This is a genomic window from Streptomyces sp. NPDC033178, from assembly GCF_055577685.1.
The window spans coordinates 516,811-571,996 of record NZ_JBVIPT010000002.1 but is presented as its reverse complement, the minus strand read 5'-3'; the positions used below and the strand labels follow the sequence as shown (position 1 = coordinate 571,996).

Here is a 55,186-nt window from a genome sequence, read left to right as displayed (position 1 = left end):
ATCGCGAAGTGGGGCGTCGAGGCCGGCGCCGTCAAGGAAGCCACCCTCAACGGCGGCAAGTGACCGCGTTCCCAGCGGCACTGAAAGGCAACATCCGTGACTGTTGACATCGACAAGACGGCCGGCCCCCAGGACACTCCCCCGGGCGGACCGGAGGCCATCAAGGCCATTCCGGTCCGTCACTACGGGCGGTACGTCTCGGCCGTCATCGCGATCGCGATCTTCGTCTCGATCATCTACGCGTTCGCCCAGGGCAAGATCAACTGGGGCGCCGTACCGGACTACTTCCTCGACGACCGGATCCTCAAGGGCGTCGGCCAGACGATGCTCCTCACCGTCCTCTCGATGGTGATCGGCATCGCGGGCGGCATCCTCCTCGCGGTGATGCGCCTGTCGAGGAACCCGGTGACCTCGTCGATCGCGTGGTTCTACATCTGGTTCTTCCGCGGCACCCCGGTCCTGGTGCAGCTCGTCGTCTGGTTCAACCTGGGCCTGGTCTTCGAGTACATCAACCTCGGTCCGATCTACAAGGACTACTGGTCGAGCTTCATGACGCCGCTGCTGACGGCGCTCCTGGGACTCGGCCTGAACGAGGCCGCGTACATGGCGGAGATCTGCCGCGCGGGTCTCCTGTCGGTCGACGAGGGCCAGACCGAGGCCTCGCACGCCCTGGGCATGAGCCACAGCAAGACCCTGCGGCGGATCGTGATCCCGCAGGCCATGCGCGTGATCGTGCCCCCCACGGGCAACGAGGTCATCAACATGCTGAAGACGACCTCGCTGGTGTCGGTGGTCCAGTTCGCCGAACTGTTCCGGTACGCCCAGGACATCGGTCAGTCCTCGGGCGCACCGGTGGAGATGTACTTCCTGGCCGCCGCCTGGTACCTGGTCCTGACCTCGGTGCTCAGCGTCGGGCAGTACTACATCGAGCGGTACTACGCCCGCGGTTCGAGCCGTTCGCTCCCGGCCACACCGTTCCAGAAGATCAAGGCGAACATGCTGTCACTGTCCAACCGCTCGGGGGGAGGGGCCAACGCATGAGCACCGACATGACGAAGAGCGCGACCGCGGCGGGCTCCGGTGCGCCCATGGTGAAGGCCGAAGGCGTCCACAAGTCGTTCGGCCCCGTCGAGGTCCTCAAGGGCATCGACCTTGAGGTGAAGCCCAGCGAGGTCTTCTGCCTCATCGGTCCCTCCGGCTCCGGCAAGTCGACGTTCCTGCGGTGCATCAACCACCTGGAGAAGGTCAACGCCGGGCGCCTGTACGTGGACGGGGAGCTGGTCGGCTACCGCCAGAAGGGCGACAAGCTGTACGAGCTCAAGGACAGCGAGGTCGCGCTGAAGCGGCGGGACATCGGCATGGTGTTCCAGCGCTTCAACCTGTTCCCGCACATGACGGCGACGGAGAACGTCATGGAGGCGCCGATCCAGGTCAAGGGCGTGAGCAAGGCGCAGGCGCGGGAGCGTGCGGCGCAGCTCCTGGAGCGGGTCGGTCTCGCCGACAAGGCGGGCAACTACCCCTCGCAGCTCTCCGGTGGCCAGCAGCAGCGGGTCGCCATCGCCCGGGCCCTCGCCATGGACCCGAAGCTGATGCTGTTCGACGAGCCGACCTCGGCCCTCGACCCGGAGCTCGTCGGCGACGTCCTCGACGTCATGCGCGACCTCGCCGAGTCCGGAATGACGATGATCGTCGTCACCCACGAGATGGGCTTCGCCCGTGAGGTCGGCGACTCGCTGGTCTTCATGGACGAGGGCGTGGTGGTCGAGTCCGGCAACCCACGCGACGTGCTGACGAACCCCCAGCAGGAACGGACGCAGTCGTTCCTGTCGAAGGTGCTTTAGCCTCCGGCGGTTCGGCAGGCGTTCGAAGGGGCGGTACGGATCATCCGTACCGCCCCTTCGCGTGCCGCGGTCGTGTGGCCGACGCCAGGCCGGTTTGACGCCTGCGGGCCGGTGGAGGCCAGTCGCGCAGTTCCCCGCGCCCCTGAACTGCGGGGCTGCGCCCCGACTTTTCAGCCCGTCCGGCGCTCGCCTTCAGCCCGTCCGGCGTTTGAGGACGAGGCCGTTCAGGCCGATGCGGGGGTCTGGGGGCGGAGCCCCCAGGGATGGGACGGGTAGGGGCGGCGGGGGCGAGGAAATGGCGCTACTTGAGGGCCAGGACCAATGCGTCCGACGGGGCGCGCCAGACCGCACGCGCCTCCGCGAAGCCCTTTTCGCGCAGCACGCGCGCGTGCCACTCGACGGACGGCGTATCACCCTCCGCATGCTCGCCGTAGATCTCGAAGCGACGAACCGTGGGCTCGGCGAGGACGGGATCCTGGCCGGCGAGCTGCCACCAGTCGGCCCAGTCGAGGACACCGGCGGCCTTGGCCTCGTCCATACGGGCATGCCGCTGGGCGCGATCCGCCGCATTGATCCGCGGAGTCGTCTCGTCGATCATGTGGTCCGCGTTCATGAACACCCCACCGTCACGGACGAGTTCCGCGACGCGACCGTAGAGGACCGCGAGGGGTTCCCTGTGCAGCCAGTGGAGAGCGGTGGCCGTGAGGACGGCGTCGTACGAGTCGTACGGCAGCTTCGACGGCCAGTCGGGGTCCTTGAGGTCGGCCGTGACGAAGGTGACCCGGTCGTCGCCCTCGAAGGTGCCCCGGGCGATGGTCAAGAGCGCGGGGTCGAGGTCGACGCCGGTGCTGACGGCCTTCGGGAACCTTTCGAAGAGGCGGGCCGTGATACTTCCCGTACCGCACGCGAGGTCCAGGACGCGCGGCTCGGGACCCACGAGGGCCTCGACCATGTCGAGCATGACCCGGAAGCGCTCCTCGCGGTCCGGCATGTACCACTCCTGCTGCCGGTCCCAGCTCTCCTGCCAGGCAGCCCAGTCGGCTCCGATGTCGGTCGTCATGGATACCCCTCTCCCCTCCAGCATGTAATACCCTGGAAGTGCAATTAGCCATTACCTGTCCGCACCACGACGATAGAGTGCCTCCGTAAGGACTACAAGTGGAACTGGCCTATTACTCGGATTACGCCGTACGACTCGTCAACAGCGAGGAACCGGCCCGGGGCAAGGACGCGCTCACCTCGGTCGAGGCCGTCCGCGACCTCTTCGGCGGCAACTCGTCGGCGGCCCGCCGCGCCACGGACGCTGACGTGACGCGCTTCCGCGGCGTACGGGCCCGGCTGCGCGCGGTCTTCGAGGCGGCCGACGGCGGTGACGAGACCCTCGCCGTGGACCTGTTGAACTCACTGCTCCTGGAGTTCCCGGTGAGCCCGCAGATCTCCGGCCACGACTTCCGGGACGACGACGGCCGCCCGCTGTGGCACATGCACCTGGCGGACCACCCGTCGAACGCGACCGCGGGGTACGCCGCGACCGCCGCGATGGGCCTGGCCTTCCACCTCACCGAGTACGGTGTGGACCGCCTGGGCCTGTGCGAGGCAGCGCCGTGCCGCAACGCCTACCTCGACACCTCGACGAACCGCTCCCGGCGCTACTGCTCGGACCGCTGCGCGACCCGGGCGAACGTCGCCGCCTACCGGGCCCGCAAACGCCTGGAGGCGGACCGGTCGGAGAGCACCGGCCTGGCGGCCGACAGCACCCAGCGCGCGACCGCGAACGGCGAGCGCTGACCCTTCTTCCGCGGCCGGTACCGGAACCGGACCTTCCCGAGGACGAGCTCCTCGGGCACGGTCCCGTAGTCGGTACTGTCCCCACCCGCGTACGCGTTGTCGCCGAGCACCCACCAGCCTCCCTCGCGCCGCTCGGCCGCGCGCTTGACGACCAGCAGGTCCTGCTGGAACGGATGACGCAGTACGACCACGTCACCGGGCCTGATCCGGGCCCCGTACTGCACGACGAGGAGGTCCCCGTGCTGCAGTGTGGGCACCATGGACGGCCCCGTCACCTCGGCCGTACCGAAGGGCAGGACGGCCCTTCCACGCTCGGTCTCCTGCGACAGCTCCGGCATCACCGGCACCTCCCCGGTCCTATCCTCCACGAGTCCCAGTCTCACCCTGGACTTTTGTCCTAAGCCCATGGGGGCACTCGCGAAAACCAGTCCCTCACGGAGTAATGTCCCACCTGAGAAGACGATCACGAGGAAGGACAGCTCAATGCTCTCCCGCCTGTTTGCCCCCAAGGTCAAGGTCAGCGCACACTGCGACCTGCCCTGCGGTGTGTACGACCCGGCCCAGGCCCGCATCGAGGCGGAGTCGGTGAAGGCCGTGCAGGAGAAGATGGCCGCCAACGACGACCCGCACTTCCAGGCTCGCGCCACCGTCATCAAGGAGCAGCGCGCCGAGCTCGCCAAGCACCACGTCTCGGTGCTCTGGAGCGACTACTTCAAGCCCCCGCACTTCGAGAAGTACCCGGAGCTGCACCAGCTGGTCAACGACGCCCTCAAGGCCCTCTCGGCCGCCAAGGGTTCGACCGACCCGGCCACGGGCCAGAAGGCGCTGGACTACATCGCCCAGATCGACAAGATCTTCTGGGAGACCAAGAAGGCGTGACCCAACGCCTTCCGTTTTCGCGGTGGAGGGGCCCGGCCAGCACCTTGGCCGGGCCCCTTCCTCGTTGCTCTGTCGGTGGGCCGTGGCATGCTGAGGGGCATGAACACGGAAGATCTGGTCCGGCTGCGCAAGGCACGCGACCGGATGGACCGTGAGTATGCCGAGCCGCTGGACGTGCCCGCGCTCGCGCGTACGGCGCTGATGTCGGCGGGCCACTTCCAGCGCAGCTTCCGGGCGGCCTTCGGCGAGACCCCGTACAGCTATCTCATGACGCGCCGCATCGAGCGCGCGAAGGCGCTGCTGCGGCGCGGGGATCTGACGGTGACGGAGGTCTGTATCGCGGTCGGGTGTACGTCACTGGGGTCGTTCAGCTCCCGCTTCACCGAGCTGGTGGGCGAGTCGCCGAGCGCGTACCGGGCCCGCCCGCACAACGCGGGGGCGGCGATCCCGGCCTGCGTGGCGAAGATGTACACAAGGCCCACACGCGTCCGGGCGTCCGAGCCCCCGTCCTGAGGGCCGGAGTGCCCTGCCGGCCGGGGCGTCCTGGGAGCCGGGGCCTCTGCGCGCCGGGGCGTCCTGAAGGCAGCGGCGGGCTTCAGGTCGCCAGGCGGGCCGCGCGTGCCCGGAGGTAGCGCTGTTCCGGGCGGCTGAGGGTCTTGGCGGCGGCCGACTCGTAGGCGGTGCGGGCGGCCTCGGTGTCGCCGGCCCGTTCCAGGAGGTGGGCGCGGACCGCGTCGAGGCGATGGCCCGTCGACAGCTCCCCTTCCAGGGAGGCGAGTTCGGTGAGACCGGCCTCGGGGCCGTGGACCATCGCGACGGCCACCGTGCGGTTGAGGCGTTCCATGGGGCCGGGGACCATGCCGACGAGGATGTCGTAGAGGCCGAGGATCTCTCGCCAGTCGGTGTCGTCGGGCGAGGCCGCCTCGTCGTGGACGGCGGCGATCGCGGCCCTCAACTGGTAGGGGCCCAACTGCGGTTGGACCAGCGCCTGCGTCACGAGGGCCACACCCTCGTCGATCGCCGTCTTGTCCCACAGCGCGCGGTCCTGCTCGTCGAGCGGCACCAGCTCGCCCTGCGGCCCGGTGCGCGCGGCACGGCGGGCGTCGGTGAGGAGCATGAGCGCCAGCAGACCCGCCACCTCGCAGTGGCCGGGCAGCAGCGCGTGCACCGTACGGGTCAACCGGATGGCCTCGCCCGCGAGTTCGGCCCGCTGGAGCGCAGCACCGGACGTGGCCGTGTACCCCTCGTTGAAGATGAGGTACAGGACGTGCAGGACCGCCGGCAGCCGCTCCTCCCAGTTCTCGGGGCGGCCGAAGCCGGTGCCCTTCACCTTCTGCTTGGCCCGGCTGATCCGCTGCGCCATGCTCGCCTCGGGCATCAGATGCGCACGGGCGATCTCGGCCGTCGTCAGACCGCCGACCGCCCGCAGCGTGAGCGCGATCCGCGCGGGCTGGGTCAGATCGGGGTGGCAGCAGAGAAAGAGCAGGGTGAGGGTGTCGTCCTCGGACGGCGCACGGTCGGCGCCGGGCGGCGGCGCCGTGAACGCGTCGCGCGGGGTGAGCGCCGCCGCCCGCTCCTCGCGCAGCCGACGCGCCTCCTCACTCCGCAGCACGTCCGTGAGCCGCCGCGAGGCGACCTTGATCAGCCAGCCGCGCGGATTCTCGGGCACCCCGGCCTCGGGCCACTGCCCGGCCGCCGCGAGGAGCGCTTCCTGTACGGCGTCCTCGGCGGCGTCGAAGTGTCCGTACCGGCGCACGAGCGCGCCGAGGACCTGCGGCGCGTGGCGGCGCAGCAGGTCCTCGACCTCGGTCGTACGTCCCGACGGGCGTCTCGGGGGACGGCTCACACGTCCCCGCTGCCGTCGGGGATCGGGCGGATGACCAACGGGTACTGCTTGGTGCCCTCGGGGACGGGGCATTCGAGCACCCGGGCAGCGATCTCCGTGACCCGTTCCAGGCTGGCGCAGTCCAGGACCCAGTACCCGGCGAGCACTTCCTTCGTCTCGCTGTACGGCCCGTCGGTGATCACGGGCTTCCCGTCCGGGCCCCGCTCGACGAACCGGGCCTTCGCGGGCTCCGACAGACCGTTGGCGTCGACGATCTCCCCGGTCTCGGCGAGGTCGTTGTTGAGCGCGCCCATGTGCGCGTACATGGTCTGAATGTCCTGCTCGGTCCAGACGGGCCCGTCGGCGGAGCCCTTGCCGCTCTGCGCCTCGTAGTCGGCCTGCGTGCCCTGGATCATCACGAGGTACTTCATGAGTCCGCTCCTTCGGTTCGGGCCGCCCGCACCGGGCGGCTCTCACAGGGGACGTCGGAGCCGGGCCGCGGTTCTCTACAAGAGCGCGAAAAAAACCTTCCCGCGTTTTCTCGCGGGCCGCCGCACTCAGGAATCCCGCTCCACGGACGGCTGGTCCGCAGGTGTCTGACCAGCGGCCACCTGGGGTGCCTCGGGCGGCCCGGGCTCGCTCGCCAGGACGCGCTCGGGCTCCGCCTCGGCCCTCTCGGCCTCCCCCTCCTCGTGCTCCGCGCACTGGGGGTTCCGGCAGGGGCCTGCGCCCCACAGGGGCACGAAGACCCCGAGGGTCTTGTGCCGACGCACGACCGTGTCCACGGCCTGCTTGCAGACCGGACAGACATACTCATCGCTGGTCATGTCCCCAGGGTATTGCGGGAGGGCGCGCCCCGACAGGCGGGCGACGAACCCAACCCGGAATCAGCGCTTCCTGCTGTACGTCCGCACGACCGCTCCGTTCTTGAACGTGCGCAACTCGCCGAGCGTGAACTCGCCGATGGCGAACCCGGAGCCGAACATCGGCATGCCGGAGCCGAGCACGATCGGGTACGTCTTGACGATGAGCTCGTCGATCTCGTCGACCAGCTCGCCCGCGATCCGCGAGCCGCCGCACAGGTAGATACCGAGGTCGCCGTCCTCCGCCTTGAGCTCGCGGACCTTGCCGACCAGGTCGTCGGAGATGATCTCGACGTGCGGGTCGGGCGACTCCTTCAGGCTGCGCGAGGCGACGTACTCCCGCATATGGGCGTACGGGCTGGTGACGCCGAGCTCCAGCGCCAGGTCGTAGCTGGCGCGGCCTTGGATGATCGTGTCGTACTTCTTGTTCGCCAGGTGGTCCGTGCCCGTCGCCCGACGGCCGTGGGTCGGCAGCGTCTCCGGGTATTCGGTCCTGAGGAAGTCGAAGAACTCCTCGTCGACCATCTCCATCATCATCTGTGCGTCGCCGCTCGGGTCGCCGATGAAGCCGTCGATCGAGCAGGCGATGAAATACGTGAGCTTTCGCAAGCCGGTCTCTTTCCGTAGGATGCGTGAACCACTCCATTCATAGTGCTTCACCTGTAGTGGTTGCAAGGGGATTTCCGAGGATCTCCCGTACGGGACTCAAGTAGGAGAGGGGATTCCGCATGGCGAGCAATCCGGAGCGCAGGGCCGCCCTGGTAGACGCCGGTGTGGAGGTGCTGGCGCGCGAGGGGGCACGCGGGCTGACGTTCCGCGCGGTGGACGGTGAGGCCGGGGTGCCGGTGGGCACGGCCTCGAACTACTTCGGCGGCCGCGACGACCTGCTCCGCCAGATCGACGCCCGCCTCCACGAACGCCTCGCCCCGGACCCCGAGGTCCTGGCCGAACTCATGAAGGCCCCCAAGGACCGCGCCCTGGTCACGGCGTTCATGCACGACCTCATGGCCCGCGCCCAACGGGACCGCACGGGCTATCTGGCCCTGCTGGAGATGCGCCTGGAGGCCACCCGCCGCCCCGAACTCCGCGCCTCCTACACGAAGACGATCCGCGCCGACCTCGAATTCGGCATGGAGTTCCACCGCGGGGCGGGCCTCCCCGGCGGCGACGAGACGGTCACGGTGCTGTATCTCGCCATGCTCGGCCTGATCCTGGAACACCTGACCCTGCCGGGCGTCCTGGAGGACGTACTGCCGGGAGTGACCGTCCCGGACGGTCTGGTCGAACGGATCGTCGCGACGATCGTGCCGGACGGGGGCGACCAGGGCCTGTCCGACGGCTGAGCTGACGGGGCGCCCCGTCAGGGGCGCGGGGAACTGCGCGGCCGGCCCCCACCGGCCCGCGGACTACGAACCGGCTTCCCCGCCAAGCGATTCGCTCAGCGGTTCACGCCACATGGGCCACATCGGCGGCCCGTCCGGAAGCTCGAGCGCGCTCCCCGTGAATTCGAAGCCGAGCCGCTCATAGAGCCCCCGGCTGCGCGCACTGCTCGCCTCCAGATACGCGGCCACACCTTCACCGTCACACCGGTCCAGCACGTGCTGGACAAGCGCCGACCCGAGCCCCTCCCCCTGCCGGCCCGGCGCGACGGCGATCATCCACAGGTACTCGTGGGCCTGCCCCTCCGGGTGGATCCCGGCGGTCAACCGGCCTATCAGCTCGACCCGTTCGTTCTCGGGATCGACGTCCTCGCGCAGTTGGGCAGGCCCGTCCTCGTCGTCCTCCTCGGCGGGCCCCGCGGGCATCGAAAGCCACAGCGCGCAGGCCGAACCGTCCTCCGTGACGTCCACGTACCCCTCGGCGAGCACGCCGTCGACGAAGGCCCCCATCAGCAGCGGATGCTTCCGCCGCCGGTGTTCCGCGTCGGGAAAGATCCAGCTGCTCACCGGGTCGTTCTGAAAGGCCTCGTCGAGCAGCCGTGTCACGGCCTCCCGATCGTCCTCGCCCGCTCTTCGGATCGCCACGCCCATAGCCCGCCCCTTTGGCTCAACTGCCCATGCCCACTCGGCCGTTGCAGCCTAGCGATCACTCCGGCAGAAGGCGACGGGCCCCGCACACCGTGGGGATGCGCGGGGCCCGCCGGAACCGGAACCCCTCCACCTCACCGCGTTGTCAGGCACCGCGCGGCGAAGAAGGCCCCGGAGTCTCGTACCCATTACGGCCGACGAACGCCGTACCGCTCAGGGTGGAGTGACAGAAGTGAAGTAAGGATGGAAGCGAGTTGGAGACGGTCGGTGTGGAGGCGGGCCGGACTGGAAGTGGGCCGAGCTGGGAATGCCCCCCTGTCCCCCGTCCCTCCTCTGCCCCCGCCCCCGCCCCGACGCCGTACGGCTTCGGCTGCCGCGTCCCCGCGGGCACCGCACGGCATCGGCCACCTGATCTCTACATATGCGCCGCCCTTCGATCACCCTTCACTTGTCGCACCCGCCTCAATCACCTCACCCGCCGCTCCCATCGCTCCGCCACTCCCGTCGCTCCCATCAGCGGCCCCAACTCACACGCTCCGCCGTGTCACGAACTCCGCCAGTGACAGAAGCCCTCCCGCCGCCTCCGGATCGGGGACGGCCCGGGACAGGTGCTGCAGGGACCTGGCCATCCGGTCGGCGGCCTGGACCTGGGCCCAGTCACGCCCGCCCGCCCGCTCGACGGCGAGGACCGTACGCTCCAGATCGCCGTCGCGGTACGGAACCCGGTACAGCTCGGCCAGTTCGGCCGCGGCCGGTGTGCCGGAGGTGAGCGCGGCGACCACGGGGAGGGATTTCTTGCGGGCCATCAGGTCCGCCCCGGCCGGCTTGCCGGTGCGGCTCGGGTCCCCCCAGATGCCGATCACGTCGTCGATGAGCTGGAAGGCGAGTCCGGCCTCCCGCCCGAACGCGTCGAGGGCATCGACGTCCTCCTCTCCGGCCCCCGCGTACAACGCCCCGAGCGCGCACGCGCAGCCGAGCAGCGCGCCCGTCTTGGCCTCGGCCATGGCGAGCACCTCGTCGAGCGTGACGTCGTCGGGACCGCGACGCTCCAGTGCGGTGTCCGTGTGCTGGCCCGCGCACAGTTCGACGACACAGCTCGCGAGCCGCGCGGCCGCCGCCGAGGACGCCGGATGCGGATCCTCGGCGAGCAACTGGTGGGCCAGCGCCTGCAGGGAGTCCCCGGCGAGGACCGCGTCGGCGTCCCCGAACACCGCCCACGCGGTGGGCCGGTGCCTGCGGGTGGTGTCCCGGTCCATCACGTCGTCGTGCAGCAGGGTGAAGTTGTGCACCAGCTCCACCGCGGCGGCCGCCCATAGGGCCGTCTCCTGCTGTCCGCCGAGTGCCCGGACCGCGGCCAGCACGAGCGCGGGCCGGATCGCCTTGCCCGAGTTCCCCGCCGCCGGGCTGCCGTCCGCGTGCTCCCACCCGAAGTGGTAGAGCGCGATCCGGCGCAACGGGCCGGGCAACGACTCGACGGCCCGGCGCAGTTCGGGGTCGACCGACGCCCGGGACCGCTCCAGGATCCCGGCGGCCTCCTGCCCGTCGGGCGAACCCCGCCGCCCGCCAGGCACGCCACCCGGCACCGGTTCGCCCCGCGCTTCCGGTCCTTCCACGGCCGGCAACGGGCTCTGCTGCGTCTCCGTCATGAGCTCACCCATGGATCCGCCTCACGGAGTGCGCGGACGGTGGCGGTTCCGCCGGCGACGGGCGCGTACCCCTTCGGTCCGCCCGCACCGGCGGTCGGGGACACGGCGCGCGCCGTACGGGACGTCACCTCCAGCGGCCGATCTCGACGTTCTCCAGGACCCCGAGCGCGTCGGGCACCAGGACCGCGGCCGAGTAGTACGTCGTCACGAGGTACGACATGATCGCCTGCTCGCTGATGCCCATGAACCGCACGGACAGGCTCGGCTCGATCTCGTCCGGGATGCCGGCCTGCTGGAGCCCGATGACACCCTGGTCGGCCTCGCCCGTACGCATGGCGATGATCGAGGTCGTACGGGCCTCGGTGACCGGGATCTTGTTGCACGGGAACATCGGCACACCGCGCCAGGTGGGAATGCGGTTGCCGCCCATGTCGATGGTCTCCGGGACGAGCCCCCGCTTGTTGAGCTCCCGGCCGAACGCGGAGATCGCGCGCGGGTGGGCGAGCAGCAGCCTGGTGCCACGCCGCCTGGTGAGCAGTTCGTCCAGGTCGTCCGGGCTGGGTACGCCGTCGTGCGGCTGCAGCCGCTGGTCGTACTCGCAGTTGTTGAGCAGCCCGAACTCCCGGTTGTTGATGAGCTCGTGCTCCTGGCGCTCCTTCAACGCCTCGACCGTGAGCCGCAACTGCTGCTCGGTCTGGTTCATCGGCTGGTTGTAGAGGTCGGCCACGCGCGTGTGGATGCGCAACACGGTCTGGGCGACGCTCAGTTCGTACTCGCGCGGTGCCGCGTCGTAGTCGACGTACGTCCCCGGGATGGCCGGCTCTCCGGTGTGGCCGGCGGCGAGGTCGATCTCCTTCTCGCCGTAGTTGTTGGCGCGCTGCGTGGGAATCGCGCGCAGCTGTTGGAGGTGCTCGCGCAGGGACTCGGAGCGCTCGGCGATCTGGTCGAGGTCCTGGCGGGGCAGCGCGAGGACCGTGCAGGCCGTGACCGCGCGGGCCGTGTACTCCCAGATGGCCTCCGGGTCGGTGATCGCCTGCTCGCCGAAGTAGGCGCCGTCGGCCAGGACGCCGAGAACCGCGTCGTCCCCGTACGGACCTGTGCCGATCTTCTCGACCTTGCCGTGGGCGAGCAGGAAGACCTCGTCGGCCTGGCTGCCGAAGGAGGCGAGGACGTCGCCCGGGTCGAACTCCCGCTGCTGGCAGCGCTGCGCGAGCTCGGCGAGCACCTCCGGGTCCTCGTAGGTGCGCAGTGCCGGCAGTTCGCCGAGCTCCGCGGGGATGACCTGGACGCGGTCACCCGTCTTCACGAACGTCACGCGACCGTCGCCCACCGAATAGCTGAGCCTGCGGTTCACGCGGTATGTGCCGCCCTGCACGTTCACCCACGGCAGCATGCGCAGCAGCCATCGTGAGCTGATCTCCTGCATCTGTGGTGCGGACTTGGTGGTGGTGGCCAGGTTCCGCGCCGCGGATGTGCCGAGACTCTTCTGCGGCTGATCCTGGTCCGCGCGGATCTCTTCGCCTACCGACATGAAATTGCCCTCCCCATCGTGCAATGAGCTGCGCAGAGAACACTTCCATCACGGACCGTGCCGGTGCTATTACACGAAAGAGCGGGAATGGATCTTCGAAAGCCGGGCATAACGGAGGACCCCCGCCCGGGCCGACAGTCCCTGGCGACCGGCCGGCCCGGCGACGTGGATCTTCCCGAACGGGAACTTCAAGATCGGGCCGCCCGTTGAACCGGCAAAACGGACGAACGACGAGACGAACGACGAGGAGACGGCAATGGCAGGCTTCCTGGACCGCGCCAAGGAACAAGCACAGCGCGGCCTCACGCAGGGCAAGCAGAAGCTCGATGACGTCCAGGCCCAGCGGGCGGGCGGCGATCTTCTGAAGAACCTGGGTGCGGCCTACCTCGCGGAGCGGCGCGGCAGCGGCTCTCCGCAGGCCACGCAGGAGGCTCTCCAGGCCGTGGAGAGCCACATCGCGACGCACGGGGACGGCTTTCTGCGCGCCTGAGGTCCGCCCGTACCGCTGACCGGATCGGCTCGCACGCCGTGCGAAGAAGTGGTCCCGACCGGGGAGATCCGGGTACAAGCTGCGGTACGAGACGGCCGCGCCGGGTGGCCGTCGCGGCCTGTAAGGAGGCGGTCATGGCCCCACCCATGTCCGCGGGCAGCTTTCTGAGCCGGCTCAAGGCGGAAGGGCTCACCGTCGTCGAGGTCGGCGACTGGGAGCATCACAACCGCAATCACAAGGGTCCGTGGGGTCCGGTCCACGGCGTGATGATCCACCACACGGTGACATCGGGAAGTCAGCGCACGGTCGAGATCTGCCGTGACGGCTACAGCGGCCTGCCCGGCCCGCTGTGCCACGGTGTCATCACCAAGGACGGCAGAGTCCACCTCGTCGGCTACGGCCGCTCGAACCACGCGGGCCTGGGCGACGACGACGTCCTGCGCGCGGTCATCGCGGAGAAGGCCCTCCCGCCGGACAACGAGGCGAACACCGACGGCAACCGCCACTTCTACGGCTTCGAGTGCGAGAACCTCGGCGACGGCGAGGACCCCTGGCCCGAAGCCCAGCTCGACGCCATCGAGCGCGCCGCGGCAGCGGTCTGCCGCCACCACGGCTGGACGGCACGCTCGGTCATCGGCCACCTCGAATGGCAGCCGGGCAAGATCGACCCTCGCGGCTTCACGATGGCGGCCATGCGGGATCGCATCCACGAACGACTGAAGTAGCGCTCTCGTGGCGGGCCCGTGCCGCCGCGCCCGTGCCCCGCTCGGACGCGTGTCCGACAATGGGCGGGTGATCAGCCCCGAGACCCCCGAAGCGCTCGGTCCGGGCGCCCTGCGGCCCCGGCTGCCGTCCCCGGTGCGGGAGGCCGTGGACGAGCGGTTCGCCCGGCGCGGTGTACGGCTGCTGCTCAAGCGGGACGATCTGATCCACCCGGAGCTGGTCGGCAACAAGTGGCGCAAGCTGGCCCCGAACCTGCGCGCGGCGGCGGGCCGCACGGTCCTCACCTTCGGCGGCGCGTACTCGAACCATCTGCGGGCCACCGCCGCCGCGGGCCGCCTCCTGGGCCTGCCCACCGTCGGCGTGGTCCGCGGCCAGGAGCTCGCCGACCGCCCGCTCAACCCGTCCCTGGCCCAGTGCGCGGCCGACGGCATGCGGTTCCACTTCGTCGACAGATCGACGTACCGCCGCAAGAGCGAGCCGAAGACGCTGGCCGCCCTCCTCCGCGCGTGCGCCGCCAAGGACGCGTACGTGATCCCGGAGGGCGGCAGCAACTCCCTTGCCGTTCAGGGCTGCCGGGCCCTCGGCGAGGAGCTGCGCGACCACGGCGGTATCGACGTGGCCGCGGTCGCCTGCGGCACGGGCGGCACCTTCGCGGGCCTGGCCGCCGGCCTCGGCCCGGGCGGGCGCGCCCTCGGCATACCCGTCCTCAAGGGCGGCTTCCTCGACGCGGAGATACGTACGCTCCAGGCCGAGGCCTTCGGCGGCCCGCGCGGTGACTGGTCGCTCGACGACCGCTTCCACTTCGGCGGTTACGCCCGCACACCACCCGAACTCGAAGCGTTCGCCGCCGACTTCGAGCAGCGCCACGAGCTGCCCGTGGAGCGTCTCTATGTCGCCAAGTTGCTGTACGGACTTGTCGCCCTCACCGAGGAAGGCGCGTTCCCGCGCGGGACGACGATCGCGGCCGTCGTCACCGGCAGCCCCCACCCCCGGGCCGCCGACCAGGTCTAGGCCGTCCAGGCCCTACGCCGCCTCGCGGAACGCCGCCGCCTCCTCCAGGTCCAGGCGTCGCAGCAGCGTCCGGAGCATCTCGTCGTCGATGTAGCGGCCGTCCCGGAGTCTCACGAACATCTCCCGCTCGGCGGCGATCATTTCGCGCGACAGCCGCCGGTACGTGTCATCGGCGGTCTCCCCGGTCACGGGGTTCACCGTGCCGAGCCGCTCCCACACGGCGTTGCGGCGACGCTCCAGGACCGAGCGGAGCCGGTCGGCGAGCGGCGGTGGCAGCGTGTTGCGCTCGTCGTCGAGGAGTTCGTCCAGGCGGCGCTCCGCGGTCCGGGACGCCTGCGCCTGGGCGTTCGCCTCCGCGAGCGTCTCGGCCTGCCGGTCCCGCTCGGGCAGCTTCAGCGCACGGACCAGCGGGGGCAGTGTCAGCCCCTGCACGACCAGCGTGCCGATCACCGTCGTGAAGGTCAGGAAGAGGATCAGGTTGCGGCCCGGGAAGTCCTCCCCGCCCTCCGCGGTGAGCGGGATCGAGAAGGCGATGGCGAGCGAGACCACGCCTCTCATCCCGGCCCAGCTGATGATGAAGGGCGCCTTCCAGGTGGGGTTGTCCTCCCGTTCCCGGATCCGCTTGGACAGGATGCGCGGCAGGAAGGTCGCGGGATACACCCACACGAAGCGGGACACTACGACGACCAGGAAGACGGCCACCGCGTACCAGACGGCACTCACTCCCTCGTACTCGTCGAGGCCCTTGAGGACGATCGGGAGCTGCAGGCCGATCAGCGCGAAGACCGCCGACTCCAGGATGAAAGCGACCATCTTCCACACCGCCTCCTCCTGGAGGCGGGTCGCGAAGTCGACCTCCCAGTTGCGGTGCCCCAGGTAGAGCGCGACGACGACCACGGCGAGCACTCCGGAGGCGTGCACCTGCTCGGCGACCGCGTACGCGAAGAACGGGATCAGCAGCGACAGGGAGTTCTGGAGCAGCGCCTCCTTCAGGTGCGTACGCAGCCAGTGGAGCGGCACCATCAGGACGACTCCGATCCCGACACCGCCGATCGCCGCGAGCAGGAACTCGCCGATGCCGCCCGCCCAGGTCGCGCCCTCGCCGACGGCGGCGGCGATCGCCACTCTGTAGGCGGTGATCGCGGTCGCGTCGTTCACCAGGGACTCGCCCTGCAGAATCGTGGTGACCCTGGAGGGCAGCCCGACCCGGCGCGCCACCGCCGTGGCCGCCACCGCGTCCGGCGGCGCCACGACCGCCCCGAGCACCAGCGCCGCCGTCAGCGACAGGTCCGGCACGATCATGTAGGCGGCCCAGCCGACGACAAGCGTCGCGAAGAGCACGTACCCGACCGACAGCAGCGCGACCGGCCTGAGTTGCGCCCGCAGATCGAGGTACGAGCTGTCCGTGGCCGCCGTGTAGAGCAGCGGGGGCAGCACGAGCGGGAGCACCACGTCGGGGTCGAGGGTGTACTCAGGGACCCCGGGCAGGTACGAGACGAGCAGACCCGCGGTGACCAGCAGCAGCGGCGCGGGCACCGGGGTGCGGCGGGCCGCGCCGGCGATCACGGCGCTGCCCGCGACCAGCAGGAGGAGGGGCATCACATGCATCAGCTTCGGCCCACCTTCGTTTCGGCGCGGATTCCCGCACGCCCGACGTAATCTGGCAATCATGAAACAGTGCACGCACGCCGACGCGCTGCCGCATCCAGAACCCGAGCCGCTGAGCGAGACCTGCCTGGAGTGTCTGGCGGCCGGCTCGCACCCCGTGCAGTTGCGACTGTGTCTCATCTGCGGATACGTGGGCTGCTGCGACTCGTCGCCGCTGCGGCACGCGACGGAGCACTTCAAGAAGACGGGACACCCGATCATGCGCACGTTCGAGCCCGGAGAGAACTGGCGCTGGTGCTTCGTCGACCACGTACTCGTGTGACGAGGGATCCGGACGGTTCGACCCTCTGACCGTTGGGTACGTCAACCCGGCGCGCGCTCTTCCCAATTGGGCCCGCAGACCCCTAGCCACTGTGCGTATCCATAGGTTTACTATGAGTGACAGCAAGGGGTTGGGGTCCCGGGGACAGGAAACCTGAGAGCGCGATAGCGTCACCGCTGAACCACGTTGCGCGTTACCCCGGGGGGCGACCCTCGGCCCCCGAAAGAGCTTGTACCACCTTGGAGGTGAGGGTGTCCCAGATCGCAGGCGAGCCCGCGACCCAGGACTTCGTGGAAGTCCGGCTGCCGGCTGCGGGTGCCTACCTGTCGGTGCTGCGCACGGCCACAGCCGGCCTCGCGGCGCGTTTGGACTTCACCCTCGACGAGATCGAGGACTTGCGCATCGCCGTGGACGAGGCATGCGCGATCCTGTTGCAACAGGCGGTGCCGGGCTCCGTGCTCAGCTGTGTCTTCCGCCTGATCGACGACTCGCTCGAGGTGACCGTCTCGGCCCCGACCACCGATGGCCATGCCCCCGCGCGGGACACCTTCGCCTGGACCGTGCTGTCGGCCCTCGCCGGCAAGGTGTCCTCCTCGGTGGCCGACGACAAAACCGTTTCGATCAGCCTCTACAAACAGCGCGGCGCGGGACCCGGGCCGGCGTGAGGAACGGGGACGGGCCGGTGCGGGACGAAGAGCGCGGCACACGGGAACTTCCCGGCAAGGGCGAGGACGGCCCGACCGGGCCTCGGCGTCTGGCGGAAGGTGTCGACGGCATCCCCGAGCAGCAGGCCCGGCCGCATCCGGAGGACGACGCCTCCTCGGCGGCCGAAGCACCTCAGCGGGAAGAGCCGGTCGACAAGGACGGGCGGGAGGCGCTCTCCGACAGTGACGGGCGACAGGATCCAGACGTTGCCGCGCAGTGGGAGTCCCCCCGGACGGAGTCTGGGGGAACGTCCTCGGAAGGGCGGCGGCGGGTGACGGGCGGGATCATGAGCGAGCAGCACGAGCACGAACGAAATGCCGACAGCGGCGCGTCGGGTACGCAGCACGACCCCCACGACCGCAGTGGGGCGCGGGCCAGGTTCATCGAGCTGCGCAAGCTGGACCCCAGCAGCCCGGAGTACGCGGAGCTGCGCAACCGGCTGGTCCGGATGCATCTGCCGCTCGTGGAGCACCTCGCGCGCCGTTTCCGCAACCGCGGTGAGCCGCTGGACGACCTCACGCAGGTCGCGACCATCGGTCTGATCAAGTCGGTGGACCGTTTCGACCCGGAGCGCGGCGTCGAGTTCTCGACGTACGCGACTCCGACGGTGGTCGGCGAGATCAAGCGGCACTTCCGCGACAAGGGCTGGGCGGTGCGTGTGCCGCGTCGGCTGCAGGAGTTGCGGCTGGCTCTCACCACGGCGACCGCGGAGCTCTCGCAGCGGCACGGCCGCTCGCCCACGGTCCATGAGCTGGCCGAGAAGTTGGGCATCTCGGAGGAGGAGGTCCTGGAGGGCCTGGAGTCGGCCAACGCGTACTCCACGCTGTCCCTGGACGTCCCCGACACGGACGACGAGTCCCCGGCGGTCGCGGACACCCTGGGCGCGTACGACGAGGCCCTGGAGGGCGTCGAGTACCGCGAGTCCCTCAAGCCTCTCCTTGAGGACCTCCCGCCGCGCGAGAAGCGGATCCTGCTCCTTCGCTTCTTCGCCAACATGACCCAGTCCCAGATCGCCCAGGAGGTGGGCATCTCCCAGATGCACGTCTCCCGCCTGCTGGCCCGCACCCTGGCCCAGCTGCGGGAGAAGCTCCTGGTGGAGGAGTAACAGGCCGCGCCCCTGAGGCAGGGGCGCGGGCACTCAAGCGTTTCGGCAGCGCGGACAGCAGCGCTTCCCCAGAGGCAGGGGTGCGCATCGCTTTTAAGGGGCGCGGGGAACCGCGCGATCAGCCACAGCGGGCCCGCACACTCAGTACGCCTCAGCACACCCCGGCAGTACGCCCTCAGCGCACCCGGGTCACCAGCACACCCCGCGCTACTTCGGCTCCCGTACCCCACCGGGCCCGGTGATCCCCAGGGCCCTGGTCGTCTCCGGATTCACGATGAGCACCAGCGCCGCAACAGCCACCACCGCCAGGGCGATCCCCCCGGGAATGGCGAGACTGTCGGCCTGAAGCAGGTTGTACGCGACGGGCAGCGCCATGATCTGCGTGATGATCGCCGGCCCCCGGCTCCACCCGCGCCGCAGCAACAGCCCGCGCGCGGCCAGCAGCGGAAGCAGCGCGAGCACGATCAGCGTCACGCCTCCCGTGACGGCCTGGCTGCGGTCGTCCGGGTGCCCCGTGAGACCCCTCACAAGCATGTAGCCGCCGCCGACCACAAGAGCGAGCCCCTCCAGTGCGGCGAGCGCCGCCGCGACGGTCAGCCGCGTGGGACGGGGTTCGGCGTCGGAGGTGTCCGGGGTCGATTTCTGCTCAGAACTCACCCCTGAAGAGTAGCCCTCGCCCCGTACCCGCCAACGGCCCCGGGGCACCCCGGGGAACCGGCCGTGTGCTCCCCCTCACACCTGATCCTCACCTCGGTATGGGCCGAGTACCACGCGGTAGGTACGCTGCATCGCATGCGTGCACTTCTCGTGGTCAATCCGGCAGCAACCACCACAAGCGCACGCACGCGTGACGTCTTGATCCACGCGTTGGCGAGCGAGATGAAGCTCGAAGCGGTCACCACCGAGTACCGCGGGCACGCCAGGGACCTCGGCCGGCAGGCCGCGGAGAGCAAGGACATAGAACTGGTCGTGGCCCTCGGCGGCGACGGCACGGTCAACGAGGTCGTGAACGGTCTGCTGCACGGTGGCCCCGACCCCGACCGGCTGCCCGGCCTCGCCGTCGTCCCCGGCGGCTCCACGAATGTCTTCGCGCGCGCCCTCGGCCTGCCGAACGAGCCCGTGGAGGCCACCGGCGCCCTCCTCGACGCGTTGCGCGAGGGGCGGCAGCGCACGGTCGGCCTCGGCCTCGCCGCGGGCACCCCGGGCAGTGAGGACGAAGGCGTCCCAGCCCGCTGGTTCACCTTCAACGCCGGCCTCGGCTTCGACGCCGGCGTGGTCGGCCGCGTCGAACAGCACCGCGAGCGCGGCAAGCGTTCCACGCACTCCCTCTACCTGCGCCAGGCGATGCGCCAGTTCTTCGGGGAGACCCACCGCCGCCACGGCACGATCACACTGGAGCGGCCGGACGCGGACCCGGTGACCGATTTGGTGCTGTCGATAGTCTGCAACACCTCTCCGTGGACGTATCTGGGCAATCGCCCGGTGTACGCGTCACCTAAGGCCTCGTTCGATACCGGGCTCGACGTACTCGGTCTCAGCCGCATGTCGACGACCGCGGTTGCCCGGTATGGCACCCAGTTGCTCACTTCGTCCCCCGAGCGCGGACCCCATGGGAAGCATGCGGTGTCCCTGCACGACCTGACCGACTTCACCTTGCATTCGAAGGTCCCACTCCCCCTCCAGATGGACGGCGACCACCTCGGACTGCGTACGAGCGTGACGTTCACAGGCGTTCGTCGTGCACTGCGTGTGATTGTGTGAGCGGAACGGGCTAAAGTCCTTCCACTCGAACGTTTAGGCCAGGATCCACCCCATGGAAGTACGGCTGTGACCTAGTCGACACCGAGGAATCAAAAAAAACTTTCCGGTAGGGGTTGTATCCGCCGCTGAGGTTTGCGAGTCTCTTTGTGGCGCTCGGGACGGGCCGCAACATCGCCCCCACAGAGCGCCGGAACCCCTCCTCAATTCACAGGACCACACCAGTCCGTCTGGTAGTCGGCCCTTCACTTGTTGAGGGATTCGTGAAAGCGTTCACATTCACAAGCAACGTGCATGTAATACCAAGGAGAGGTAGCAGCCATGGACTGGCGTCACAACGCCGTTTGCCGCGAGGAAGACCCCGAGCTCTTCTTCCCCATCGGCAACACCGGTCCTGCGCTGCTGCAGATCGAGGAAGCCAAGGCCGTCTGCCGTCGCTGCCCCGTCATGGAGCAGTGCCTGCAGTGGGCGCTCGAGTCCGGCCAGGACTCCGGCGTCTGGGGTGGTCTCAGCGAGGACGAGCGCCGCGCCATGAAGCGCCGCGCCGCCCGCAACCGGGCCCGCCAGGCATCCGCCTGACAACCCACCCCACACGGCCCTGAGCTTGGCGGCGCGTACAGCGAGTACGCTTCTCCCGCCCCCGAGCCGCAGCGCGCAGTACCCCCGATGCGCAGATAGCAACGAGCACGATGAGCCCCGGACCGGAAAACGGTCCGGGGCTCATTGCTGTTTGCGGCTGCGTCTTCGTGGGGCTCCCGGCGACCACCGGGCATGCCCGGAAGCTTGTGATGATTACGCAGCGTGTGCGTGGAGTAATGGTGCGGATTGCCTGTGCGTCACTTGTGGGGCACCACCGGAATGTCCAGGACGACCTGGGTCCCGCGCTCGGGGGCACGGACCATGTCGAAGGTGCCGCCCAACTCCCCCTCCACCAGCGTCCGTACGATCTGCAGGCCCAGATTGCCGGAGCGGTGCGGGTCGAAGCCCTCGGGCAGACCGATGCCGTCGTCCTGGACGGTGACCAGGAGGCGGGCCTCCTTGGTGCTGCCGCCGCGGACCGCGGACACCTCGACCGTGCCGCGGTCGCCCTCCCGGAAGCCGTGCTCCAGCGCGTTCTGCAGGATCTCCGTGAGGACCATGGAGAGCGGGGTCGCGACCTCGGCGTCGAGTATGCCGAAGCGTCCGGTGCGCCGGCCGACGACCTTGCCCGGGGAGATCTCGGCGACCATGGCGAGCACCCGGTCGGCGATCTCGTCGAACTCCACGCGCTCGTCCAGGTTCTGGGAGAGCGTCTCGTGCACGATGGCGATCGACCCGACGCGGCGCACGGCCTCTTCGAGCGCCTCACGGCCCCGGTCGGACTCGATACGGCGGGCCTGGAGGCGGAGCAGGGCGGCGACCGTCTGGAGGTTGTTCTTCACCCGGTGGTGGATCTCCCGGATGGTGGCGTCCTTGGTGATCAACTCGCGCTCGCGGCGCCGAAGTTCGGTCACATCACGCAGGAGTACGAGCGAACCCACCCGTGTGCCCTTGGGTTTGAGCGGGATGGCGCGCAGCTGGATCACGCCGTCGTTGCTCTCGATCTCGAACTCGCGGGGCGCCCAGCCGCTGGCGACCTTGGCCAGCGCCTCGTCCACCGGGCCGCGGGACGGGGCGAGTTCGGAAGTGGTCTTTCCGAGGTGGTGGCCGACCAGGTCGGCGGCGAGGCCGAGACGGTGGTACGCCGACAGCGCGTTCGGTGACGCGTACTGGACGATGCCCTCCGCGTCCAGCCTGATCAGGCCGTCGCCCACCCGCGGCGAGGCGTCCATGTCGACCTGCTGGTTGGGGAACGGGAAGGAGCCCGCCGCGATCATCTGTGCGAGGTCGGACGCGCTCTGCAGATAAGTGAGTTCGAGCCGCGAGGGCGTGCGCACGGTGAGGAGATTGGTGTTCCGGGCGATGACGCCCAGGACGCGCCCCTCCCTGCGCACGGGGATCGACTCGACCCGTACCGGAACCTCCTCGCGCCACTCCGGGTCGCCCTCGCGCACGATCCGGCCCTCGTCCAGGGCCGCGTCCAGCATCGGGCGGCGGCCGCGCGGGACGAGGTGGCCGACCATGTCGTCCTGGTACGAGGTGGGGCCGGTGTTGGGCCTCATCTGGGCCACCGAGACGTAACGGGTGCCGTCGCGGGTGGGAACCCACAGGACGAGGTCCGCGAAGGAGAGGTCGGAGAGGAGCTGCCACTCCGAGACCAGCAGGTGCAGCCACTCGAGGTCGGAGTCACCGAGGGCGGTGTGCTGGCGGACGAGGTCGTTCATGGAGGGCACGTGTGCGAGCGTACCCGCCGGGTGCGACATGCTCCGAAATCGGCCACCCGCGCGGGCCCGGAAACACCCGCGGGCCGCGGCGCCTGAGAGGGACCCTCAACCCTCCCGGCACCGCAGCCCGGAGCAACATCGGCCGCGGGCTGTGCGGTCCCGTTCGGCCGAAGGATGAGGATCCGGTGCAGTCAGGGCAGAGAGCGCCGGCTCCTCGGTCCGTCTTCCTGTGCGGGGAAGACGGAGGCTTGGTCATTCGGACGGCTTGATCATCAAGTTGCATTCTCAAGCTTTGTACGATTGTGGACTAGACCACTCTCGACTGTCCATGCGTTGGCGGATGTTTGTTGTTGTCTCTTTATCCAACAACTCACGTCCTACATCCACCACGCAGCCTATCCCCGAGCGGTTCACGAGCGGGGCCAGATTCGCATGGCGAGTTCGGCGAGCGCCTCCAGCTCTTCCTTGGTGGCGCCGTCGCGGGCCTGCTGGGACATGCCCTGGATCATGGCCCCGGTGTGCCGGGCCAGGGCTGCCGCGTCGATGTCCGCAGGCAGCTCACCTGCGGCGACGCCGGACCTGATGCGGCTCTCGATGGCGGCGATGTTCGCGTTGCGCCGATCACGGAGGGACTCCTCCACCTCCGGGGTGGTGCAGTTGGTGGCCGCGTGGACGATCAGGCAGCCGTGCGGACGGCCCGGCTCCGTGTACTCGGCCGCGGCCTCGCGCAGCATCCGCCCGACCGCGGCACGGGCCGTCGGCTCCTCGGCGAGGGCGCGGTCGCCGAACGAGCCGTACCGCTCGCCGTACTCGCGCACGGCCTCGTCGAAGAGCGAGCGCTTGTCGCCGAAGGCCGCGTAGAGGCTGGGGGCGCCGATGCCCATGACCTGGGTGAGGTCCGAGACAGAGGTCGCCTCGTACCCGTGCTCCCAGAAGGCGAGGATCGCCTTCTCCAGCGCGGTCTCCCGGTCGAAGGAGCGGGGACGGCCGCGAGGCTTCGAGGCCGGACCGGCGGCGTCCTTGATGTCGTGGCTGCTCACCATGGAGTGAATTGTATAGCGGGTGCTAGAGAAATGTCCGCGGCGTGTTGTACGGTTTTTCTGTAGCGACCGCTAGAGAAATGAGAAGGGGGCGTTGGCATGGGTGTGCTCACGGGCAGGACGGCACTCGTCACGGGGGCGAGCAGGGGTATCGGACGCGGAATCGCCGAGCGGCTCGGACGAGACGGGGCACGGGTCGGGGTGCACTACGGCAGGAGCGAGGCGGCCGCGAAGGAGACGGTGGCGACGATCGAGGCGGCCGGCGGCTCGGCGTTCGCGATCCGCGCGGAGCTCGGGCTGCCGGGGGACGCGGCGGCTCTGTGGGAGGAGTTCGACCGGCACGCGGACGGGGTGGACATCCTGGTGAACAACGCAGGGATCGGTTCGACGCCACCGATCGAGGAGATCGACGAGGAGACGTACGACCAGGTCTTCGCGGTGAATGTGAAGGCGCCGTTCTTCATCGTCCGACACGGCCTGGGGCGCCTGCGCGACGGCGGCCGGGTCGTCAACATCTCCTCCGGGCTGGCACGGACCGCGGCCTTCCCCCACCTGATCGCCTACGCGATGACGAAGGGCGCCCTGGACGTCTTCTCCCGGGACCTGTCCAAGGTGCTGGGCGCCCGCGGCATCACCGTGAACTCGCTGGCGCCGGGCATCGTCGACACCGACAACACGGCCGAGCTCCTGTACGGCAGTACCGACGGGTGGGCGAAGGCCGCGGCGATATCGGCGCTCGGCCGGGTGGGCGAGACCGCCGACATCGCCGACGCGGTGGCGTTCCTTGCATCGGACCAGGGGCGGTGGGTGACCGGGCACTGGATGGATGCGACGGGGGGTTCGCTGACCTGAGCCGTCGGCCGCCCGCGCGCCCCCTCGCGCCCCGGGCGGCCGGGGGCGGCCGGGGGCGGCCGGGGGCGCCTTCGGACCGGTGGGATGCCTCCGGATCGGTGAGGTGGCTTCGGTTCAGCGGGGCGGCTCGGGATCGGCGGGAGGCTCGGGATCGGCGGGACGGCTCAGGTCGGCCGGAGGCTCGGGGTCAGCGGCACGGCTCAGGATCGGCCGGAGGCTCGGGGTCAGCGGGTTTCTGTGACCTTCGCGAGGGCGCGGGGCGCGTCGGGGTCCTGGCCGCGGGCGATGGTGACCTCGTAGGCGAGGAGCTGGAGCGGGAGGATCTCCAGGATCGGCTGGACCTCTTCGGCCACGCCCTCGGTGGGCAGGACGAAGCCGGCGGAGGCCTGTTCGACCTGGGGACGGGGACCGATGACAACGAGGTCGGCGCCGCGTCCGCGCAGCCGGTCGAGCACGGGCTGGAGTGCCTCGCCTCCCCTGCCGTCGGTGACGACCGCGATGACCGGGGAGATGTTGTCGACCATGGCGAGCGGGCCGTGCAGCAGGTCCGCGCCGGAGTAGGAGAGGGCGGGGATGTAGCTGGTCTCCATGAGCTTGAGGGCGGCTTCCTTGGCGGTGGGATAGCCGTAGCCGCGGGAGGTGATCACCATGCGCTCGGCGAAGCGGTAGCGCGAGGCGAGGGCGCGGATCTCTTCCTGGCGTGCGAGCAACTGCTCGGCGAGGTCGGGGAGCACCTTGGCCTGGGCGCCGTCGCCGCCGCGCAGTCCTTCGACGAAGAGATAGAGGGCGAGGAGGGAGGCGGTGTAGGTCTTGGTCGCGGGGAGTGCCTTCTCCGGCCCGGCCATGATGTCGATGTGGTATTCGGAGACGGCTGCCAGCGGTGAGTCCGGGTTGTTGGTCACCGCGAGCGTGATGGCACCGGCCTCGCGGGCGGCCCGGGTCGAGGCCACCAGGTCCGGGGAGCCGCCGGACTGGCTGACCGTGATCACCAGGACGTCGGTGAGGTCGGGGCGGGCGCCGTAGGCCGTCGTGGTCGACATGGAGGCGAGGCCGCACGGCAGGCCGAGGCGGATCTCCAGGAGGTACTTGGCGTAGAGGGCGGCGTTGTCGGAGGTCCCCCGGGCGGTGAGCAGCACGAAGCGGGGCTTGCGGGCGGCGACCTGCTGGGCCACGTCCTGGATGCGCGGGGCGCCGTCCTCCAGGATCCGTCGCAGGACGGCGGGCTGCTCGGCCATCTCGCGGGCCATGATCCGGCCCGGGCGGTCGGACTCGGCGGATGCCGGCTGCGCGTCGGGCTGGGGGTCCGGCGGGGTGGCGGTCATGGCGTTTCCTCCTGGGGCTGTTGCGTGGCGGGCGGAGCTGCGTCCGCGGGAGGGGTGGCAGGGCTCGGTTTGGCGTGCGCAGGTTCCATTCCACTCCCCCGGGGCGAGCGGCGCCCGCTCGGGGTGGGGTGCCGGTCGAGTGCCGCGGGTCGGGGTGCCCTGACGCGGAGTGCCCTGACGCGGAGTGCCCTGAGTGAAGGCAGCTGAGGGACGGCTGAAGGGCGACCGTGGAGAGCCGTTCTGCTAGATTGGTCTATACCACATGTTCGGTTGTGTCCCCTTCACCTTTCAGAACGGCAGGCCCAGCGTGGAAGTTGTCATCGTTTCGGACGCCAAGGCGGGTGGCGAGCTCATTGCCGAGGCCATGGCCGAGCTGCTCCGGCACAAGCCCGACGCGCTGCTCGGGGTGGCCACCGGCTCGACGCCGCTGCCCATCTACCAGGCACTGGCGGCGAAGGTGGACTCCGGGGCCGTGGACGCCTCGCGGGCGCGGGTCGCGCAGCTCGACGAGTACGTGGGACTGCCGGCCGAGCATCCCGAGTCGTACCGGTCGGTGCTGCGGCGCGAGGTGCTGAAGCCGCTGGGGCTGGACGTCGACGCGTTCATAGGACCTGACGGGACCGCCGAGGACGTCCGGGCCGCGTGCGAGGCGTACGACAAGGCGCTCGCCGAGGCGGGCGGGGTCGATCTCCAGCTCCTCGGGATCGGGACCGACGGGCACATCGGGTTCAACGAGCCGTGCTCGTCGCTCGCCTCGCGTACACGGATCAAGACCCTGACCGAGCAGACGCGCGTGGACAACGCCCGGTTCTTCGAGGGCGACATCGAGCAGGTCCCGCATCACGTGATCACCCAGGGGATCGGGACGATTCTGGAGGCACGGCATCTGGTGCTGCTCGCCACGGGCGAGGGCAAGGCCGATGCCGTTGCGGCGACCGTCGAGGGGCCCGTCGCCGCGGTGTGCCCGGCGTCGGCGCTCCAGTTGCATCCGCATGCCACGGTCGTCGTGGACGAGGCGGCCGCGTCCAAGCTGAAGCTCGCGGACTACTTCCGGCACACGTACGCCAACAAGCCGGACTGGCAGGGCATTTAGGCGATTCGCTACACGATACGAATGCGTATGAATACGCATGAACAGGAAGGTGCCGGGTCCTCTCGTGGTGGACCCGGCATCTTCATTCGCGGGGTGGCCCGGGCCTTCGTTCCGTTGGCTCGGGTCCCAGCGGCTCACGCCCCCGCGATGGCCTCCGCCGCCGCGAGGCCGCAGACGCGGGCCGCGCCGTGGGTGGCGATGTGGAGGGCGCCCCGGGGCGGTGACTGCGGCACGCCCATCTCGACCACGACCGTGTCGGGGCGGGCGGCGAGCAGGATGTCGAGGGCCTCGGCCATCCAGGTGTGGCGGTGGGCGTCGCGGACCACCGCGACCACGCGGCGGGAGCCTGCTGCCGCGAGGGCGTCAGCCCCGGCCCCCTCCCCCGTGAAGCTCCCGGTCTCCGTGCCCGGCAGCATGCGCCGCAGTTCGGCGGCGACGCCCCAGGGGGTCTCGTCACCGACGGCGATGTTGGCGACGGGGGTGAAGGCGGCGACGTACGGAGCCTCGGTGACCGGTGCGAAGTGCGCTCCGCGCGTGACCTTCAGCGCGCGCCGGGCCGCCACCAGCCCGACGTCGGTGCTCGCATCGGACGCCGCATCGGACGCCGTATCGGACCCCGCTGCGGGCCTCGCTGCGGAGGACGAGCCCGGCCCTGAAGTGCCGCCCGGCGCGCCGCCGTTCACCGAAGCCGAGGGAGGCGTCGTCTGGGTCGAAGCCGTCCAGGCCGCCAGTGCCCTGACGCGGGCCGCCGCGTCCGCCAGGCGTTCCTCGGGGAGTTCGCCCGAGCGGACCGCCGCGACCAGGGCGTCCCGCAGCCGCAGGACCGTCGGCTCGTCGGAGAGTCCGCCGCCCACGCAGATGGCGTCGGCGCCGGCGGCGATCGCGAGGACACTGCCCCGTTCCATGCCGTAGGTCGCCGAGATGGCCTGCATCTCCATGCCGTCGGTGACGATCAGGCCGTCGTAGCCCAGTTCCTCGCGGAGCAGGCCGGTGAGGATGCGGCGCGAGAGGGTCGCGGGGTGGACGGGGTCCAGGGCCGGGACCAGGATGTGCGCGCTCATCACGGCACGCGTGCCCGCCTCGATGGCCGCGCGGAACGGCACCAGTTCGCGGGACTCCAGGACCGCGAGCTCCGCGTCGATGCGCGGCATCGCGTGGTGCGAGTCGATCGCCGTGTCGCCGTGGCCCGGGAAGTGCTTGGTGCAGGCGGCGACCCCGGCGGACTGCAGCCCGGAGACGTACGCGGCCGTGTGCCGGGCCACCAGTGAGGTGTCGGCGCCGAAGGACCGTACGCCGATGACGGGGTTGTCGACGTTGGAGTTGATGTCGGCGGACGGCGCCCAGTTGAGGTTCACGCCGCAGGCGGCCAGCCGGCGGCCCAGCTCGTGGGCGACGGCCTCGGTCAGCTCGGTGTCGTCGACCGCGCCCAGCGCGTGGTTGCCGGGGAAGGAGGACCCCGTACGCACCTCCAGGCGGGTGACGTCACCGCCCTCCTCGTCGATGGCGACCAGCACGTCGTCGCGTTCCGCGCGCAACTGGGCCGTCAGGGCGGCCACTTGGGCGGGGGTTGCGATGTTGCGGCCGAACAGGCCGACGGAGGCGAGGCCTTCGCCCAGCCGCCGCAGCAGCCAGGAAGGCGCCGAGGTGCCGGTGAAACCGGGCTGCAGGACGGCGAGGGCGTCACGGGTCAGCGTGCCCGTGCCGGAGGCGATGGTGGTCATCGGGGGGCGTTATCCCTTCACCGCGCCGGAGGTGAGTCCGCTGACGGCCTTGCGCTGGAGGTAGACGAAGAGGACCAGGATCGGGATGGCGAAGAGCGAGGACGCGGCCATGGTGGCCCCCCAGTCGTCGCCGAACACCGTCTGGAAGCTGGAGAGCCACAGCGGGAGCGTCTGCTTCTCGACGTCCTTGTTGAGGATCAGGACCAGCGGGAACTCGTTCCACGCCGTGATGAAGCCGAAGAGCGAGGTCGCCATAAGACCCGGGGCGAGCAGCGGGAAGATCACCTTCACGAAGGCCTGCCTGCGGGTGCAGCCGTCCACCATGGCCGACTCCTCCAACTCCTTCGGCACGGCGGCGACGTAGCCGCGCAGCGTCAGGATCGTGAAGGGCAGCACCATGATCATGTAGAAGACGGTGAGCGGGACGAGGCTGTTCAGCAGGTCGGCGTCACGCACGATGATGTAGATCGCGATGACCATGACCTCCCAGGGCGCCATCTGCGCGATCATGAAGGTCAGGATGAATCCGCGACGGCCCTTGAACCGCATCCGGGCCAGCGCGAAGGACGAGAGCAGCGCGATGACGAGGGAGAAGACCACCGCGAGGACCGTCACGGTCAGGGAGTTGCCGACCAGTGTCCAGAAGTGGTCCGCGTCGAGGGCCTGCCGGAAGTGGTCGAAGGTGATGTTGGTCGGCACGAAGACCGGGTCGTCCGAGATGATGTCGCCGGTCGGCTTCAGCGAGGTCGCGAACATCCAGTAGACGGGGAACGCGAAGACCACGAAGAGCACGAGGGCCGTCGCGTTGGGCCACAGCCGGGCCATCAGCGAGCGCTTCACAGCTCGTCCTCCTCTTGCTTGAGAACGGTACGCAGGTAGTAGGCCGTCAGGCCGAGCAGGATGAGGATCGTCAGGAACGAGATCGCCGCTCCCATCCCGTAGTGCTGGTTGCCGGGGCCCTCGACGAACGCGTAGATCGGCAAGGTCTCGGTGAGCCGGTCTGGACCGCCCCTGTTGATGGCGAAGATCTGCGGGAACGCCTTGAAGACCCAGATGACCTCCAGGAAGGTCGTCGCCCACAGGAACGGCCGCATGAAGGGAAAGGTCACCGAGGTGAAGCTCTTCCACGTGCCGGCGCCGTCGATCGAGGCGGCCTCGTACAGCTCTTTCGGGATGGTGGTGGTCGCGGCGTACAGGTTGATCGCCACGAACGGGATCGACTGCCAGACGATCAGCAGGGTGATCACGGAGAACGTGGAGAGCTGGGTGCCGAACCAGTTGTAGTCGGCCATCGACGACCAGCCCGCCTTGGCGAGCAGCCAGTTGACGACGCCGAAGCGCTGGGCGAACAACCACTGGTAGACCGTGGTCGCGGCGACCACCGGCATCGCCCAGGCCAACACCAGGCCGAGCAGCAGAAGCAGCCGCATGCGCTTGCCAAGCCGGGCGAGGAGCAGGCCGACGAGCGTGCCGAGCAGCATGATGAGGACGACGTTAACGGTGGTGAAGACGACCGTCCGCTGGACGACCTTCCAGAAGTCCGAACCGCTCAGGACGTCCGTGTAGTTGTCGAACCCCCGCCACTCGGTGAGGTGCAGGATCAGCTGGCGCGGGTTGAGGTTCTGGAACGACAGCACGCCGTTCTTCACCAGCGGCCAGCCGAGCAGGATCACCGTGGCGAGCAGGGCGGGCAGCAGGAGCAGATACGGGGCGGACGCGCCGCCGCGCCTTCTCGCCGGGCCCGTGTCGCCGGGCGGGGTTACGTCGGTTTTACGGACACCGGGCGCCGCGGCCGTGCCTGTGTCCGTGCGTTCGGTCTGCACTGACATGCTCGCCATCTCTTCCAGGTTCGGGAGTCGCAGATCGTTCGATACGCCGGCGCGCCGGGGACGGAAGGGGCCGCCCCCGGCACGCAGGTGATCAGCTGCTCTGTGCGAGCCGCTTGTTGATCTCGGCCTCGACCTGCTTGGCGGCCTCGGCGGGCGACTTGCCCTTCAGAACCGCGGTCATGTAGCTCTTGATCGGGTTCGGGTCGTTCTCCACGGCGGCCCACTCGGGGATCAGCGGCGTGGTGCCACCGCCGGCCGCGGCCGGGGCGGCGGCCACGGCGGCGGGGTTGGCCGACAGGTTGGTCTGCAGCGACTCCTTGTTCGGGATGACGCCGTTCTCCTTGGCGAGCGCGCCCTCGAACTTGTCGGACAGCGCGAGCTTCAGGAACTCCTTGGCGAGCTCCTGCTTCTTGCTGCCCGCGGCGACCGCGAAGTTGGAGCCGCCGAGGAAGACGCCCTCGGGCTTGTCGGCCGTCTCACCGGGGATGGTGAAGTAGCCGATGTCCTTCTCGATCTTCTTGTTGGCGGCGATGGCCGTGCCGGCCTCCCAGCCCATGCCGATGAAGGCACCGACGTTGCCCTTGGCGAAGACCTCGGCCTGCTGCGGGGTCGCCTCGTCCTTGTCCTTGGGGGCCTTGGAGAAGGCCTGGTACTCCTTGTAGATCTCCATCGCCTTGCCGACCTTCGGGTCCGCGAGGTTGGAGACGTACTTGTCGCCGTCCTTCTTCACCAGGTCGGCGCCCTGGCCGATGGTCAGACCGTCGAAGAAGTACCAGTTCTGGCCGGGCAGGTAGAGCGGCTCGGCGTCGGTCTTCTTGTCGATGGTCTCCAGGGCGTCGAAGAACTCGGCCCGGGTCTTGGGGGTGTCCTTGATGCCCGCGTCGGCCCAGACCTTCTTGTTGTAGACGACGACACGGTTGGCGAAGTACCACGGGGCCGCGTACTGCTTGCCGTCGAAGACCGAGGACGCGTTGAGGGCCTCGGTCCAGTCGGCGCCTATCTCCGACTTGAGGTCCGACAGGTCGGCGAGACCGCCGGTGGCCGCGTACGCCGGGGTCTGGGTGTTGCCGACCTCCAGGACGTCCGGCGGGTTGTCCTCGGAGAGCGAGGTGGTGATCTTCTGCTGGATGCCGTTCCACTGCTGGGTCTCGAACTTCAGCTTGGCCTTCGTCTTCTTCTCGAAGGCGGCCGTGAGGTCCTTGGTCCAGCCGGGCGGCGTGGAGCCGTCCATGGCCCAGACGGTCAGGGTCTGCCCCTTGAAACCGTCGGCCCCCGTCTTGTCGCCACTGTCACCGTCGTCGCCGCCACAGGCCGCTACAGACATCAACATGCCCGCGACACCGACAGCCGCAATGAGCTTGCGCTTCACGTCACCCTCCTCAGGGATTCCAGCAACCCCCCTGCCCACCGCGTGACTTACGACGAGTACTGCCCGTGGGGCTGGGACCTGGTCCTCAATGGTTTAGACCAGTAGGGGGGAGCTTGGCCTAGACCTAGAGGGGTGTCAAGGGCCGAAAAGCCGCTCCCGGCCGTCCGTTACGCGACCTACATATGCAGGGACCTTTCACTACACGGGGAACAGAACGGGCATGCCTCGACGGGCACCTCGGCAGCCTCCGCGGAGCGCCCGTAGCAACCGCTCTCCGACCCTGTGGACTAGACCAAAAGAGACCCCGACGGTATATAGAGGGGATCACGCAGCGTGCGGGGGGACACTCGCACGGCAAGCCGTGCCACGATGTGAGCCGCGGCCGACGCGCACGTCGGCCCATCGGCACCTGGAGCCGGGAAGGCAGAGTATGAGCACCGACGTCAGCAGTGCGGAGAACGAGGGTGGGGCCCCCATCCGTACCGCGCGCGTGCCCAAGTACTACCGCCTCAAGAAGCATCTGCTCGACATGACGGAGACGCTGCCGCCCGGCACACCCGTACCGCCCGAGCGCACCCTCGCCGCCGAGTTCGACACCTCGCGCACGACCGTGCGCCAGGCCCTTCAGGAGCTGGTCGTCGAGGGCCGGCTGGAGCGGATCCAGGGCAAGGGCACGTTCGTCGCCAAGCCGAAGGTCTCGCAGGCGCTGCAACTCACCTCGTACACCGAGGACATGAGGGCCCAGGGCCTCGAACCCACCTCGCAGCTCCTGGACATCGGCTACATCACGGCGGACGACACGCTCGCCGGGCTGCTCGACATCACCGCCGGCGGGAGGGTGCTGCGCATCGAGCGGCTGCGGCTCGCGAGCGGGGAGCCGATGGCGATCGAGACGACGCACCTGTCCGCGAAGCGGTTTCCCGCGTTGCGGCGGTCACTCGTCAAGTACACCTCGCTGTACACGGCGTTGGCCGAGGTGTACGACGTTCATCTCGCCGAGGCCGAGGAGACGATCGAGACGTCGCTGGCCACTCCGCGGGAGGCCGGGCTGCTCGGTACGGATGTGGGGCTGCCGATGCTGATGCTGTCCCGGCACTCGCTCGACAGGGGTGGGTTGCCGGTGGAGTGGGTGCGGTCGGTGTACCGGGGGGACCGGTACAAGTTCGTTGCTCGGCTCAAGAGGCCTGTGGAGTAGAGGTGGGTGGGCGGCTGCGGGTGTGTCGTGGCCGAGTGCGCAGTTCCCCGCGCCCCTAAAAGACGAAAGACAAAGGCCGGACGTAACCCCCTGCTTTTAGGGGCGCGGGGAACCGCGCACTCCGGCCCCACCCACCCGCACAATGCACACCGGCCCAGGAACCCGCCAGGACAAGTGAGTTGCGCCTGCGCACACAGACTGGTGCGCATGGTGTAGCGCTGATCCCCTTCCTGTTCTACCGTCCTCCCGTCACCCATGGACGGGAGGACGACCCGTGCGCACCGACAGCCCACAGACGGCATCGCCCCAAGGCCCTCGCAAGGCAAGTCCGCAAACCATCGTCATCTGGACCGTCGTCGCGCTGGTGTGCGCGGCCGGTTGGTCCGTCCTCGCGCTGTCCCGGGGCGAGGAGGTGTCGGCCGTCTGGATGGTGGCCGCCGCCCTCGGCTCGTACGCCATCGCCTATCGCTTCTACTCGAAGTTCATCGCCTACAAGGTCCTCAAGGTCGACAAGACCCGGGCCACGCCCGCCGAGCGGCTCGACAACGGCATCGACTTCCACCCCACCGACCGGCGCGTCCTGCTCGGCCACCACTTCGCGGCGATCGCGGGGGCCGGCCCGCTGGTCGGACCCGTACTGGCCGCGCAGATGGGATATCTGCCCGGCACCATCTGGATCATCGTCGGCGTGATCTTCGCGGGGGCGGTCCAGGACATGGTCGTCCTGTTCTTCTCCACCCGCCGGGACGGCAGGTCCCTCGGGCAGATGGCACGCGAGGAGATCGGCCCGTTCGGCGGCGCGGCGGCCCTGCTCGCCGCCTTCGCCATCATGATCATCCTGCTCGGGGTGCTCGCGCTGGTCATCGTGAACGCGCTCGCTCAGTCGCCGTGGGGCACCTTCTCCATCGCGATGACGATCCCCATCGCCCTGCTGATGGGCTTCTACCTACGGGTCCTGCGGCCCGGCCGGGTCAGCGAGGTCTCGCTGATCGGTGTCGCCCTGCTGCTGCTCGCGCTGGTCGCGGGCCGCTGGGTCGCCGAGTCCTCGTGGGCCGACACGTTCACGCTCGCGCCCTCGACACTGGTGATCTGGCTGGTGGCGTACGGCTTCGTCGCGTCGATCCTGCCGGTGTGGATGCTGCTCGCGCCCCGCGACTACCTCTCCACCTTCATGAAGATCGGCACCATCGCGCTGCTGGCGATCGGCGTCATCGTCTCGATGCCGACGCTGAAGATGGACCCGGTCACGGACTTCGCCACGCGCGGGGACGGGCCGGTCTTCGCCGGTTCGCTCTTCCCGTTCGTCTTCATCACCATCGCGTGCGGGGCCCTGTCCGGCTTCCACTCCCTCATCGCCTCCGGTACGACGCCGAAGATGATCCAGAAGGAGACGCAGGTCCGGATGATCGGGTACGGCTCCATGCTCATGGAGTCGTCCGTCGCCGTGATGGCGCTGATCGCGGCGTCCGTCATCGACCCGGGCCTGTACTTCGCGATGAACGCGCCGGCCGGCGTCATCGGGGACACGGTCCAGAACGCCTCACAGGTGGTGGGGAGTTGGGGCTATCAGATATCCCCCGAGGACCTGGCCGCCGCGGCGAAGAACGTCGAGGAGGCGTCCCTGCTGTCGCGGACCGGTGGTGCGCCCACCCTCGCGGTCGGCGTCTCGGAGATCTTCTCCGAAGTCACCGGGGGCGGTCTGCGCGCGTTCTGGTACCACTTCGCGATCATGTTCGAGGCGCTGTTCATCCTGACCGCGCTCGACGCGGGCACCCGCGTGGGCCGCTTCATGCTCCAGGACACGCTCGGCAATCTCTACAAACCCTTCAAGAATGTGAGCTGGAAGCCCGGACTGGTCATCACCAGCGGCATCGTCTGCGGCCTCTGGGGCTACTTCCTGTGGGTCGGCGTCCATGAACCGCTCGGCGGGATCAACCAGCTGTTCCCGATCTTCGGCATCTCCAACCAGCTCCTTGCGGCGGTCGCGCTGGCCGTCTGCACGACCCTGCTGGTGAAGTCCGGACGCCTCAAGTGGGCCTGGATCACGGGGATTCCGCTCGCCTGGGACGCCACGGTGACGCTCACCGCGAGCTGGCAGAAGGTGTTCTCCAGCGACCCGCGCGTCGGCTTCTTCAAGCAGCGCTCGGTCTACCAGGACGGCATCGACCGGGGCGAGCTCATCGCGCCCGCCAAGAGCATGGACGACATGCACACGATCGTCACAAACTCCACAGTCGACGGCGTCCTGGCGGCGGTCCTCGCCCTGCTCATCGTGATCGTCATCGCGGACGCGACGAGGGTGTGCATCCGGCACATACGCCGTCCCGCGCTCTCCACGCTCAGCGAGTCGCCCTACGTCGAGTCGAAGATCGTGGCCCCGGCCGGGCTGATCCCGACCAAGGAGGAGAAGGAGGAGGAACGCGATGCGGTCGGCGCTGCACCGGGCGGCTAGCCGGGCGGTCAGGGGCGTGCGCTGGTACGTACGGGAGCTCACCGACGAATCGGCGTACGACCGGTATGTCGCGCATGTGCGCAAGGGTCACCCCGACGCGGCCGTGCCGTCGCGGCGGGAGTTCGAGCGGATGCGCACGGACCGTCAGGAGGAGGACCCCCGGCAGGGTTTCCGCTGCTGCTGAGCGCGATGTCCGCTCGCTGTCGGGCTCCGCGCTCGGCAGCGAGCGACCGTGAGCAGCAGTTGGCGGCACTGAGCGGAACGCCGTATCCGTTATGCGGACAGGGGTTCCATAAAGCGGAACCGTCCCTTAGATTTCCTGCGCGTTGCACAGGTGATCAGTGAGGGGACGGAGCCGCAGTATGTCTGAAGCGCCGGATGCGCCAAGAGCGCCCGAAGGGAAACCGCCGGTGGAGACCCCGCCGGTCGTGCCCCCGCCTGTCGTCACACCGGTCCGTGTGGTGATCGCCGTCTGTCTGGTCGCGCCGTTCGTGGCGATGCTCTGGGTGGGCTCGTACGCGAAGGTCGACCCGACCTTCATCGGCATCCCGTTCTTCTACTGGTACCAGATGCTGTGGGTGTTCATCTCGACCGCGCTCACGATGATCGCGTACAAGCTGTGGAACCGTGACCAGCGCGCCCGCAAGTCCCAGAAGGAGGGCGCGTCCGCATGAACGACGGCGTGAACGGCGTGGCACTCGCCGTCTTCATCCTCTTCTTCCTGGCCGTCACGGTCATGGGCTTCCTGGCCGCGCGCTGGCGCAGGGCCGAGACCGACAGTCTCGACGAATGGGGCCTGGGCGGACGGTCGTTCGGCACCTGGGTCACCTGGTTCCTGCTCGGCGGCGACCTCTACACGGCGTATACGTTCGTGGCGGTCCCGGCGGCGATCTACGCGGCGGGCGCGGCCGGCTTCTTCGCCGTGCCGTACACGATCCTCGTCTACCCGCTGATCTTCACGTTCCTGCCCCGCCTGTGGTCGGTCTCGCACAAGCACGGGTACGTGACGACGTCGGACTTCGTACGCGGACGCTTCGGCTCGAAGGGCCTGTCGCTGGCCGTCGCGGTGACGGGCATCCTCGCGACGATGCCGTACATCGCGCTCCAACTGGTCGGCATCCAGGCCGTCCTGGACGTGATGGGCGTCGGCGGCGGCGAGGACACCAACTGGTTCGTCAAGGACCTACCGCTGCTCATCGCCTTCGGTGTGCTGGCGGCCTACACGTACTCGTCCGGTCTGCGCGCACCCGCCCTGATCGCGTTCGTGAAGGACACGCTGATCTACATCGTCATCGCGGTGGCGATCATCTACATCCCGATCAAGCTGGGCGGCTTCGACGAGATCTTCGCCAAGGCGGGCGAGGCGTACAGCCAGACCAACCCGGCGACGGGCGCGCCACGCGGTGCGCTGGCGCCGGGCGAGGCGGGCCAATGGACCTACGCCACGCTGGCGTTGGGCTCCGCCCTGGCCCTCTTCATGTACCCGCACTCGATCACGGCCACGCTGTCGTCGCGCAGCCGTGAGGTGATCCGGCGCAACACCACGATCCTGCCGCTGTACTCGCTGATGCTGGGCCTGCTCGCGCTGCTCGGGTTCATGGCGATCGCGGCCGGGGTCAAGGTCAGCAACGGGCAGTTGGCGATCCCGCAGCTCTTCGAGGACATGTTCCCGGCATGGTTCGCGGGGGTTGCCTTCGCGGCGATCGGTATCGGTGCGCTCGTGCCCGCGGCGATCATGTCCATCGCGGCGGCGAACCTCTTCACCCGCAACATCTACAAGGACTTCATCCGGCCCGACGCGACGCCCGCCCAGGAGACCAAGGTCTCCAAGCTGGTCTCGCTGCTCGTGAAGGTGGGTGCGCTGGTCTTCGTCCTGACCATGGACAAGACCGTGGCCATCAACTTCCAGCTGCTGGGCGGGATCTGGATCCTGCAGACCTTCCCGGCGCTGGTCGGCGGGCTGTTCACCCGGTGGTTCCACCGGTGGGCGCTGCTCGCGGGGTGGGCGGTCGGCATGCTGTACGGCACGGTGGCTGCTTATGGGGTGGCTTCGCCCACGCAGAAGCACTTCGGTGGTTCCTCGAAGGAGATTCCCGGGATCGGGGAGATCGGGTACATCGGTCTGACGGCGTTCGTCCTGAACGTGGTCGTGACGGTCGTCCTGACCTTCGCCCTCAAGGCCCTCAAGGCGCCCGAGGGCATCGACGAGACGTCCCCCGAGGACTACACAGCGGACGCGGGCGACAAGGGTGTGCAGGTCGAGCTGCCGCCGGCGACGGCGGGGGCGGGGGCGGGGCACTAGCCTTTTTTCGCCCCCGCCGCCCCTACCCATTCCCGTCCCTTCCTCGGGGGCTCCGCCCCGAACCCCCGCTCCTCAAACGCCGGAGGGGCTGACTATTAGCCCGTCCGGCGTTTGAGGACGAGGCCGTTCAGGCCGAAAGGGGGGGTCTGGGGGCGCAGCCCCCAGGGACGGGACGGGTAGGGGCGGCGGGGGCGACAACTGCCCCTGGCGGCACGGCAGTCCGCGGTTACGCTGGGCGTCATGAGCGTTGGTTCGCCGATCGTCCTCGACAGTGATCCCGGCATAGACGACGCCGTGGCTCTCCAGTACCTCCTGGGCACAGGCAGGTGGGACCTCAGGGCCTACACCTCCGTGGGCGGCAACCTCCCCGCCGAGCAGACCTACCGCAACGCCCGCGCCCTCGCGAGAGCCCTCCGTATCGACACCGACATCCCGGTCCACCGCGGAGCGGCCCGCCCCCTCACCCGCCTCCCGTACACGGCCGCCGGCCACTTCCACGGCCCCGAGGGCCTCGGCCACGAGACACTCCCCGACTCGACCGCCGCACACCTGACGGAGTCCTCCGCACAGGCACTGCTGCGGCTCTCCCGGGAGCACGAGGGCGAGCTGACGGTGTGCGCCACCGGCCCGCTCACCAACGTGGCCATCGCGCTCCTGGAGGACCCGGCCTTCGCCCACCGAGTGAAGAAGTTCGTGTTCATGGGCGGCAACGCGCAGGTGCCCGGAAACATCACCCCGGTCGCCGAGTTCAACATGTGGGCGGACCCGGACGCCGCCGAGGTGGTGCTCTCCTCGGGCATCCCGTTCACCATGGTCGACCTGGACGCCTCGCACCGCTGGCTCTTCGGCCCCGCCGACCTCGCCGCGCTGGAGGCTGCGGGGGCGGGCACGGCGCTCGCGGCCCGGCTGCTGCGGTTCTACATCGACTCCTACCGCCGCCACGGCGGAGGCGACTCCTGCCCGCTGCACGACCCGCTCGCCGTGGGCGTGTGCGCGGACGAATCCTTCGTGACGCTCGCGGAGGGAGCCGTCGTCGTCGAGTGCGCCAGCGAACTCACCCGCGGCCAGACCGTGTTCGTCCCCGCGGCCGCCCAACGGAACTACTACACGGAGTCGCCCGCCCTGACCGCCCGCACCCGCCACACGGGCCGCGTGGCCCTCGGCCCGGGCCCACGCGACTTCACGAAGGACTTCGTCACGGCCCTGCCGCAGTGGCCGGCCGTGGGCTGAGCCCGCCCCCTCGGACGCCCCTGGCACCGGCGCGACGGCCCCGGCACCGGCACCGGTGCGCGAGAAACTCGGCGGCCCCTTGCCGTACCCCTCCGGCACACTGCCAAGCATGGACATCGTGATCAGACGGGCGAAGCCCGAGGAGTACGAGGCTGTGGGCGAGATCACCGCGCAGGCCTATCTCGGGGACGGGCTGCTCGACTTCGGGGAGAGCGACGAGTATCTGGGCGAGCTGCGGGACGTGGCGAAGCGGGCCGCCGCAGCGGACGTACTGGTGGCCGTGGTGGGGACAGGCGCGGGCGAGCGGGTCGTCGGCTGCGTGACCTTCGTCCCGTCCGGCGGTCCGATGGCCGACATCGCACGCGAGGGCGAGGCCGAGATACGGATGCTGGCGGTCGCGAAGGAGGCCCGCGGGCACGGCGCCGGAGAGGCTCTCGTGCGCGCCTGCGTCGACCGCGCCCGGGCCACGGACGGCTGCGTACGCCTCGTGCTGTCCACCCAGCGCACCATGCACAGCGCCCATCGCATCTACGGACGCCTCGGCTTCACCCGCGCCCCGGACCGCGACTGGAACCCGATCCCGGACCTCGACGACATCATGCTGCTCACCTACGAGTTGACGCTCTGACACATACCGATACACCCTCCGAAGCCGATACGACACACAACATGTGGGGGTGCTTCCCGAGCCCGGCACAAGATGTATGCTCATGCTCGTTGTCGCCGCAGGGGAATCCGGTGCAAATCCGGAACTGTCCCGCAACGGTGTACTTGTGCATGTCTGTCCCCAGGGGAGAGCCGTGCGCCTGGTCAGTCCGAGGACCTGCCGACAGCGTGCCCAGGCCACCCGGCCCGGGTGCCATGACGTCCGGGCCTCGCGGAGTGGGCCGGTGGACGCGGCGTACCGCTGCGCAGAGCGTGTACCCCCGTGTGCCCCGAACCCCTCTCCCCGCAGGCCCCGTGCCGAGCGAGGGAGAGCCCCACGTGACCATCGCGCCAGCCGATCCGGTCTCAGCGAAAGCGCCCCAGTACCAGCAGGACAGGGCCGAGGCCGACGGACCGGGAACCGTGTTGCTGCGGACCCTGACCGACCTCACCGCCGACCTTCCCGACGCCGATCCCGGCAGGGTCGCCGCCGCCGCGCTGCGCGGCCGGTCCTCCGTGGGGGCCGACGGGATCACCGCGGAGCTGCGCGAGCTGGCCACGGAGGCGGCCGCGGGCCTCATCTCCGAGGACCCCGTGTACTCGAAGCTGGCCGCCCGTCTGCTGACGATCGGCATCGCCGAGGAGGCCGCCTCGCAGGGGGTCAGGTCCTTCTCCGAGTCCGTCGCGGTCGGCCACCGCGAGGGCCTGATCGCCGACCGCACCGCCGAGTTCGTACGGACCCACGCGGCCCGTCTGGACGCGCTGATCGACCTCGAAGGGGACGACCGCTTCGGCTACTTCGGCCTGCGCACGCTGCACAGCCGGTATCTGCTGCGGCACCCGATCACGCGGTCCGTCATCGAGACGCCCCAGCACTTCATGCTGCGCGTGGCGAGCGGTCTCGCCGAGGACACCGTGCTCGATTCAAAAGCGGGGACCCGCGCCCTCGACGAAGTGGCCGCGCTGTACCGGCTGATGAGCCGCCTCGACTACCTGCCGTCCTCCCCCACGCTCTTCAACTCCGGTACGCGGCACCCCCAGATGTCGTCCTGCTACCTCCTCGACTCCCCGCTGGACGAGCTGGACTCCATCTACGACCGGTACCACCAGGTGGCCCGCCTCTCGAAGCACGCGGGCGGCATCGGCATCGCGTACTCCCGTGTCCGCTCGCGCGGTTCCCTGATCCGCGGGACGAACGGGCACTCCAACGGCATCGTCCCGTTCCTGAAGACGCTCGACGCCTCGGTCGCCGCCGTGAACCAGGGCGGCCGGCGCAAGGGCGCGGCCGCGGTCTACCTGGAGACCTGGCACTCCGACATCGAGGAGTTCCTGGAGCTGCGCGACAACACCGGTGAGGACGCCCGCCGTACGCACAACCTGAACCTCGCGCACTGGATCCCGGACGAGTTCATGCGCCGGGTGAACGAGGACCGCGTGTGGTCGCTGTTCTCGCCGTCGGACGTGCCCGAGCTGGTCGACCTGTGGGGCGAGGAGTTCGACGCCGCCTACCGCAAGGCGGAGGACCAGGGGCTCGCCAAGAAGACCATCCCGGCCCGCGATCTGTACGGCCGCATGATGCGCACCCTCGCGCAGACCGGCAACGGCTGGATGACCTTCAAGGACGCCGCCAACCGCACGGCCAACCAGACCGCGCTGCCCGGCCACACGGTCCACTCCTCCAACCTCTGCACGGAGATCCTGGAGGTCACGGACGACGGCGAGACGGCGGTCTGCAACCTCGGTTCGGTCAACCTCGGCGCGTTCGTGATCACGGCCCCCGGGGCCACCGAGGTCATCGACTGGGAGCGGCTGGACTCGACCGTCCGTACCGCCGTCACCTTCCTCGACCGGGTCGTCGACATCAACTTCTACCCGACCGAGCAGGCGGGCCGCTCCAACGCCAGGTGGCGGCCGGTGGGCCTGGGCGCGATGGGTCTGCAGGACGTCTTCTTCAAGCTGCGGATGCCCTTCGACTCCGCCGAGGCCAAGGCGCTCTCCACCCGGATCGCCGAACGCGTCATGCTCGCCGCGTACGAGGCGTCCGTCGACCTCGCCGAGCGCAACGGCCCGCTGCCCGCCTGGGAGAAGACCCGTACGGCACAGGGGGTGCTGCACCCCGACCACTACGACGTGGAGCTCAACTGGCCGGAGCGCTGGGCCGCGCTGCGGGAGCGGATCACCTCGGTCGGCATGCGCAACTCGCTGCTGCTCGCGATCGCGCCCACCGCGACGATCGCGTCCATCGCGGGCGTCTACGAGTGCATCGAGCCTCAGGTCTCCAACCTCTTCAAGCGCGAGACCCTCTCCGGCGAGTTCCTCCAGGTCAACTCCTACCTGGTGGCGGAGCTGAAGAAGCTCGGCGTGTGGGACACCCAGACCCGGGAGGCGCTGCGCGAGTCGAACGGCTCGGTGCAGGGCTTCACATGGGTGCCGCAGGACGTGCGCGATCTGTACCGCACGGCGTGGGAGATCCCGCAGCGCGACCTGATCGACATGGCGGCGGCCCGGACCCCGTTCCTGGACCAGTCCCAGTCGCTGAACCTGTTCCTGGAGACGCCTACCATCGGCAAGCTCTCCTCGATGTACGCGTACGCCTGGAAGTCGGGGCTGAAGACGACGTACTACCTGCGCTCGCGCCCGGCGACGCGCATCGCCCGTGCCGCGGGTTCCTCGTCGGCCGCGGGCGCCCCCATTCCCGTACAGGCGACTCCCGACGAGGACGCCGTCGCCTGCTCACTTGAGAACCCCGAGTCCTGCGAGGCCTGCCAGTAATGACCACCGCTCCCGAGAACACAGAGAACGCCGAGAAGGTCCAGAAGAACCTGCTCGACCCGGGCTTCGAGCTGACTCTGCGTCCCATGCGCTACCCGGACTTCTACGAGCGCTACCGGGACGCGATCAAGAACACCTGGACCGTCGAGGAGGTCGACCTCCACTCGGACGTCACCGACCTGGCGAAGCTGTCACCGGGCGAGCAGCACATGATCGGCCGGCTGGTCGCGTTCTTCGCGACGGGCGACTCGATCGTGTCGAACAACCTGGTGCTGACGCTCTACAAGCACATCAACTCCCCCGAGGCGCGGCTGTATCTGAGCCGTCAGCTCTTCGAGGAGGCGGTGCACGTCCAGTTCTACTTGACGCTGCTCGACACCTACCTGCCCGACCCGGCGGACAGGGCGGCGGCCTTCGACGCCGTCGAGAGCATCCCGTCCATCCGCGAGAAGGCCGAGTTCTGCTTCAGGTGGATGGACTCGGTGGAGAAGCTGGACCGGCTGGAGACCAAGGCCGACCGCCGCCGCTTCCTGCTCAACCTCATCTGCTTCGCCGCGTGCATCGAGGGGCTGTTCTTCTACGGTGCCTTCGCGTACGTCTACTGGTTCCGCAGCCGGGGTCTGCTGCACGGTCTGGCGACGGGCACCAACTGGGTGTTCCGCGACGAGACGATGCACATGAGCTTCGCCTTCGAGGTCGTGGACACCGTCCGCAAGGAGGAGCCGGAGCTCTTCGACGACCGGCTCCGGGAGCAGGTCACCGACATGCTCCGGGAGGCCGTCGAGGCCGAACTGCAGTTCGCGCGCGACCTGTGCGGTGACGGCCTCCCGGGGATGAACACCGACTCGATGAGGCAGTACCTGGAGTGTGTCGCCGACCAGCGCCTGACGCGCCTCGGCTTCGCTCCGGTGTACGGCTCCGAGAACCCCTTCTCCTTCATGGAGCTGCAGGGCGTTCAGGAGCTGACCAACTTCTTCGAGCGCCGGCCTTCGGCGTACCAGGTGGCCGTGGAGGGTTCGGTCGGCTTCGACGAGGACTTCTGATCCTTGCGGTGTCCCTGCTCGGCCTCCCTGAGCTGACGGTCGATGCGCCGGTCGCGCACGATGCCGATCACCGAGGGGAGGACGAGCAGGACCAGGATTCCGAGGACGAAGAGCATTGAGATCAGGCCTTCCAGCTGTGTCGTTTCCATGGACACCACTGTCGCGCCGATTGCTCCTTACCGTGAGTGGCAGTACTGCCGCACACCCTCGATTTCCTGCCAGATCGGGTGCACACTGGGAAACATGCTCAACAACGTGGCTGTCGTCCTGCTCGACGGTGTGCATCCTTTTGAACTCGGTGTGGTCTGCGAGGTGTTCGGCCTCGACCGCAGCGACGAGGGGCTGCCGGTGTACGACTTCGCGGTGGTCTCCGCGGAGACTCCGGGCGCGAGCCTCAGCACCCACGTCCCCGGGTTCACGGTCGCCACTCCGTACGGGCTCGACCGGCTGGAAGAGGCCGACCTGGTCGTCGTACCCGCCGGGAGCACCTACGCCGTGCGCGAGTATCCGCCCGAGATGCTCGACGCACTGCGCCGGGCCGTGGACCGCGGGGCCCGGGTCCTGAGCGTCTGCTCCGGGGTCTTCGTGCTGGGCGCCGCCGGGCTCCTGGACGGGCGGCGCTGCGCCGTGCACTGGCAGCACGTGGACACGCTGGCCCGGCAGTACCCGCGGGCGAGGGTCGAGCCGGACGTGCTGTACGTGGACGACGACCCGGTGGTCACCTCCGCGGGCACCGCGGCCGGCATCGACGCCTGTCTGCACATCGTCCGCAAGGAGCAGGGCCCCGAGATCGCCAACGCCATCGCCCGCCGCATGGTGGTACCCCCGCACCGGGACGGCGGCCAGGCCCAGTACATCGAGCGGCCGCTGCCGCGCTCGCAGTGCGACACGGTCGGCGAGGTGCTCGCCTGGATGGAGCGCCACCTCGACGAGGAGGTGACCGTCGAACAGCTCGCCGCTCGCGCGCTCATGTCCCCGCGCACGTTCGCCCGCCGCTTCCAGCAGGAGACGGGCACGACCCCGTACCGCTGGCTGCTGCGTCAACGGGTGCTGCTGGCACAGGAGTTGCTGGAGGCCACGGACGAGACCATGGACTTCATCGCGGACCGCACGGGGTTCGGGACCGCTGCCGCGCTGCGCCACCAGTTCGTCCGCCTGCTCGGGACGACCCCGAACGCGTACCGGCGCACGTTCAGAGGCTCCGAGGCCGCCTGAACGTGCGCCGCGCACTCAGCGGGCCACCGCCCTCAGCAGCAGCCGGTGCGGCCGCAGCGTGATGCCGACCCGGGTCGTGTCGTTGGAGTCGGACACCTGCTCCAGGCGCCAGCGCGAGGCCACCGCCGCCGTGATGAGGCTGAGCTGGGCCATCGAGAAGTGGTCGCTCGGGCACTTCCGGTTGCCCACGCTGAACGGACTCATCGCGTACTTCGGCACGTCCTTGGCGCGCTCGGGAAGCCAGCGGTCGGGGTCGAACTCCAGGTTGCCGTCGTACGACCGCGGATCGCGCTGGATCGCGTACGGGCTGTAGACGATGTCCGCCCCGGCCGGAATGCGATACCCGCCCAGTTCGGTTTCGGTCACGGCCCGGCGCGTCAATATCCATACGGCGGGACGCAGCCGCATGGCCTCGACGACGACATTGTTCGTGTGGGACAGCTTCCGTACGTCCGCGAATGCGACCGGACGGTCCCCCGCGACGGATTCGACCTCTTCGCGTACGCGGTCCGCGTGTTCCGGATGTTCGGTGAGGACTTGCAGCAGCCACATGATCGTGGAGGCGACGGTTTCACTGCCGGGGGTGAGTATCGCGACGACCTGATCGTGGATCTCCTGTTCGCCGATCGGGTCGCCATTCTCGTCCTTCGCTTCCAGCAATGCCGTCAGCAAATCGTCCGGCTTTTGACCGGATGCCCGGCGTTCGGCGACGATCTCGTCGACCAGGAGGTGCAAATCGGCCAATGCACGGTCGAATTTGCGATTGGCCGGAAGCGGCAGCCGATAGAGCGGCCCCGCCGGGATCACCATCCGCCGGTACATGCCGCGGAACACCGTGGCGAGCGCGATGCTCAGCCGCTCGGCGCGCTCGTCCATGAAGTCGCCGCGCAGCAGACAGCGGGCGGCGATACGGACGGCGACCCGGAACGACTCCGAGGTGCAGTCGACCGTCTCGCCGGACCCCATGCGGTCGGCGAGGGCGTGTGCCTCCTCCTCCATGATCGGCCCGTACTCGGGGATGATGTCGAGCCGGAACGCGGGCTGGATGGTCCGCCGCTGGCGTCGGTGCCGCGGTCCGTTGGCGGTCGCCACTCCCTCCTTGCCGAGCAGGCCTTCGAGGGATTCCCACAGAGGACCGTCGATCTTGAAGTCGGGGTTCAGTGCCAGCTCCCCGGTGAGGGCCGGCGTGGTGACCGCGTACACCGTCTTCGGGCCGAGCCTCAGCCGGACGACGTCGCCCTGGTCGCGCAGCCGGGCCAGGAAGCCCAGCGGGTCACGGACCAGTTTCAGGCCGTGACCGAGGCCGGGGACACCGCCCCCGGCGAGGGGCGGGGTGGACAGTTCTGCCGCCTGAGGTGCAGCGGGCCGCACGGACTCGACGGTCATTTCTCACCTGCCGCTTCGTTGTTGACGTACGGGGGTGTGGAGCGGTCGTCCCAGTTGTCGACCATGTACCGGCCGGACTCGTGGTGGAACCAGTACACGGAACTGAACCAGTTCCGCATATTGAACAGACACGCGCGCACGGCGTCCGCCAATTCGGCGCCCCGCGCGGAGCCGCTGTCGATCCGGTCGGCGTACCGCAATACCTCCTTCTCGACGTCGAGGAATTCGCTGATGCATTCCTCGACCCGACGCCTCACTTCCTTCACCGCTTCTTCGAGTCGCATTCCCTCGTGGTGAATGAGACTGATCCCGAGATTGTGCACCTCGTCGCCCGCTATTTCTTTCGGGAGCGAACACAGATCGTTGTACCAGGCGGCGAAATCCTGGCACAGCAACGAAGCCCGCCGATATGCGGGGTTCTGCCGCACGGCGGCGGGAAGTTCGTACTCGGCGCTCGGCTCCAGCAGGTCGATCCAGATCCAGTGCGCGAAAGTCATCCGCCGTAGTTCGAGATATTCGTCGACGGTCGGGACAATGCCTTCCGTTCGGTTGCGGAATTCCTGGTCGTACGCCTCGATGACGGCGTGGAAGTCGTCGGCGAACCGGATGTTCCACCCCTCGCCCAGGAACGAGTACAGCCGCACCATGCTGTCCGCGAACCCCGCGACCAGGGGATCCTGGTGGTGCAGGTGGTCCCACGGGGAGTCGAGAGCCGTGTGCAGCCGGCGCCGGAGCCTGCGCCAGGCCTCCGGCCGGCCGTGTATGACGTCGCGGTCGTGACGGTCGTCCCAGACGAAGAACCACGCGCTGTAGTCCGCTATCGCCTGGAGGACCTGGTCGGGCGCGCCAATGTAGTAGCCCGCCATGAGGTCCGTGTAGCAAAGCCCGTCGGCATATGCCTCGACCTTGTCCGGGGACATGAGGCGTTTTTCCAGGAGCCAGGCCCTGGTCTTCTCCTGAAGCCGGGGCCAATACGGATGGAGTTGACGGGGAAACTCCCTCTCGATCACCGGGAGAGAGAGCGCCGGTGGAACCGAGATCGCGGTGTGCGTCGTTGTGGTGCTCTGTGGGAAAGCAGGCACGAACAAACCCCTCTCAGCCGCCTGTTGGCGACACGCCCCTCCCGCTGTGCCGGGCGTGCGCCGTTGCGTATCCCCGCACTTCCCATTCAGCACCACAACTGACCGTTCTGGGAACGGATTTGCTTCACTCACTACCCCACCGTGCCGAGAATCTCCCCTCCCGTGACTCAATATGGATCATTGCGTGCGCACAAGGGATCGAACGTGCGACGCACAGACGAACGACGCCTGGTCGGAGGGTGCTCCGACCAGGCGTCGTGGGTACGGGACGCTCACGCCCCAACTGTCATTCTCGGACTCAGAGGTTGTCCGAATCAGTCGTTCGCGACGACGGGGTAGCGCGGCTCGTTCTCGGCCATCTGCCGCAGCGCGTCCTTGCGCTCGCGCTTGGAGAGCCGGTCGATGTACAGGTACCCGTACAGGTGGTCCGTCTCGTGCTGGAGACAGCGCGCGAAGTAGCCGGTGCCGCGCACCTTGATCGGGTTGCCCTTCTCGTCCTGCCCGGTGACCTCGGCGTAGTCGGGCCGGGCCAGCGGCGCGTACGCCGTCGGCACCGACAGGCAGCCCTCGTTGCTCTCGTCCAGCTGGCGCCGCTCGGCGGGCAGCTCGACGAGCACGGGGTTGCAGACCACGCCCACGTGCCGCTTGCCCTCGTCGTCCGGGCAGTCGTAGACGAAGACCTTCAGGTCGACGCCGACCTGGTTGGCGGCCAGGCCCACACCCTCGGCGGTGTGCTGGCTGGCGAACATGTCGTCGACCAGCTTGGCGAGGTCGTCGCCGAACTCCGTGACGTCCTTGCACTCCTTGTGCAGTACGGGGTTCCCGACGACCGTGATGGGCCGCGAGCTGCCGCGCCCGCGATAGGCCGCCTCACGCTCCCCCGCGTCGTCCTCGCTGTCGATGACGAAGCCCTCGTCGTCCACGGGGAGCACGCCCACGTGCTGCTGATCGGTGTCCTGCTGCGCCATGACCGACGTAAGCCTTCCTCGGAAAACTGGGTTGTGATGCTGAACAGGGTACGGGGGCACGCCCCGGGCACGGGGCGCCCCTTCAGGGGCGCGGGGAACTGCGCGACAAGCCACAGCGCAGCCGCAACCGACAACGGTCCGTGCAACCCCTAACAAACCTCTTCCAGATCCCGCCAGTCCCGGGAGTCAGGACTGTCGGCAACCCACCCGTCCAGCAACCCCCTCACCAACGAGGCGGGGGCGGCAAGCCCGCACTCCCGCTCGGGCACCCACAGCTGGCCGTCGGTCCGGTGCCCGAGGGGCCCCGGATGTCCCGGCTCACTGTGATCGTGCGGATCGAGATGCTCCCCGTCCCCCTCGTCGGACGGCATCCGGGACTCGGAACACATCCGACAGAGCAGCCGAACCGACGACGACCAGTCCTCCGCGGCGAACCCGGCGTCGGCCGCCAGCCGCTCCAGGGCGTTCCGGTCGTCCTCGGTCTCCGCCTCAAGGAGGACCACCCAGGTCGGCACGGGAGAGGGTGCCCACAGCTCGATCTCGTCGAACACGGGATAGGAGTGCCCCGCGGCGGTCGTCCGCTCACCGTGCGGAACCCCGTCGTGCAGCACGACCTCGCCCCAGCGCCGCCCGGAGGACGGCAGCGGAATGGAGAGGACCTCGATCCGGGCGGGGTCGAGGCGCCGCCCCCACACGACCTCGGCCTCACCCTCGGGCGACAGCCGTACGGCCGCGCTGCCGAGGTCCATGCCCACCGGTTCGCCCGAGGCGGTGGCGCCGCCCGGCACCCGCAGTCCGTAGGCCTGCCAGGCCCGCCGCGCGAGCGGCCAGTCCTGGAGGGCGGTGGCCGCGATGCCGACGTTCCACCAATCAGGGGCCCCGGTCTCCCGGTCGAGCAGTGCCACGGCCCTCAGTCCGGCCGCCCGCGCCTGCTCCCAGTCGTGCCGGAACTTGTGCAGGAGCGCGAGGTTGAACCAGGACTCGGACAGCCAGGGCTCCAGGTCCGCGGCGCGCGTCAGCAGCGCCCCCGCGTCCTCGTACCGGCCATCGCCGATCAGCGTGAACGCACGGTCGGTGGCCTGCCGCCATGAGGCGGAGGGCCGGTGCCGTCCCTTGCCGAAGATCCTCACGATTCCCGCCTGCCAGTTCGTTGAAGAGCGTGCAGCCTCGGGCTGGACTGTGCCCCCTGATGTCCTCTTCCTCGCATCCAACCACGGACGGTCGGACGGGCGCTCATTACCCATGGGTTACCCAGCCAGGGGCAGCATAAGACTGCCCCTCGCCAGCACCCTGGCCAGCGACTCCACCACCTCGGGCTGATAGTCCCGGGCGGTGCCGAGCCTCAGCTCCTCCAACGCCCTGAGGGGCCCACCGGGACCTGCTTCCCTGGCTTTCTCCTCGTACGCGTTGACCGCCCGTACGATTCTGGCGCTGACCGGCTGTTCGCGGTACGGGTCCGCCTGGCGCTCCACCACCACGGCGACCTCCGCGTCCACCCCGGTCTGGCGCACCACGGCGCCGCCGAGCAGGGCGATGCGCCGCTGGTCGTCGGGGGCGAGGGAGGCCGTGGCCCCCGCGGGAACGGGATCGACGAGCGACAGCTGACCGATGTCGTGCATCAGGGCCGCGTACTCCAGAACGGTCAGTTCGGGCTCGGAAAGCCCCAGCTCACGGCCGACGGCCCGGCTGAGCGCGGCCACGCGTCTGGCATGGCCCGGCGGGGTGCAGCCGGCGATCTCGGTGGCCCGGGCGAGGGAGGCGATGGTCTGGCGGTAGGTGGTCCGTACGGCCGCGTACCGCCGGAAGGACAGCTGGGTGAGCAGCAGCGGCAGGGAGAACACGGGCAGCGCCCACAGGCCGGCGACGGCGACCGCGAGCGCCATCACGGCGCCGGTCGCGCAGACCGCCGACCCGATGCCGAGCGTGCCCCGCAGTTCGTCCCGCAGCAGCGGCCCGAACGGCCAGCGGGTCCGCGCGTGCGCCATGGCGGCGGCCAGTACGGCGTCCCACAGCGCGGAGAGCACGAGAAGCGCGACGACGAGGGCCGCGTACGTGGGTCCGTCCTCGGCCCACTCCCTCAACCTGCCCTGGTTGTAGAGGGGTTGGAAGCACACGGCGGCGAAGGCGACGGTCAGCACGCGCCGCGTGAGGTGGTCGGCGGTGGGCCCGTGCCCCTTGGCCACATGGGGCACGCACCCCACCAACGAGGCCGCCACGACGACGGCGACGGTCTGCAGGACCCCGTGGTGGGTGCTCTGCCCGCCGTTCTCCCCGAGCAGCGCGTACGCGAGCGCTCCGGCCGCCCCGAGCGGCGCCGACTCCCGCTGCTCCGCCCCGCCCCACCGGCCCAGCTCCCCAACGGCGATCAGCACGCCGAACGCGAGAGCGACCCCGCGTTCGTCGAGGCCGTGCCAGAGGGTGGCGACGAGGGCGACGACCGCGAGGAGGGCAGCGGCGACGCGGGCGAGGGTGAGCACGGACAGGGGGCGCGACCGGTTCACGGGGACCTCCGACGGGCCGTGCGGGCGGTGACTCGGCGGGCGGAGTGGGGGGTGGGCGCTCGGTGGCGTACGGAGACACGGCAGGCGGAGCACGAAGAGGGGGTTCGGCCGGGCGGGCGGGGGTGGGAGTCGGTGGCTCGTGAGGGCGGCGCGGTGCCGGAGACGCTCATGGCGTGGTCTCGCCTACGCCTTTGCGTTGACCTGGTGGCGTGCTGGAAACGGGCGGAGCGGGTGGGTAGGAATCGCCGCGCAGCGGCGTCTCGTCCGCCGTGACCACGGGATGCCACCCCCTGCGGGCAAGCCCCCGCACAAGCGCCTCCACCATCCGCGGATCGAACTGCGCCCCCGCACACCGCTCCAACTCCTCCAGCGCGGCCGCAACAGGCCGCGCCCTCCGGTACGACCGGGTCGACGTCATCGCGTCGAAGGCGTCCGCGACCGCCACCACCCGCGCGAACTCCGGGATCTGGCCCCCCTTGAGCCCGTACGGATACCCGCTCCCGTCCAGCCGCTCGTGGTGATGCAGGATCGCCGACCTGGCCTCCCCCAGGAAACCGATCCCGCGCACCATCTCGTGCCCGTACTCGGGATGCAGTTCGATCACCCGCCGCTCCTCCGGCGTGAGCGGCCCGTCCTTGCGCAACAGCCGTGTGGGGACCCCGAGTTTGCCCACGTCGTGGAGGATCCCGGCGAACCTGAGGACCTCGGCCCGCTCGTCGTCCATGCCGAGTTCGCGCGCGATCACCATCGACGCCTGCCCCACCCGCTCGCTGTGCCCGCGCGTGTACCCGTCCTTGATGTCGACGGCCTGCACGAGCGCCCGGATGGTCGCCTGGTGGGCGGCCCGTTCCCGGTGGTACTGCGCGAACACCCACCACGACACGTACATCGGCAACAGCACGAGGAGCGCGGCGACCGGCCCGTACGGACTGCGCCAGAACACCGCCATCATCAGCCCGGCGAGCCCGTGCACGGCGACGGGCGCGAGCGAGCGGAGGAAGAGACCACGCCAGGCGGCCCGTGCGGGCACCCGCTCGGCGAGCACCAGGATTCCGCCGTCGAGCACGGTCAGCACCAGGCAGAACGCCACGACGGCCGCACCGGCGGTCACGAGGACGTACGGGAAGTCGGACGAGAGGACCGCGTCCCGCCCGCCCAGCGCCCGGTGCACCCACGAGGCGGCCCACGCCGCGAGCGCGAGCTGCCCGGCCCGCCACACCTGTCGCAGCCACCGCGGCCGCTGCTCGACCCGGGTCAGCAGCGCCCCCGGCAGAGCCACGAGCGCCGCGGCAGGAGGCGGCAGCAGAAAGGCCGCGGCGAGGAGCACGGGCGTGTGCCATCTGGGGGAACCGCCCGGTTCCCCGGCGACCCCCGCGCCCTCGGGTGTGCGGCCCGCCGCGAACCGGCTTCCGGCGAGCAGTTCGCACCCCGCGCAGAGCACCGCGAAGAGCAGCACCGCACCCCACGGGGCGTGCGTGGCCGGCAGCGGGAGGGCGCAGCACGCCGCTCCGAGCGCGGTGCAGACGACGTAGACACGCGCCCACGGCGAAACCGGCCGCATGGCGCTCCCTTCCCTGTGGCCCGGCACCTGTCGGCCGACCGGGCGGGGCGGCTCCGGCACAAGCCCCGTACAGGCCTTGGGACATGGACGATAGGACGGCCGGGCACGGCTCGGGGGAGGCATGGAACGATTCGTCGGGCCCAGAAGGCAGATTCGCCCGTTCGAGTGAGCCGCGTACGCGCGGGGTGCTGCGCCGTCCTTGCGTGTTCCTTGCGCGTGCCTTTGCGCCGTCAGAGCACCGTCAGATCGCCGTCAGAGCACCGTCAGAGCCTCGTCAGAGCCTCGTCGAAGCCGTCAGTGCGCCACATCGGCCGCGAGCGCCCGGCTCAGCTCCTCCACCGTCGCCGGTGACTCGCGCTGAAACGCGGGGATGTCGAGGCCGTCGTCCCCCATGACGGTCAGCAGTGCCCGGTCGCCGACCGCCATCACGATGACGTGTCCTGAGCCGCACCTCGCCACCACCTCGCGGAGCGCGCCGACGCCCGCCTGGTCCGCCATCCGCCGCCCGACTCCGAGCGTCGCGGCGGCCAGCGCTGCGACGGACTCGGGGTGGACGGAGTCCGAGTCGTGGACGACGAGGAGGCCGTCCGCCGTGGACAGAACGCTCTGGGAGATCCCCATCACCCGGTCCCGCAGAGCGGTCAGGATCTCGGTCAGGGGACTGGGCGGCGGCTGTTCACTCATGACGAGCTCCTTGCTAAAGGCATATGCAATCCTGGTACGGTCCAACTGGCGTGTTCCGAGGGTCAGTCGGATTCCGGCAGTCCCGTCAGGCCCCGGCGGACCCGGCGCAGCATGTCGATGGAGGGCTGGTCGGCGGCCAGGTCCTCGGGCGAGAGCATGGGGAGAACGAACGGCTGCGCCCCCGGAGATTCACCGGCGGTGTCCCCGTCGGCCCCGGACGACGAGCCCGCGCCCCGCACGGGCAGCGGCGGTCTCCCGACCGGTGGTACCGGTCGCGACGTCGGTGCCTGTTGTACCGGCTGTGTCTGTTGCACCGGCGGGACCTGTTGCACCTGCGGCGCCTGTGGGAGCTGCGGTGCCTGTGGAACCTGCGACTGAGTGCCGGATTCGGTGGAGCGTCCGGGCCGCGCCTGTGGGGCGTCCGCGTCCGGTCCTCGGGTCCGCCGTTTCGCGGCCCGCCTCGCTTCGGCCTCCGTGCTCCGTCGGCGCATCGCTGCCCGACGTCTGCGTGAACTCACTACCCCCCCGTCCCCCCGTCGTTCCCTGCGGCAAAAGCATTGCTTCCCCCCGCGGGCCGTTGGCCCGCCGGACCCTCCCGTGCCGGGCCTTCGCCCACCCTCGACGCACCGCCGGGCCTGCGCCTCGGCAGTGGTTCGGCCTTCGACTGCGACCCGAAACCGGACCCTGACCCCGACCCTGACCCCGACCCGGCGCCGGACCTCGACGGCTGCGGTGTCGCGGAGCGCCGTTCGGGCAGTACGCGCGGCGCGGTGCTCGGCCGGCCGCCGGGTTCCCTGCCCGCCTCCCACCGGACGAGTTCCAGAGCTTCCAGGCGGGTCAGGTCGAGCATGACCGCGTACAGCCCGCGGCCGAGCGTGAAGGCGATGTCCCGGGCCGTGCGACGCCCGTTGACGGTGTTCAGCACGGACTGATGGCGCTGCGGCAGCCGGCGGCCCGGCCCGGGGCCCGGAGCCGGTGTGGGCCGCACACGCGCGAGTTCTCCCGGCGCCCCCCACGGGCCGGAGAGCTGCGCCATACGCCGGGTGGTCTCCTCGGTCAGCCGCCGCGGTTCCACACCGGGCACCGCGAGGAGGGTGGGCTCCGGGTCGCCCAGCGTCCAACTGCCGGGCGGACCCAGCGCCATGGCGAAGGCCGCGTCGAACACGGCCGCGGTGCACACGACCTCCAGTTCGGCGGCGCCGATCAGGCCCGCGGCCACCAACTGCCCGCCCAGCCGGTCCACGTCACGCTCCGCCGCACACGCGGCCAGCCAGGCCTCGTCGTCGATGCGGCCCGGTGTGAGCAGGACCGACGTGGCGGTCGGCGCGCCCGGTGTCTCGACCGCGCCGATCAGACCGTCCCTCAGATGAATCGTTCCGCCCGGGGAACCGGAGACCCGCACCGTGCCGGTGAAGCCCTCCTCGTGCAGCCCCTGCAGAAGCGCGGGCAGATTGCGCGCCGGGGCTCCCGTCATGCGAGCACCTCGGCGACCCGGTCGCCCAGACTCCGCGTGGCGAGCGCCAGGTTGGCCCGCTCCCGGTCCATGCCCGCCGCCAGCAGCAGGGGGTCGCCGGCCGGCCGTGTCACCGCGAGCAGCACCTGATGGCGCCGCGCGCTGGTGGTGATCACGCTCTCCAACTCCCCCTCGGCGCCCGCCTGTCCGAGCCGTTCGACGATGAGTGCGGCGAGTTCGGCGCACTCCGGGCCGCCCGCGGCCTCCTCGGAGTCCCCGGCCACCCCGTAGGTGAGGCCTGTGACCGCGTCGACCAGGGCGACACCCGTGACTCCGGGGGAGTCGAGGAGCCGGGCCAGGGAGGCTTCGACGGCCGTTGTCATTTCCCCGTTTCCCCCTTCACGTCCGAACGTCGCACAGTACTTTGAACATCAACTAACGCAACAGGTAACAAATTTGATGTTTTGTGACGCACAAGCCACTTGTGTTCGATCGTAGTTGTACGAGCAACGACCGTCAGCGTCACTGAGGAATTGGGGCAACGTGAACATCGAGACCGCGCTCAAGGAAGCCATGACCGTGGACGGGGCCATCGGCATCGCCCTCGTCGACTACGAAAGCGGAATGTCGCTCGGCACGCTCGGCGGAGGCCCGTCGCTCGACCTGGAACTGGCCGCCGCGGGCAACACCGAGGTGGTGCGCGCGAAGATGCGCACGCTGGCGTCGCTCGCGATGGACGACACCATTGAGGACATCCTGATCACGCTGGGCAAGCAGTACCACCTGATCCGCCCGCTCGGCAGCAGCAGCGGCTCGCTCTTCCTCTACCTCGCGCTCGACCGCTCCCGCAGCAACCTGGCACTGGCCCGGCACAGCCTGAAGCGGATCGAGAACGGCCTGGAAGTCTGAAAACGGCCCGGACGTCGGACGCCGCTGCCCGGGGGAGGGAGGGGGAACACAATGCGGCGGCGGGGGGGGGGGGGGAAGGGGAGAGTGGTCGAGAAAGGCAAGAGGAGGAAAAGAACGCCAAAGAGGAGAAAAAAGGG

Annotated in this window: 56 protein-coding genes, 1 pseudogene and 1 riboswitch (1 of these 58 cut by a window edge); of the genes and pseudogenes, 28 read left to right on the top strand and 29 right to left on the bottom strand. The window is 69.6% G+C overall.

Annotated elements, in window-relative coordinates; translation table 11 throughout:
* The 3 genes in view from ACZ5VQ_RS06480 to ACZ5VQ_RS06470 are tightly spaced (at most 47 nt apart) and all read left to right on the top strand, a layout consistent with a single transcriptional unit that may run on beyond the window.
* A protein-coding gene (locus tag ACZ5VQ_RS06480; protein ID WP_398888232.1) for an ABC transporter substrate-binding protein crosses the window boundary here: on the top strand, positions 1–63 show its end. 900 nt of this gene lie to the left of the window's left edge; the window shows 63 of its 963 coding nt (coding positions 901–963); its start codon lies beyond the left edge, outside the window; it ends in the stop codon at positions 61–63.
* Positions 64–96: 33 nt separating this feature from the next.
* Entirely contained in the window at positions 97–1,041 is a 945-nt protein-coding gene (locus ACZ5VQ_RS06475) for an amino acid ABC transporter permease (RefSeq protein WP_359719496.1), read from the top strand.
* Between the two features lie 47 nt (positions 1,042–1,088).
* Positions 1,089–1,841, top strand: coding sequence for an amino acid ABC transporter ATP-binding protein (locus ACZ5VQ_RS06470; RefSeq protein WP_200401519.1), 753 nt, complete (start codon positions 1,089–1,091; stop codon positions 1,839–1,841).
* Positions 1,842–2,013: 172 nt separating this feature from the next.
* Here ACZ5VQ_RS06470 and ACZ5VQ_RS06465 read toward each other — a convergent pair.
* Positions 2,014–2,159: pseudogene (locus tag ACZ5VQ_RS06465) on the bottom strand (cobyrinate a,c-diamide synthase); the annotation flags it as partial.
* Positions 2,143–2,901, bottom strand: a complete 759-nt coding sequence (locus ACZ5VQ_RS06460) for a class I SAM-dependent methyltransferase (protein WP_469103919.1) — start codon at positions 2,899–2,901, stop codon at positions 2,143–2,145. The pseudogene ACZ5VQ_RS06465 and the gene ACZ5VQ_RS06460, both read right to left, overlap by 17 nt.
* A 98-nt stretch (positions 2,902–2,999) precedes the next feature.
* Here ACZ5VQ_RS06460 and ACZ5VQ_RS06455 point away from each other — a divergent pair, with 98 nt between their 5' ends.
* Positions 3,000–3,629 carry a CGNR zinc finger domain-containing protein gene (locus tag ACZ5VQ_RS06455; protein ID WP_055618041.1) on the top strand — a complete coding sequence of 210 codons (630 nt, stop codon included), beginning with the start codon at positions 3,000–3,002 and terminating at the stop codon, positions 3,627–3,629.
* On the opposite strand, the gene sodX is transcribed toward ACZ5VQ_RS06455, so the two are convergent.
* Positions 3,533–3,967, bottom strand: a complete 435-nt coding sequence (sodX, locus tag ACZ5VQ_RS06450; protein ID WP_362087334.1) for a nickel-type superoxide dismutase maturation protease — start codon at positions 3,965–3,967, stop codon at positions 3,533–3,535. The two genes, ACZ5VQ_RS06455 and sodX, sit on opposite strands and share 97 nt — an antisense overlap.
* 145 nt (positions 3,968–4,112) lie before the next feature.
* Here sodX and sodN point away from each other — a divergent pair, with 145 nt between their 5' ends.
* Together sodN and ACZ5VQ_RS06440 are read left to right on the top strand one after the other, a co-directional pair.
* Positions 4,113–4,508, top strand: coding sequence for a superoxide dismutase, Ni (gene sodN, locus ACZ5VQ_RS06445; RefSeq protein WP_007491258.1), 396 nt, complete (start codon positions 4,113–4,115; stop codon positions 4,506–4,508).
* A gap of 99 nt (positions 4,509–4,607) precedes the next feature.
* Complete coding sequence (locus ACZ5VQ_RS06440; RefSeq protein WP_469103918.1) at positions 4,608–5,021, top strand: helix-turn-helix transcriptional regulator; 414 nt, start codon at positions 4,608–4,610, stop codon at positions 5,019–5,021.
* An 82-nt stretch (positions 5,022–5,103) separates the two neighbouring features.
* On the opposite strand, the gene ACZ5VQ_RS06435 is transcribed toward ACZ5VQ_RS06440, so the two are convergent.
* From ACZ5VQ_RS06435 to ACZ5VQ_RS06420, 4 genes are all read right to left on the bottom strand, one after another.
* Positions 5,104–6,354, bottom strand: a complete 1,251-nt coding sequence (locus ACZ5VQ_RS06435; protein WP_469103917.1) for an RNA polymerase sigma factor — start codon at positions 6,352–6,354, stop codon at positions 5,104–5,106.
* Positions 6,351–6,764, bottom strand: coding sequence for a YciI family protein (locus tag ACZ5VQ_RS06430; RefSeq protein ID WP_469103916.1), 414 nt, complete (start codon positions 6,762–6,764; stop codon positions 6,351–6,353). Before ACZ5VQ_RS06430 ends, ACZ5VQ_RS06435 begins: the two co-directional genes overlap by 4 nt.
* 126 nt (positions 6,765–6,890) lie before the next feature.
* Complete coding sequence (locus tag ACZ5VQ_RS06425) at positions 6,891–7,160, bottom strand: hypothetical protein (RefSeq protein WP_469103915.1); 270 nt, start codon at positions 7,158–7,160, stop codon at positions 6,891–6,893.
* Between the two features lie 60 nt (positions 7,161–7,220).
* Entirely contained in the window at positions 7,221–7,805 is a 585-nt protein-coding gene (locus ACZ5VQ_RS06420) for a dihydrofolate reductase family protein (RefSeq protein ID WP_469103914.1), read from the bottom strand.
* Positions 7,806–7,924: 119 nt separating this feature from the next.
* Here ACZ5VQ_RS06420 and ACZ5VQ_RS06415 point away from each other — a divergent pair, with 119 nt between their 5' ends.
* A complete protein-coding gene (locus ACZ5VQ_RS06415) occupies positions 7,925–8,539 on the top strand; it encodes a TetR/AcrR family transcriptional regulator (RefSeq protein ID WP_469103913.1) in 615 nt (204 codons plus the stop codon).
* 63 nt (positions 8,540–8,602) lie between these two features.
* On the opposite strand, the gene ACZ5VQ_RS06410 is transcribed toward ACZ5VQ_RS06415, so the two are convergent.
* The 3 genes from ACZ5VQ_RS06410 to ACZ5VQ_RS06400 all read right to left on the bottom strand — a co-directional run bounded on the left by ACZ5VQ_RS06410 (position 8,603) and on the right by ACZ5VQ_RS06400 (position 12,400).
* The gene (locus tag ACZ5VQ_RS06410) at positions 8,603–9,226 is read right to left on the bottom strand and encodes a GNAT family N-acetyltransferase (RefSeq protein ID WP_469103912.1); all 624 of its coding nucleotides are present in this window, start codon (positions 9,224–9,226) and stop codon (positions 8,603–8,605) included.
* A 524-nt stretch (positions 9,227–9,750) separates the two neighbouring features.
* The gene (locus ACZ5VQ_RS06405; RefSeq protein ID WP_469103911.1) at positions 9,751–10,881 is read right to left on the bottom strand and encodes a family 2 encapsulin nanocompartment cargo protein polyprenyl transferase; all 1,131 of its coding nucleotides are present in this window, start codon (positions 10,879–10,881) and stop codon (positions 9,751–9,753) included.
* Positions 10,882–10,993: 112 nt separating this feature from the next.
* Complete coding sequence (locus ACZ5VQ_RS06400; protein WP_362087306.1) at positions 10,994–12,400, bottom strand: family 2B encapsulin nanocompartment shell protein; 1,407 nt, start codon at positions 12,398–12,400, stop codon at positions 10,994–10,996.
* Between the two features lie 256 nt (positions 12,401–12,656).
* Here ACZ5VQ_RS06400 and ACZ5VQ_RS06395 point away from each other — a divergent pair, with 256 nt between their 5' ends.
* The 3 genes from ACZ5VQ_RS06395 (at position 12,657) to ACZ5VQ_RS06385 (ending at position 14,624) form a co-directional block, all read left to right on the top strand.
* Positions 12,657–12,890: a hypothetical protein gene (locus tag ACZ5VQ_RS06395; RefSeq protein WP_362087303.1), complete on the top strand. Its 234-nt coding sequence runs from the start codon at positions 12,657–12,659 to the stop codon at positions 12,888–12,890.
* 134 nt (positions 12,891–13,024) lie between these two features.
* On the top strand, positions 13,025–13,615 hold the full coding sequence (locus ACZ5VQ_RS06390; RefSeq protein ID WP_186001135.1) for an N-acetylmuramoyl-L-alanine amidase: 591 nt from the start codon (positions 13,025–13,027) through the stop codon (positions 13,613–13,615).
* Positions 13,616–13,664: 49 nt separating this feature from the next.
* Positions 13,665–14,624, top strand: coding sequence for a 1-aminocyclopropane-1-carboxylate deaminase/D-cysteine desulfhydrase (locus ACZ5VQ_RS06385; RefSeq protein WP_469103910.1), 960 nt, complete (start codon positions 13,665–13,667; stop codon positions 14,622–14,624).
* A 12-nt stretch (positions 14,625–14,636) separates the two neighbouring features.
* On the opposite strand, the gene ACZ5VQ_RS06380 is transcribed toward ACZ5VQ_RS06385, so the two are convergent.
* Entirely contained in the window at positions 14,637–16,232 is a 1,596-nt protein-coding gene (locus tag ACZ5VQ_RS06380; protein WP_469103909.1) for a Na+/H+ antiporter, read from the bottom strand.
* A gap of 61 nt (positions 16,233–16,293) precedes the next feature.
* On the opposite strand from ACZ5VQ_RS06380, the gene ACZ5VQ_RS06375 reads away from it, so the two are divergent.
* From ACZ5VQ_RS06375 to ACZ5VQ_RS06365, 3 genes are all read left to right on the top strand, one after another.
* Positions 16,294–16,554, top strand: a complete 261-nt coding sequence (locus ACZ5VQ_RS06375) for a UBP-type zinc finger domain-containing protein (protein ID WP_469103908.1) — start codon at positions 16,294–16,296, stop codon at positions 16,552–16,554.
* Between the two features lie 251 nt (positions 16,555–16,805).
* The gene (locus tag ACZ5VQ_RS06370; RefSeq protein ID WP_055512819.1) at positions 16,806–17,219 is read left to right on the top strand and encodes an ATP-binding protein; all 414 of its coding nucleotides are present in this window, start codon (positions 16,806–16,808) and stop codon (positions 17,217–17,219) included.
* 17 nt (positions 17,220–17,236) lie between these two features.
* A complete protein-coding gene (locus tag ACZ5VQ_RS06365; RefSeq protein ID WP_469103907.1) occupies positions 17,237–18,364 on the top strand; it encodes an RNA polymerase sigma factor SigF in 1,128 nt (375 codons plus the stop codon).
* 207 nt (positions 18,365–18,571) lie between these two features.
* On the opposite strand, the gene ACZ5VQ_RS06360 is transcribed toward ACZ5VQ_RS06365, so the two are convergent.
* The gene (locus ACZ5VQ_RS06360; protein WP_469103906.1) at positions 18,572–19,021 is read right to left on the bottom strand and encodes a hypothetical protein; all 450 of its coding nucleotides are present in this window, start codon (positions 19,019–19,021) and stop codon (positions 18,572–18,574) included.
* A gap of 135 nt (positions 19,022–19,156) precedes the next feature.
* On the opposite strand from ACZ5VQ_RS06360, the gene ACZ5VQ_RS06355 reads away from it, so the two are divergent.
* Both ACZ5VQ_RS06355 and ACZ5VQ_RS06350 read left to right on the top strand, forming a co-directional pair.
* Complete coding sequence (locus ACZ5VQ_RS06355) at positions 19,157–20,125, top strand: diacylglycerol/lipid kinase family protein (RefSeq protein ID WP_200395928.1); 969 nt, start codon at positions 19,157–19,159, stop codon at positions 20,123–20,125.
* Between the two features lie 318 nt (positions 20,126–20,443).
* On the top strand, positions 20,444–20,701 hold the full coding sequence (locus ACZ5VQ_RS06350) for a WhiB family transcriptional regulator (protein WP_016639615.1): 258 nt from the start codon (positions 20,444–20,446) through the stop codon (positions 20,699–20,701).
* Positions 20,702–20,958: 257 nt separating this feature from the next.
* Here the strand turns inward: ACZ5VQ_RS06350 and ACZ5VQ_RS06345 are convergent, their stop codons facing one another.
* Together ACZ5VQ_RS06345 and ACZ5VQ_RS06340 are read right to left on the bottom strand one after the other, a co-directional pair.
* The gene (locus ACZ5VQ_RS06345) at positions 20,959–22,434 is read right to left on the bottom strand and encodes a sensor histidine kinase (protein WP_362087282.1); all 1,476 of its coding nucleotides are present in this window, start codon (positions 22,432–22,434) and stop codon (positions 20,959–20,961) included.
* A gap of 401 nt (positions 22,435–22,835) precedes the next feature.
* Positions 22,836–23,468 carry a TetR/AcrR family transcriptional regulator gene (locus ACZ5VQ_RS06340; protein ID WP_469103905.1) on the bottom strand — a complete coding sequence of 211 codons (633 nt, stop codon included), beginning with the start codon at positions 23,466–23,468 and terminating at the stop codon, positions 22,836–22,838.
* Positions 23,469–23,564: 96 nt separating this feature from the next.
* Here ACZ5VQ_RS06340 and ACZ5VQ_RS06335 point away from each other — a divergent pair, with 96 nt between their 5' ends.
* A complete protein-coding gene (locus ACZ5VQ_RS06335; RefSeq protein ID WP_469103904.1) occupies positions 23,565–24,317 on the top strand; it encodes an SDR family oxidoreductase in 753 nt (250 codons plus the stop codon).
* 224 nt (positions 24,318–24,541) lie between these two features.
* On the opposite strand, the gene ACZ5VQ_RS06330 is transcribed toward ACZ5VQ_RS06335, so the two are convergent.
* Positions 24,542–25,639, bottom strand: a complete 1,098-nt coding sequence (locus ACZ5VQ_RS06330) for an SIS domain-containing protein (RefSeq protein WP_469103903.1) — start codon at positions 25,637–25,639, stop codon at positions 24,542–24,544.
* Between the two features lie 307 nt (positions 25,640–25,946).
* Between ACZ5VQ_RS06330 and nagB the strand changes: the two genes are divergently transcribed.
* Positions 25,947–26,732 (top strand): glucosamine-6-phosphate deaminase, encoded by a 786-nt coding sequence (nagB, locus tag ACZ5VQ_RS06325; protein ID WP_189837551.1) that lies wholly within the window; start codon positions 25,947–25,949, stop codon positions 26,730–26,732.
* 134 nt (positions 26,733–26,866) lie between these two features.
* Here nagB and ACZ5VQ_RS06320 read toward each other — a convergent pair whose 3' ends face one another.
* From ACZ5VQ_RS06320 to ACZ5VQ_RS06305, 4 genes are all read right to left on the bottom strand, one after another.
* Positions 26,867–28,453 (bottom strand): glycoside hydrolase family 3 protein, encoded by a 1,587-nt coding sequence (locus ACZ5VQ_RS06320; protein WP_469103902.1) that lies wholly within the window; start codon positions 28,451–28,453, stop codon positions 26,867–26,869.
* A 9-nt stretch (positions 28,454–28,462) separates the two neighbouring features.
* Positions 28,463–29,293, bottom strand: coding sequence for a carbohydrate ABC transporter permease (locus ACZ5VQ_RS06315; protein ID WP_362087268.1), 831 nt, complete (start codon positions 29,291–29,293; stop codon positions 28,463–28,465).
* Positions 29,290–30,282: a carbohydrate ABC transporter permease gene (locus tag ACZ5VQ_RS06310; RefSeq protein WP_469103901.1), complete on the bottom strand. Its 993-nt coding sequence runs from the start codon at positions 30,280–30,282 to the stop codon at positions 29,290–29,292. Before ACZ5VQ_RS06310 ends, ACZ5VQ_RS06315 begins: the two co-directional genes overlap by 4 nt.
* Positions 30,283–30,373: 91 nt before the next feature.
* Positions 30,374–31,651, bottom strand: coding sequence for an extracellular solute-binding protein (locus ACZ5VQ_RS06305; RefSeq protein ID WP_469103900.1), 1,278 nt, complete (start codon positions 31,649–31,651; stop codon positions 30,374–30,376).
* 430 nt (positions 31,652–32,081) lie between these two features.
* On the opposite strand from ACZ5VQ_RS06305, the gene ACZ5VQ_RS06300 reads away from it, so the two are divergent.
* From ACZ5VQ_RS06300 to ACZ5VQ_RS06260, 9 genes are all read left to right on the top strand, one after another.
* Positions 32,082–32,846: a GntR family transcriptional regulator gene (locus ACZ5VQ_RS06300; RefSeq protein WP_450553066.1), complete on the top strand. Its 765-nt coding sequence runs from the start codon at positions 32,082–32,084 to the stop codon at positions 32,844–32,846.
* A gap of 274 nt (positions 32,847–33,120) precedes the next feature.
* Positions 33,121–35,298 (top strand): carbon starvation CstA family protein, encoded by a 2,178-nt coding sequence (locus ACZ5VQ_RS06295; protein ID WP_469103899.1) that lies wholly within the window; start codon positions 33,121–33,123, stop codon positions 35,296–35,298.
* Positions 35,270–35,482 carry a YbdD/YjiX family protein gene (locus ACZ5VQ_RS06290; RefSeq protein ID WP_362087256.1) on the top strand — a complete coding sequence of 71 codons (213 nt, stop codon included), beginning with the start codon at positions 35,270–35,272 and terminating at the stop codon, positions 35,480–35,482. The genes ACZ5VQ_RS06295 and ACZ5VQ_RS06290 overlap by 29 nt, the downstream gene beginning before the upstream one ends.
* A gap of 178 nt (positions 35,483–35,660) precedes the next feature.
* On the top strand, positions 35,661–35,972 hold the full coding sequence (locus ACZ5VQ_RS06285; RefSeq protein WP_469103898.1) for a DUF3311 domain-containing protein: 312 nt from the start codon (positions 35,661–35,663) through the stop codon (positions 35,970–35,972).
* Entirely contained in the window at positions 35,969–37,600 is a 1,632-nt protein-coding gene (mctP, locus tag ACZ5VQ_RS06280) for a monocarboxylate uptake permease MctP (RefSeq protein ID WP_469103897.1), read from the top strand. The genes ACZ5VQ_RS06285 and mctP overlap by 4 nt, the downstream gene beginning before the upstream one ends.
* A gap of 240 nt (positions 37,601–37,840) precedes the next feature.
* Positions 37,841–38,830 carry a nucleoside hydrolase gene (locus ACZ5VQ_RS06275; RefSeq protein ID WP_469103896.1) on the top strand — a complete coding sequence of 330 codons (990 nt, stop codon included), beginning with the start codon at positions 37,841–37,843 and terminating at the stop codon, positions 38,828–38,830.
* 109 nt (positions 38,831–38,939) lie between these two features.
* A complete protein-coding gene (locus ACZ5VQ_RS06270; RefSeq protein ID WP_469103895.1) occupies positions 38,940–39,458 on the top strand; it encodes a GNAT family N-acetyltransferase in 519 nt (172 codons plus the stop codon).
* Between the two features lie 76 nt (positions 39,459–39,534).
* Positions 39,535–39,675, top strand: a riboswitch (cobalamin riboswitch).
* Positions 39,676–39,814: 139 nt separating this feature from the next.
* Positions 39,815–42,247, top strand: coding sequence for a ribonucleoside-diphosphate reductase subunit alpha (locus ACZ5VQ_RS06265; RefSeq protein ID WP_469103894.1), 2,433 nt, complete (start codon positions 39,815–39,817; stop codon positions 42,245–42,247).
* Positions 42,247–43,290, top strand: a complete 1,044-nt coding sequence (locus ACZ5VQ_RS06260) for a ribonucleotide-diphosphate reductase subunit beta (RefSeq protein WP_469103893.1) — start codon at positions 42,247–42,249, stop codon at positions 43,288–43,290. Before ACZ5VQ_RS06265 ends, ACZ5VQ_RS06260 begins: the two co-directional genes overlap by 1 nt.
* On the opposite strand, the gene ACZ5VQ_RS06255 is transcribed toward ACZ5VQ_RS06260, so the two are convergent.
* A complete protein-coding gene (locus tag ACZ5VQ_RS06255; RefSeq protein ID WP_189837538.1) occupies positions 43,203–43,439 on the bottom strand; it encodes a hypothetical protein in 237 nt (78 codons plus the stop codon). The genes ACZ5VQ_RS06260 and ACZ5VQ_RS06255 overlap by 88 nt on opposite strands.
* Before the next feature lie 94 nt (positions 43,440–43,533).
* On the opposite strand from ACZ5VQ_RS06255, the gene ACZ5VQ_RS06250 reads away from it, so the two are divergent.
* Positions 43,534–44,505, top strand: coding sequence for a helix-turn-helix domain-containing protein (locus ACZ5VQ_RS06250; protein WP_469103892.1), 972 nt, complete (start codon positions 43,534–43,536; stop codon positions 44,503–44,505).
* Between the two features lie 15 nt (positions 44,506–44,520).
* Here the strand turns inward: ACZ5VQ_RS06250 and ACZ5VQ_RS06245 are convergent, their stop codons facing one another.
* The 9 genes from ACZ5VQ_RS06245 to ACZ5VQ_RS06205 all read right to left on the bottom strand — a co-directional run bounded on the left by ACZ5VQ_RS06245 (position 44,521) and on the right by ACZ5VQ_RS06205 (position 54,523).
* The gene (locus tag ACZ5VQ_RS06245) at positions 44,521–45,891 is read right to left on the bottom strand and encodes a bifunctional albaflavenone monooxygenase/terpene synthase (protein ID WP_469103891.1); all 1,371 of its coding nucleotides are present in this window, start codon (positions 45,889–45,891) and stop codon (positions 44,521–44,523) included.
* On the bottom strand, positions 45,888–46,973 hold the full coding sequence (gene cyc1, locus ACZ5VQ_RS06240) for an epi-isozizaene synthase (RefSeq protein WP_469103890.1): 1,086 nt from the start codon (positions 46,971–46,973) through the stop codon (positions 45,888–45,890). Before cyc1 ends, ACZ5VQ_RS06245 begins: the two co-directional genes overlap by 4 nt.
* Positions 46,974–47,287: 314 nt before the next feature.
* Complete coding sequence (gene def, locus ACZ5VQ_RS06235) at positions 47,288–47,941, bottom strand: peptide deformylase (protein WP_055617767.1); 654 nt, start codon at positions 47,939–47,941, stop codon at positions 47,288–47,290.
* A 149-nt stretch (positions 47,942–48,090) separates the two neighbouring features.
* Positions 48,091–49,071: a tetratricopeptide repeat protein gene (locus ACZ5VQ_RS06230; protein ID WP_055617768.1), complete on the bottom strand. Its 981-nt coding sequence runs from the start codon at positions 49,069–49,071 to the stop codon at positions 48,091–48,093.
* 117 nt (positions 49,072–49,188) lie between these two features.
* On the bottom strand, positions 49,189–50,442 hold the full coding sequence (locus ACZ5VQ_RS06225; RefSeq protein ID WP_469103889.1) for an HD-GYP domain-containing protein: 1,254 nt from the start codon (positions 50,440–50,442) through the stop codon (positions 49,189–49,191).
* Positions 50,443–50,608: 166 nt separating this feature from the next.
* Positions 50,609–52,003 (bottom strand): HD-GYP domain-containing protein, encoded by a 1,395-nt coding sequence (locus ACZ5VQ_RS06220; protein ID WP_469103888.1) that lies wholly within the window; start codon positions 52,001–52,003, stop codon positions 50,609–50,611.
* Positions 52,004–52,297: 294 nt separating this feature from the next.
* Positions 52,298–52,687, bottom strand: coding sequence for a roadblock/LC7 domain-containing protein (locus tag ACZ5VQ_RS06215; RefSeq protein ID WP_362087374.1), 390 nt, complete (start codon positions 52,685–52,687; stop codon positions 52,298–52,300).
* 517 nt (positions 52,688–53,204) lie between these two features.
* A complete protein-coding gene (locus tag ACZ5VQ_RS06210) occupies positions 53,205–54,161 on the bottom strand; it encodes a DUF4388 domain-containing protein (RefSeq protein ID WP_469103887.1) in 957 nt (318 codons plus the stop codon).
* Positions 54,158–54,523 (bottom strand): hypothetical protein, encoded by a 366-nt coding sequence (locus ACZ5VQ_RS06205; protein WP_362087368.1) that lies wholly within the window; start codon positions 54,521–54,523, stop codon positions 54,158–54,160. Before ACZ5VQ_RS06205 ends, ACZ5VQ_RS06210 begins: the two co-directional genes overlap by 4 nt.
* A gap of 160 nt (positions 54,524–54,683) precedes the next feature.
* Here ACZ5VQ_RS06205 and ACZ5VQ_RS06200 point away from each other — a divergent pair, with 160 nt between their 5' ends.
* Complete coding sequence (locus ACZ5VQ_RS06200) at positions 54,684–55,049, top strand: hypothetical protein (RefSeq protein WP_362087365.1); 366 nt, start codon at positions 54,684–54,686, stop codon at positions 55,047–55,049.
* Positions 55,050–55,186 lie beyond the last annotated feature (137 nt).

Bases quoted from the DNA above. Each gene is read 5' to 3' on its own strand.
- ACZ5VQ_RS06470 (WP_200401519.1), top strand. From the start codon at position 1,089: ATGGTGAAGGCCGAAGGCGTCCACAAGTCGTTCGGCCCCGTCGAGGTC.
- ACZ5VQ_RS06460 (WP_469103919.1), bottom strand. From the start codon at position 2,901: ATGACGACCGACATCGGAGCCGACTGGGCTGCCTGGCAGGAGAGCTGG.
- sodX (WP_362087334.1), bottom strand. From the start codon at position 3,967: ATGCCGGAGCTGTCGCAGGAGACCGAGCGTGGAAGGGCCGTCCTGCCC.
- sodN (WP_007491258.1), top strand. From the start codon at position 4,113: ATGCTCTCCCGCCTGTTTGCCCCCAAGGTCAAGGTCAGCGCACACTGC.
- ACZ5VQ_RS06440 (WP_469103918.1), top strand. From the start codon at position 4,608: ATGAACACGGAAGATCTGGTCCGGCTGCGCAAGGCACGCGACCGGATG.
- ACZ5VQ_RS06430 (WP_469103916.1), bottom strand. From the start codon at position 6,764: ATGAAGTACCTCGTGATGATCCAGGGCACGCAGGCCGACTACGAGGCG.
- ACZ5VQ_RS06425 (WP_469103915.1), bottom strand. From the start codon at position 7,160: ATGACCAGCGATGAGTATGTCTGTCCGGTCTGCAAGCAGGCCGTGGAC.
- ACZ5VQ_RS06415 (WP_469103913.1), top strand. From the start codon at position 7,925: ATGGCGAGCAATCCGGAGCGCAGGGCCGCCCTGGTAGACGCCGGTGTG.
- ACZ5VQ_RS06410 (WP_469103912.1), bottom strand. From the start codon at position 9,226: ATGGGCGTGGCGATCCGAAGAGCGGGCGAGGACGATCGGGAGGCCGTG.
- ACZ5VQ_RS06405 (WP_469103911.1), bottom strand. From the start codon at position 10,881: ATGGGTGAGCTCATGACGGAGACGCAGCAGAGCCCGTTGCCGGCCGTG.
- ACZ5VQ_RS06400 (WP_362087306.1), bottom strand. From the start codon at position 12,400: ATGTCGGTAGGCGAAGAGATCCGCGCGGACCAGGATCAGCCGCAGAAG.
- ACZ5VQ_RS06395 (WP_362087303.1), top strand. From the start codon at position 12,657: ATGGCAGGCTTCCTGGACCGCGCCAAGGAACAAGCACAGCGCGGCCTC.
- ACZ5VQ_RS06390 (WP_186001135.1), top strand. From the start codon at position 13,025: ATGGCCCCACCCATGTCCGCGGGCAGCTTTCTGAGCCGGCTCAAGGCG.
- ACZ5VQ_RS06380 (WP_469103909.1), bottom strand. From the start codon at position 16,232: ATGCATGTGATGCCCCTCCTCCTGCTGGTCGCGGGCAGCGCCGTGATC.
- ACZ5VQ_RS06375 (WP_469103908.1), top strand. From the start codon at position 16,294: ATGAAACAGTGCACGCACGCCGACGCGCTGCCGCATCCAGAACCCGAG.
- ACZ5VQ_RS06355 (WP_200395928.1), top strand. From the start codon at position 19,157: ATGCGTGCACTTCTCGTGGTCAATCCGGCAGCAACCACCACAAGCGCA.
- ACZ5VQ_RS06350 (WP_016639615.1), top strand. From the start codon at position 20,444: ATGGACTGGCGTCACAACGCCGTTTGCCGCGAGGAAGACCCCGAGCTC.
- ACZ5VQ_RS06340 (WP_469103905.1), bottom strand. From the start codon at position 23,468: ATGGTGAGCAGCCACGACATCAAGGACGCCGCCGGTCCGGCCTCGAAG.
- ACZ5VQ_RS06335 (WP_469103904.1), top strand. From the start codon at position 23,565: ATGGGTGTGCTCACGGGCAGGACGGCACTCGTCACGGGGGCGAGCAGG.
- ACZ5VQ_RS06330 (WP_469103903.1), bottom strand. From the start codon at position 25,639: ATGACCGCCACCCCGCCGGACCCCCAGCCCGACGCGCAGCCGGCATCC.
- ACZ5VQ_RS06320 (WP_469103902.1), bottom strand. From the start codon at position 28,453: ATGACCACCATCGCCTCCGGCACGGGCACGCTGACCCGTGACGCCCTC.
- ACZ5VQ_RS06310 (WP_469103901.1), bottom strand. From the start codon at position 30,282: ATGTCAGTGCAGACCGAACGCACGGACACAGGCACGGCCGCGGCGCCC.
- ACZ5VQ_RS06300 (WP_450553066.1), top strand. From the start codon at position 32,082: ATGAGCACCGACGTCAGCAGTGCGGAGAACGAGGGTGGGGCCCCCATC.
- ACZ5VQ_RS06290 (WP_362087256.1), top strand. From the start codon at position 35,270: ATGCGGTCGGCGCTGCACCGGGCGGCTAGCCGGGCGGTCAGGGGCGTG.
- ACZ5VQ_RS06285 (WP_469103898.1), top strand. From the start codon at position 35,661: ATGTCTGAAGCGCCGGATGCGCCAAGAGCGCCCGAAGGGAAACCGCCG.
- mctP (WP_469103897.1), top strand. From the start codon at position 35,969: ATGAACGACGGCGTGAACGGCGTGGCACTCGCCGTCTTCATCCTCTTC.
- ACZ5VQ_RS06275 (WP_469103896.1), top strand. From the start codon at position 37,841: ATGAGCGTTGGTTCGCCGATCGTCCTCGACAGTGATCCCGGCATAGAC.
- ACZ5VQ_RS06270 (WP_469103895.1), top strand. From the start codon at position 38,940: ATGGACATCGTGATCAGACGGGCGAAGCCCGAGGAGTACGAGGCTGTG.
- ACZ5VQ_RS06260 (WP_469103893.1), top strand. From the start codon at position 42,247: ATGACCACCGCTCCCGAGAACACAGAGAACGCCGAGAAGGTCCAGAAG.
- ACZ5VQ_RS06255 (WP_189837538.1), bottom strand. From the start codon at position 43,439: ATGGAAACGACACAGCTGGAAGGCCTGATCTCAATGCTCTTCGTCCTC.
- ACZ5VQ_RS06250 (WP_469103892.1), top strand. From the start codon at position 43,534: ATGCTCAACAACGTGGCTGTCGTCCTGCTCGACGGTGTGCATCCTTTT.
- ACZ5VQ_RS06245 (WP_469103891.1), bottom strand. From the start codon at position 45,891: ATGACCGTCGAGTCCGTGCGGCCCGCTGCACCTCAGGCGGCAGAACTG.
- def (WP_055617767.1), bottom strand. From the start codon at position 47,941: ATGGCGCAGCAGGACACCGATCAGCAGCACGTGGGCGTGCTCCCCGTG.
- ACZ5VQ_RS06220 (WP_469103888.1), bottom strand. From the start codon at position 52,003: ATGCGGCCGGTTTCGCCGTGGGCGCGTGTCTACGTCGTCTGCACCGCG.
- ACZ5VQ_RS06215 (WP_362087374.1), bottom strand. From the start codon at position 52,687: ATGAGTGAACAGCCGCCGCCCAGTCCCCTGACCGAGATCCTGACCGCT.
- ACZ5VQ_RS06210 (WP_469103887.1), bottom strand. From the start codon at position 54,161: ATGACGGGAGCCCCGGCGCGCAATCTGCCCGCGCTTCTGCAGGGGCTG.
- ACZ5VQ_RS06205 (WP_362087368.1), bottom strand. From the start codon at position 54,523: ATGACAACGGCCGTCGAAGCCTCCCTGGCCCGGCTCCTCGACTCCCCC.